Here is a 57,671-nt window from a genome sequence, read left to right on the forward strand (position 1 = left end):
CTTCCGCTTGAACAAAGTAGCGGAAACCGACTCCTTGAACCCGGCCGTCTGCAACGATTCGATATTGAAGCATGTAAAAACCACCTTTTCTTTTTATGATAATCAATCATTTTATATACTGTAAAGGGGATGTGTTCGTATGACATCAGCGCATTATTCCATTCTTTCTCTTAACCTGGGAAAGCCGCAGACGCTTGAATACGATGGAAAGAAAATAGAGACCGGCATCATGAAGCGGCCGGCTGCTTCCGCGGTTATGCTGTATCGGGAGAATTTTGATGGAGACGGACAGGCGGACCTCGTCAATCATGGCGGCCCTGATAAGGCTGTCTGTGTCTATTCCGCGGAGCACTATCCGTTTTGGACGGAGTTTCTCTCAAGATCACTCCCGGCCGCCGCGTTTGGTGAAAATCTCACGGTGCAAGGCCTGACTGAGGAGGACGTTTGCGTAGGGGATGTCTTTCAGCTTGATGATGCCGTTGTTCAGGTCAGCCAGCCGCGTCAGCCGTGTATAAAACTGGCCAAAAAGTTTGGTGTGAAGGATATGGTGCTGAAAGTTCAGCAAACCGGATATACAGGATTTTATTTTCGCGTGCTGGAAGAGGGCAGGGTCGCTCCGGATGCAAAGCTCGAACTGCTGTCCAGAGGCGAAAAAGGCATATCCGTCCAATTCGCAAACCATATCAAATACCATGACACAAAAAATCTCACTGCCATTGAACGGATTTTAAGTGAAGAAGCATTGTCTGAAAGCTGGAGATCTTCCTTTATCAAAAAACGGTACAGGCTGCTTTCGATTCAATAAAAAAGCCGCGCATCTAAACGTGCGCGGCTTCACCATGTCAGGATTGTTTTTTCTTTGTTTCAAGCAGGTTGGCAAGAAAATAGGTTTTATAGCTTTGAAGCTTTCTTCCTTCATATTTCGTGATGCCCTGCTTTTTTAATTCTGCTACATACCAGCCTTTACTGCCGTAATGCATGTCAGAAAACTCCTTTCCCTATCTGATTGACCAAACGATTGGCATTGTAACATCTATCAAAAGATGCTGAAAAGAGATGCGGGGGAAACTGAGTCTTTCGCACTAGTGATGCGAACGTTCTTCCTGTATGTATATGCGGAGTAAACGCTGAATATGATTTTAATGCCCGGTGAGTTTCAGCACGACAATGCCAAGTGTCATGATGCTGAACACAATACCGATATATGTAAGCATCCCGTTTTTTTTCTTCACGCCGAAAACGGTCATGATGATGCCTTCAATGAAAAAGACGATTCCAAAAATAATAAACCACATGCGGACAAAGGCTCCTTTCACAGACATTAATCCTAGTGTAGCATATCTGGATGGGCCGGGCTGTGACAATATAAAGAAGCCGGGCATACGCCCGGCTTAGGTGTTTTATTGTTTCTCAACCAATTTGACTAATAGCTGTGCCAAATGATTTTTCTCATCATCATCCGCAACGCTCCAAAGTTCCTGAAGCAGCATTTCTTCGCCGTTTTGCGGCTCTTCATGTTTCGCGAGGTAGTCTCCCAGGATCGCAGCGCTTTTGACAAGCTTGCCGTCATCTAATCCTAATTTCTTGCCCCGGTTAACTTGTTTTTTCAGGTAGTCTTTAAATTCTTCAAAGTCTTTTAAAATTTCTTCTTTTATCGTTCCGTGCATTGCATTCATTTCGTTTTCAATTTGAATTTTTTCTTGATCTCTGTTCATTACAGTGCCTCCTCCTGTGAATAGTGATGATTTACCTGTAAAAGGAGGAGGTTAAACATACGAAATGTGTTTTTACAGCTTTGTCAGGATTATCGGCTCGTCTTTGGTGATGACGATGGTGTGCTCAACTTGGGCGACCATGCTTTTATCCGGCGTCTTAAAGGTCCAGCCGTCTCCAGCTTCGACGATGGTTTCCGCTTTTGTTGAAATGAATGGTTCAAGTGCAATCACTGTGCCGTTTTTGAAGAGTGCGTTATCAAATGGATCATAATAGTTCATGATGTGGTTCGGCGCTTCGTGAAGGCTTCTGCCGATTCCGTGGCCGGTCAAGGTTTTAATGACGGTAAATCCTTGAGAACGTGCTTCATGATAAACGGCTCTCCCAATCTGATTTTGGCGCTTGCCGGCTTTTGCCTGCTGCAGGCCTTTTTGGAAAGCATCTTCCGCGCATTGGCATAGCTTATGAAGGCGTTCTTCTCCTTCACCGAGCACAAACGAGATGCCTGTATCGGAGTAGAACCCGCCGAATTCAGCAGAGATATCAATGTTCACAAGATCTCCGGCTTTTAAAATAGTGGATGTGCTTGGAATACCGTGCGCCACTTCATCATTTACACTGATGCATGTAACACCGGGAAAGTCGTATTCTTTTTCCGGAGCCGAAACAGCGCCATGCTCGTCAAGCACCGCTTTTCCGATAAGGTCAAGGTCTTTTGTACTCATGCCGGGCTCTGCTTTCCGTTTCATTTCTTCACGCGCCAGCGCTACGATTCTGCCGATTTTTTTCAGGCCTTCTAATTCTTGATCGTTTGTTACAATCATCTGTCATTCCCGCTTTCTTTTTTAAATAATCTAGTTTAAGCTTACCACAATTGGCTCTAGAATAGGAAACACGCGAACCTGAGAAAAAAGAAATAGGCCGGGAAAATTGGTATAGATCACTAGATATCTTGTATGGTATATTTTTAAAAAAGGGTAAGAGGGGGATGGGTATGCTTTCATTTTTACAAAAGCTTGGAAAGTCATTTATGCTCCCGATTGCGGTTTTGCCTGCAGTCGGGATTATCCTTGCACTTGGCAGGGAGGATTTATTCGATATCCCGTTTGTTTATCAAGCGGGAACTGCTGTTTTTGATCACCTGCCGCTTATTTTTGCGATTGGGATTGCCATCGGCATTTCAAAGGACAGCAATGGGGCCGCGGGTTTATCAGGGGCAATTTCGTATCTGATGCTCGACGCGGCAACAAAATCAATTAATGAAGCAAACAACATGGCGGTATTTGGGGGAATTATTGCCGGTTTAATAGCGGGTTACACCTATAACCGCTTCAAGGATACAAAACTGCCGGAATATCTCGGATTCTTCAGCGGCAGACGGCTTGTGCCGATTGTCACCGCTATTTTCACAATCATTTTAGCAGGGATATTCGGTGCGATATGGCCGCCAATTCAATCGGGAATTAACGCGTTTGGGGAGTGGATGCTTGGGCTTGGCGGGATCGGCGCGGGCATATTCGGCTTATTCAACAGGCTGTTAATTCCGCTCGGTCTTCACCACGTGCTGAATAATATTTTCTGGTTCCAATTCGGCGAATATAACGGAGTGACAGGCGATTTGGCGCGCTTTTTCGCTAAAGACCCGACAGCGGGCACATACATGACGGGCTTCTTCCCAATTATGATGTTCGGTCTTCCGGCCGCATGTCTGGCAATGATTGTGACTGCCAAGCCGTCAAAACGAAAAGCAACGGCCGGAATGATGATCGGGTTTGCGTTGACTGCGTTTATCACAGGGATTACGGAGCCAATTGAGTTTGCATTTATGTTTTTATCTCCGCTGTTATACGCTGTGCATGCAGTCTTAACCGGACTGTCGTTATTCATCGTTAATTTGCTCGGCATACGCTCTGGATTTTCTTTTTCAGCCGGTGCGATCGATTATCTTTTGAGCTACGGAATTGCAGAAAAGCCGCTGCTGCTGCTTCTGGTAGGTATATGCTATGCGGCTGTATACTTTGTCGTGTTTTACGTCTTAATTAAGACGTTGAATTTGAAAACGCCGGGACGGGAAGATGATGACTTGGATGAGGTGCTGGATGAGAACACAGCACAGTCTGTCAATGAAAACATCATGCTGAAGGGGCTTGGCGGAAAAGAAAACCTGCAGACAATCGATCACTGTGCGACAAGGCTGAGACTGACAGTGAAAGATACTTCTTTAGTGGATGAAGCGTTATTAAAGAAAGCAGGCGCAAAAGGAGTCGTCAAATCGGGCGGGCAATCAGTACAAGTCATTATTGGCCCGAATGTCGAGTTTGCGGCAGAGGAATTACGTGCTGCGGTGAAATAGAAAAAGCAGAGAGGCTGGCCTCTCTGCTTTTTTCTTATTTATCTTCGTCTTCTGTTGACGTCTCTGAATCTTCGCCGTGTTTTGTGTAATCATAATCGGAAGGGTTCACCTTTGTAAAACCTTTCGGGTTGTAGAAACGCAGCAGGTCTCCGTTTATGATTTTATCGGACATTTCGAGTTCCTTCTTGACGAGTGAGTCTTCTGACTTGTCGATCTCAGATTCATCAAGCTGTTTACCGGTTTTTGTGTCATAGTACTTGCCGGATATTTTCGTGTACTTCGGTGATATAAAGTCTCCGTTACGGAACGGAATCACTTCACGGTGTTCTTTAGATAAAATATCAGAACCGGACATCAAGTAGTCTTTCGTATCCACTCCGAGCAAATGCAGAAGGGTTGGAGCCACATCGACGTCTCCGGCATATTTATGAACTTTTTCGCCCTTCACGCCGGCAGCGTGGATAAAGAGCGGCACCCGCTGAAGCTGGGCGTTGTCATAATCGGTAATTTCGTCTTTGCCAAGCACTTTGGCCATCGCGTTATTGTGGTTTTCAGAGATGCCGTAGTGGTCTCCGTACATCACGATAACCGATTTATCATATAACCCGTCTTTTTTCAGGTCATTGAAAAATTGTTCAATGGACTGATCAAGGTAATGGGCTGACTGGAAGTAGTTGTTGACGACAGAGTCACCAAAGTCTCCAGCCGGGAAGTCCGTATCCCCCTCATCCATTCCGAATGGGAAGTGGTTCGACAGGGTAATGAACTTCGTATAGAACGGCTGCGGCAAGCTTTCTAACAGCGGCATTGATTCTTTGAAGAACGGTTTGTCTTTCATGCCGTAGTTTTTCGTGTTTTCTTCGTTCATGTCATAGTAGGCAGAGTCGAAGAACTTATCGATGCCTTCCGCTTTGTACATTTCGTTTCGGTTCCAGAACGTCTGCGTATTCCCGTGGAACGTAGCAGATGTGTAATCTTTAGACTTCAAAATCGCCGGAACGGATTGAAGCGTGTTTTGCGCTTTGTTAACGAAAACGGAACCTTGAGCCAGCGGATACAGAGAGTTTTCCATCATAAATTCCGCATCCGATGTTTTACCTTGTCCTGTTTGGTGGAAAAAGTTATCAAAGTAGAACGTTTCGTTATCGTGTGCCAGTTTATTTAAGAACGGTGTAACTTCTTTGCCGTCAATCTTATAGTCGATGATAAAGGACTGCAAAGATTCAAGTGAAACGTAAATGACGTTTTTTCCGTCCGCTTTGCCGAAATACACATTGTTCGGCACATCGTAATTGGCTTTCATGTAGTTCTCAACTTCCGTTACGTCGCTTGAATCGGCGAGTGCGCGCTGGCTGTTGGATTTGACATTCTGCACAGCATCATAAATCGTGAAATTGTATGTTCCTAAATATTTGACAAGGTAGTTTCGGTCAAATGATCTAGTCAGCAATTCAGGACGGTCTGATTCCGCAACTGCCAGGTTGATTAAGAAAACGAGAATCGAAGACGCAAGAACGATTCGGAATGATTTTTTGTTAGACGACGTCTCGGCAGGCTTGTTCACTTTAATCGCTAAGATAATCAGAATGATCGTATCAATAAAGTAAAAGGCGTCAGTCGGTCTCATCAGCGAAAATGCGCTGTCACCGAGTTGGCCGCCGTTTGTTTTAGCCTGCATAATGACCGGAATCGTAATAAAATCATTGAAGAATCGATAATACACAATGTTTGCGTACAGTAAAAAAGACATTAAAAAATGAATCACTATGATGGCTGTCTGCTGTAATTTTTTCTTGAACAAAAGTCCAAATCCAAGAAAGAATAAGCTTGAGCTGAGCGGATTCACAAAAAGCAATATTTTCTGGATCGTGTTGTCTATTCCTAAGTTAAAGTTCAGGACATAACCGACATACGTCTTTACCCATAACAGGACGACCGCAATTAAGAAGAAGGCCAGTCCTCTTTCTTTTATAAATGTTTTCATTGTTACACTCCTTTTTTCCGATCACAGTTCGAGCGAAACGATAGAAAAAACGAACGTATCCAATATAACACGAATCAGCTGATTAGAAAAGTGAAAATCGTCCGATGAAAAATGTGGCGAAAAACGCCGTCGAATCAACGTTTTCCTAGGAAATCGCCAGATGTAAAAACAGGTCTCTTTCTGTCAATGAAGGAATAATATGGTTTGTGACAGCTGTATGATAAAATATGTTCATTACATGAATAGAGGTGGGACGATGGATTTTTCTCATATTGTGTCTGAAGATAAGATTAAACGCGCCATCAAAGACGGAGAATTTGACAACCTGCCGGGAATGGGAAAACCGCTGCCAAAGGATGATGCGGCCCACTTGCCGGAATCTCTGCGGATGGGATATCGTATGTTAAAAAATGCAGGGATGGCTGAGGATGAGGGTGCACTTAAAAAAGAGCTTATGACCCTCAACCATTTAATCTCCAAGTGCTATGACGAAAAGGAACGTGAGCAATTAGTAAGAAAAAAATCAGAGAAGCAGCTGATGCTCGATAAGCTTGCCGATAAAAAAGGCATGTTTTCCAAACCAGCGTCATCGTTTTATAAGAATCAAGTATATGATCGCCTTGGGCGAAACAGACCTTCTTCCACTTAATTTTCCTTGCCAGACCGCTGTTTTTTAGCCATCCAGCTTCCTTTCTTCCTCAATTTGACTCAGTTCTGTCTGTTCTAAAAGGTTTATGTTTTTCCATCTGTGGGGAAATGACCCGTAAACGGGTAAAGGGTGATGGGATGGAACGACTATTGGAATGGGTAGAGCGTATATCTGATTGGCTGTGGGGACCGCCGCTAATCATCTTACTGACGGGGACGGGATTGTACTTCACCATTTTGCTGAAGTTTTTTCAATTTCGCTATCCTCTATACATTTTGAAGCAGACGATCGGCAGCGTAGGAAAAAAGCCGAAGGGAGAAGGGACAGTTACGCCGCTTCAGGCATTGACGTCAGCCCTCAGTTCGACGATTGGGGCGGCGAACATTGTCGGGGTGCCTGCGGCTATCATGTTTGGCGGTCCCGGGGCTGTTTTTTGGATGTGGCTGGTTGCCTTATTTGCTATGGCGATTAAGTTTTCAGAAAGTGTGCTTGCTGTTCATTACAGGGAAAAAAATGAGCAGGGTGAATTTGTCGGGGGACCGATGTATTACATAACAAAAGGACTGCGCATGAAATGGCTCGGCGTGTTTTTTTCTGTTGCACTGATCGTAGAGCTGATTCCAAGCATAATGGTTCAGGGGAATTCAGTTTCAGTCTCTCTTGCCGAAACGTTTTCTTTCAATAAAATATACGCCGGAATCGGCATCGCGTTTTTGATTGGTTTAGTTGTAATTGGCGGGGTGAAGCGGATCGGAAAAGTAACTGAGTTTGTCGTGCCTCTCATGGCAGGGGCATACGCGGGAGCCGGTCTCCTGATTGTTCTAATGAATCTTTCATCTGTGCCGGTGTTTTTCTCTCTTATTTTTTCGAATGCGTTTACTTCTTCTTCGGCAGCAGGAGGATTCGCAGGCGCTGCCTTGGCTGAAACCATCCGCTGGGGGTTTGCCCGCGGCCTGTATTCTAATGAAGCCGGGATGGGAACAGCCCCGATTGCACATGCGGCGGCAATGACTGACCACCCCGTAAGACAAGGCTTCTGGTCTGTGATCGGAATTGTCATTGACACCTTGATTATCTGCACCACCACGGCATTTGTCGTCCTTGCATCCGGTGTCTGGACAGGGAAGGACGCCTCAAATGACCCAGCAGCATTGACTACGGCTGCATTTCAGCATTATTTCGGAGCTGGCGGAGGGTACTTCGTTTCGATTTCTCTCGTCTTTTTTGTTGTCTCGACCATTATGGTTGTCATATTTTACGGCGTAAAACAAGCTGAATTTCTATTCGGACGGCTGTCGGGACATGTCATTAAATTCGTCTATTTAGCGGCTATTATCATAGGTGCCGCAGGCGGAGCAAAAGCCATCTGGGGCTTTCTGGACTTAGCGTTAGCTTTTATTCTCGTTCCGAATGTGATTGCGCTGTTATTATTGAGCAAGAAGGTAAAAGCGCTGTATACCGAATTTTTCACATCTGAACAGTATTACCTGAAAGATAGAAGAAAAACGAAACAGGGCCCTGTTTACCAAACAAAAGAAGCTAAAAATTCGTAGTGTTTTTGAATTCAACATCGTCTAACTCTTGAGGATCAAATAGATGAACAAAGGCAGCATAATCGCATCACCCCATTAATGAGCGTTAGTGACTCTGAGGCTTTCTGTAAAGCCTCTCTTGAACCTCTGATGGCGGGACTCGGCGATCGGTTTCAATGCTTCTCCTTTAGCCGCCTTTTATTTTTACAATCAGGCATTTTGACGTCGACAAAATAATAGTTTCAAACTCGTCTCTGCCAATACACTGGAAATAGACAACGTATTGGCAGAGATTCCTCGTCTTTCTCTATTTCATCCTTCAGATGCCGCAAAAAGGAAGGAGGGCGTGATCCTGAATAGATTTACGATTCCTTCGATATATACAACAAATCCGCACAGACCATTTCGGAAGTCAAACCCCAGCCTTCTGTTAATAGTGTTTTCCTTGAGATAGGAGAAATCGGCCCTTCCCTGTTGGCCTCGAGCTCACGGAGGAACTTGCAGGGCATTCTCGTGTTTATTCATAGGGCTCACCTTTCAAAACAGTTACTAGCTTTTTAGAGTAACCTTTCTGTTAAGCCATTCTATGACTTTACGAATAGTATGAAAGCGCTACAAAAAGTTGTTGACTACATGTATATACAGGACTACAATATAAACATAAGTTGTATATACAAGTTATCAAACGGAGGGGTTGGCATGGGGGAACTGAACAGATCAGCACGGCAAATTGTTGAAGCAGTCGGCGGTGCTGAAAATATTGCAGCGGCAACTCATTGTGTAACACGTTTACGCTTCGCGTTAATAGATGAAAGCAAGGTTGACCAAGAGGTGCTGGATCAAATCGATGTTGTAAAGGGATCGTTTTCGACAAACGGGCAGTTTCAGGTTGTGATCGGCCAGGGAACAGTCAACAAAGTATATGCGGAACTGGTCAAGGAAACGGGGATTGGCGAGTCAACAAAGGATGATGTGAAGAAGGCCTCAGAAAAAAATATGAATCCTTTGCAGCGTGCTGTGAAAACGCTTGCAGATATTTTTATTCCGATTTTGCCGGCGATTGTCACGGCGGGTCTCTTAATGGGGATCAACAATATTTTAACGGCGCAGGGGATTTTCTTCAGTACAAAATCGATTGTGCAGGTGTACCCGCAGTGGGCGGATCTCGCCAATATGATCAATTTAATCGCAGGCACGGCCTTTACGTTCCTGCCAGCGCTGATCGGCTGGTCGGCGGTGAAGCGGTTTGGCGGCAATCCGCTCCTCGGCATTGTGCTCGGCGTTATGCTCGTGCATCCTGATTTACTGAATGCGTGGGGGTATGGCGCTGCGGAACAAAGCGGAGAGATCCCTGTATGGAATCTTTTCGGCCTTGAGGTGCAGAAGGTCGGCTACCAGGGGCAGGTGCTCCCGATTTTGCTCGCTTCATATTTGCTCGCCAAGATTGAATTGTTTTTGACGAAACGGACACCCGAGGGGATACAGCTTTTAGTCGTTGCGCCGATTACGCTGCTCGTGACCGGTTTTGCATCCTTTATCATTATCGGACCGGTCACATTTGCGATCGGGAATGTGTTAACTTCGGGGCTTATCTCGGTGTTCGGCTCATTTGCCGTGCTGGGCGGGCTGCTGTACGGCGGCTTATACTCAGCGCTGGTGATTACCGGAATGCATCATACGTTTTTGGCAGTTGATCTGCAGCTGATCGGTTCCAAGCTAGGAGGCACTTTTTTATGGCCGATGCTGGCGCTGTCAAATATCGCTCAAGGGTCAGCGGCGCTGGCGATGATGTTTATCGTAAAGGATGAGAAACAAAAAGGCCTTTCCTTAACATCAGGCATTTCCGCTTATCTGGGCATTACAGAGCCTGCCATATTCGGGGTGAACCTTCGCTACAGATTTCCGTTTATCATTGCGATGATCAGCTCAGGGCTGGCCGGGATGTATATCTCATCTCAAGGCGTTTTGGCTAGCTCCGTCGGTGTTGGCGGCGTGCCCGGCATTTTCTCGATTATGAGCCAGTACTGGGGCGCATTCGCAATCGGGATGGCGATTGTCTTGATTGTTCCGTTTGCCGGAACATACGCTTATGCGCGACTGAAACGTAAATAACAAAGGGGAGCGGGACGTGTTTTTGACGGTCCCTTTTTCCCATTTTCATTAAAAAAGACGGTGGTGGAGACAGATGAAAACAGAACAAACACCATGGTGGAAAAAAGCCGTGGTTTATCAAATTTATCCGAAAAGCTTTAAAGATACGACGGGAAACGGCATTGGCGATTTGAATGGAATTATTGAAAAGCTTGATTACTTAAAAACGCTTCAGGTTGATGTTCTTTGGCTAACGCCGATTTACGACTCGCCGCAGCATGATAATGGGTATGATATTCGGGATTACTACACGATTTATCAAGAGTATGGCACAATGGAAGATTTTGAACGCTTATTAGCTGAAGCGCACAAAAGAGGCTTAAAAGTCGTCATGGATCTTGTGGTCAATCATACGTCAACTGAGCATAAATGGTTTAGAGAGGCGATTTCTTCAAAAGGCAGCCCATACCGTGATTTTTATATATGGAAAAACCCGAACGAAGACGGCACAGCCCCGACAAACTGGGAATCGAAATTCGGCGGCTCGGCATGGAAGCTTGACGAAGCCTCAGGCCAATATTATCTGCACTTGTTTGATGTCACACAGGCTGATTTGAATTGGGAAAATGAAGAGGTCAGAAAGCATGTCTATGAGATGATGCATTTTTGGTTTGAAAAAGGAATTGATGGCTTCAGGCTTGATGTCATTAATTTGATTTCAAAAGACCAGCGCTTTCCGAATGCGGAAGACGGCGATGATGGCCGTACCTTTTACACTGACGGGCCGCGGGTGCATGAATTTCTGCATGAAATGAACGAAAAGGTGTTTTCACATTATGACAGCATGACGGTCGGTGAGATGTCTTCTACATCGATTGACCATTGCATCCGCTATACAAATCCCGGTAATGAAGAGCTTGATATGACGTTTAACTTCCATCATCTCAAGGTCGATTATCCAAACGGAGAAAAATGGGCCTTGGCTCCGTTCGATTTTCTGAAGCTGAAGGAGATCTTATCCGTGTGGCAGACGGAGATGCAGGCGGGAGGGGGCTGGAACGCTTTGTTCTGGTGCAATCACGATCAGCCGCGCATTGTATCGAGATATGGAAATGACGGTCCATATCGGGTGAAATCAGCAAAAATGCTTGCGACGGCCATTCATATGATGCAGGGCACGCCTTATATTTATCAGGGGGAAGAGCTCGGCATGACCAATCCGAAGTTTACCGGCATCAGCTCCTATCGGGATGTCGAGTCGCTGAACATGTATCACGCCTTCAAGAAAAAAGGCATGGCGGAGAAAGAGATTTTAGCCATTTTACAGGAAAAATCCCGTGACAATTCCAGAACACCCGTCCAGTGGGATGATACGCCGAATGCCGGATTTACAACAGGCACGCCATGGATACCGGCCGCCGGCAATTACCGGGAGATCAATGCCGAGGCGGCGCTGAAGGACAAACACTCGGTCTTTTATCACTACCAGAAGCTGATCCAGATCCGAAAAACCTATGACATTGTCACAGAGGGAACGTATGAATTGATCGCAAAGGATGATCCGAACGTTTTTGCGTATATGAGACATGGCGAAAATGAGAAGCTGCTCATCATCAATAATTTTTACGGTACGGAGGCAGCCTTTACACTGCCGGACACGCTGAAGCCCGGCGAGTGGAAGGCAGAGGTGCTTCTGACAAACGATGAAGAGAGAGAAGAACTGAAGAATATGACGCTCCGACCGTATGAGTCCATTGTTTATCATTTAACAAAACCGTGCTAAACTAAGCTGGGTGGTCATAAATGAAGGTGAATAAATTTATCACAATCTATAAAGACATCGCACAGCAAATTGAAGACGGCCGATGGAAGGCGGAGGAGATTCTTCCGTCTGAACATGAATTGACCGCACAGTACGGCACATCAAGAGAAACGGTTCGAAAGGCGCTTCACATGCTGGCTCAAAATGGATATATCCAGAAAATCAGGGGGAAAGGCTCCGTGATTCTCAACCGTGAAAAAATGCAGTTTCCGGTCTCTGGGCTTGTCAGCTTCAAGGAACTGGCGCAAACTTTAGGGAAAGAAACGAAAACAGCCGTTCACAAATTCGGGCTGGTGCCCCCGTCAGATCTGATCCAAAAACAGCTTCGGGCACAGCCGGATGATGACATATGGGAAGTGATCAGGTCAAGAAAGATTGACGGGGAGCATGTCATTTTGGACAAGGACTACTTTTTCAGAAAGCATGTGCCTCACCTGACGAAAGAAATTTGCGAAAACTCCATTTATGAATATATTGAAGGAGAGCTTGGTCTTTCGATCAGTTACGCGCAGAAAGAAATTGTGGCCGAGCCGTGTACGGATGAGGACAGGGAATTGCTTGATTTACGAGGCTATGACCATATGGTGGTTGTGAGAAACTATGTCTTTTTAGAGGATACAAGTCTTTTTCAATATACGGAAAGCAGACACCGTCTGGACAAATTCAGGTTTGTCGATTTTGCGCGACGGGGAAAATAAAGAGCGCCTGCCTGCGGCAGAGCGCTTTTTTCTCTTGGTATCAAAATTGATACTATCATACAAAAATGTGCGTACTTTTACTTTTTATGAGAATGGCTACAATAGAAGTGAGAGTAACCAAAAGGAGAGGTGCTTAACATGGCAGATGTAAAGAAACAAATTCTGGACGCATACAATTTCAGACATGCGACAAAGGAATTTGACCCGAATAAAAAAGTATCAGACAGCGATTTTGAATTTATTTTAGAAACAGGAAGACTATCTCCAAGTTCACTCGGCCTTGAGCCTTGGAAATTCGTTGTTGTCCAAAATCCCGAATTCCGCGAAAAGCTTCGCGAATATACATGGGGAGCGCAAAAGCAGCTTCCGACAGCAAGCCATTTCGTCCTGATTCTGGCGCGTACAGCGAAGGATATCAAATATAATGCGGACTACATCAAACGTCATTTAAAAGAAGTAAAACAAATGCCGCAAGACGTGTATGAAGGCTATCTCAGCAAAACAGAGGAGTTCCAGAAGCACGATTTGCATTTGCTTGAAAGTGACAGAACATTGTTTGACTGGGCATCCAAACAAACCTATATTGCACTTGGCAACATGATGACAGCCGCTGCGCAAATCGGCGTTGATTCCTGCCCTGTGGAAGGCTTCCAATATGATGAAATTCATCGCATCCTTGAAGAAGAAGGCCTTCTGGAGAACGGAAGCTTTGATATTTCTGTTATGGTGGCATTCGGCTACCGTGTGCGAGACCCTCGTCCGAAAACAAGATCTGCAGTTGAAGATGTTGTGAAGTGGGTATAAAAAAGAAAGCTGCTCGATAACGAGCAGCTTTTTTTATGCTTGATTCGCTCTGTTCTGTTTTCTTCGCTGATGCAAATATAATGCTGTTCCGAGTGCGCTGATCAGAAATCCGGCCAGCAGGATGGAATACATGGAGGTGGCTGTGTCAGGAAGCAAGCCGCCAGCCGGACCGTCTGTTCCTGATCCGCCCGAACCGTTTCCACCAGAGCCGTTTGTCGGTTCAGTGCCGGGAGGTGTATCATTTCCTCCGTTCCCGTCAGTCGGCTGTTTTCCGCCTGGTTTATCGGAGCCTCCGCCATTGCTGCCGTCATCACCGCCTGTCGGCTGATCGGACGGGAATGCCGGCGGTTTGTTGTTCTCACCGGAATTTAAGATCGTGTATTCGCTGAAGTGGTTTGTGTATCCTGTTACCATATCATTGTCAACTGATCCGTTTTCTGTCTTTGTGAAAGCTTTCTTTTTCCGGTCGACATGGTAAATGGCAGGGTTGTGAGCCTCTTCAATATCAAACATCCGAAGCGAAAGCTGAACGGGTTCTTTAAATGATTTCACTTCTTTTCCTTTTTGCTTCACTGTAAAGTCATATACATTTGATAAGGAGACGTTTAATTCTCCTTTAGATTTGATTCCGATCTCAGTATCCGCGGTTTTGATGTTCGCCATTGGAAACTTCATGCTGTACCAATAGTTGAACACCGTCAGGGAAGCATCTAAATCTCTATCTTTCAATAGCTTGACCTGATCTTTTTTCATTTTTAGATTGATAGGCTTCTCTTGAGATCCTTCAGACATTTCATAATAGACAAATGGCGTGTTGGCATTTTTAGCATAAATCGCAAATTTGTCTTCATCGAGTGTCCAGCTGCCATCCTTCTGTTTAGTCGGCAGGAATACTTCTTTAATGCGTCCTTCGATTTTAGGAGAGACCTTGTTTCCGAGTTTTTTCAGCTGTTCGGTGAAAATCTCATAATCTACGTAACCAAGGTCTTCACCATGGGATGCCTCCGTAAAGACAGAGTATCCGTCTCCACCGCTGCCGACAAAATGATTTGTTGCGACGCGGTAGGTATCATCTGAATTCAAATCAACTTTTTCTCCGTTAGGCGATTCGAATTTCACGTCTACAACACGGTGTCCAGGTTCGTTGTTTAATGTAAAGGTATATTCGATTCCAGCCACCTGAGGGAAAGCGCCGCCTCCGTTTTCCACATTGCTTAAGCCTTGTTCAAGAGCTTCTTTGATTTGTTTTCCGGTTAAATCAGCGACGTAAAGTGTGTTGCCGAACGGCATAACGTTCAGTACTTCGCCGAGAGTGATATCGCCTTTGTCAATGCCGGCTCTGATGCCGCCGCCATTTGTAATCGCAATGTCGGCTCCTGCTGATGCTTTCGCTTTTGCCAGCATGCCGTCCGCGATGAAGTTTCCGAGGTTCGTTTCCTTCGTTCGCACATGCTCACGCTGGCCGTCAAGCGCCACATCCGTGTAGCCGACTTCTTCATTTTTAACGTCCTCTAATTCATTTTTGAACTGATCAAGCTCTTTTTTTGCTTCTGCGTTTTCTTCTGTATGTTCATCAATTGGCAGCACGCTCAGATTTGATTTGTCTGTTTGTACAACGCCGTTTTCATCAAACACGACATCGACACGCCCTAAGAATTGGCCATATTCTTTTGCCTGCGCCACGATTGTCGGTTCGTCGTTTTTCACGACTTCCATTTTGTCCACGAGGGTGTGGGTGTGCCCGCCGATGATCAAGTCAATGCCTTTCACTTTTTTGGCTAGCTCAAGATCGCGGTTATGCCCAATGTGGGTGAGAGCGATAATTTTGTTTACTTTTTCATCTTCCTGAATCGTTTTCACGGTGTTCTGCGCAGTTTGAAATGCGTCGTTAAATACAATGCTTTTGCCCGGGCTTGATGTTGTGGCTGTGTCTTCTGTTGTCAGTCCGAAAACGGCGACTTTTTCACCGGCAACGTCTAACAGAATGTACGGATGGATGCCCGGCTCTTTCTTTTCTCCCGCAGTAAAGGTCTGCGGCTTTTTGACATATGATTTCAGCTTAGGTTCATTTGATACATCCACGTTCGCGCTGACGATCGGAAAATCGGGCGCTTCAAAGTGATACCGATTTGCCGGATCGACAGTTGTGCTGTTCCCGCTGAGAAAATCAGAAAGCACGGATGGACCTTTATCAAATTCGTGGTTTCCGAAGGTCATGGCGTCATAACCCATCATGTTCATCAGTTTCAGGTCGGCTAAACCGTTCCATTTCGTGAAATACAGGTCGCCGGAAAACACATCTCCCGCGTCAAGCAGGATGTTGTGGTCTGTTTCGTTTCTTACTTCGTTGATTTTCGTCATTCGTCTGGCTGCGTCATCAAGGTGTGCGTGCGTATCATTCGTATGCATGACGGTAAGATCCCATAATCCGCCTTCAGGAGGATCGGTATCTGAATTGTCGTCAAATTGAAGCTTGTACATGCCATAGCCTTCATTTGAAGAATGTTTTACATAAGCGACATCATCGGCTTTGTCCGCAAAAGGCTTGGCTAAAAGTGAAGATTCAAACGTCAAATTCGTGCCGGAAACCGGTGCAATCGACCAGTTGTTATCGGCTTTTGGATTTAATGTTTCCTGTTCAATAATGTAATCCATCAGCACCTGTCTGTTTTCAACTGCGGAGCCGTGGACAATCTTATCACTGGTCAGATGAGGGAAACCGCCTCCGCCGGATGCGCGGTAATTATTTGTCACTACGAGAAATTCCTGGCTCGGGCTGATCGGTTTGCCTTCATAGGAAAGATTGATGATCCGGCTTGAATTTCCGTTGATCACTTTTCCGTTTTCGTTGTATTTGGCCGGTTTTGTGACATCGACCTGATAGGTGACGCCGTCAATCACGTCAAAGTTGTAGGAGCGGAAATTCTCATTCAGTAAGGCTTGATCGCCGCCTTTTGACGGATCGATTTGATTAAATTGTCCCGCTGACATGTCGAGCCAGTCCTTCACTTCGCTGCCGGTCAGTTTCACGATTTGGAGGGTATTATCGTACAGATACAAGTCACCGACGTTTTTAATCGCAAGATCCCCGGCCGGAATGTTGGTATAGTAATTGGCTCCGTTTCTGCCGCCGGCTTTAAACGGCGCGCCGGCTGACAAAATCGGGAGATCCTTATACTCGGTATCCTTCATTTCGTTTTCCGCGTACCATTTTTGCGCATCTGTCACAATTTGAATAGAAGGGTCGTCCTTGACCTGTGCAAAGAAGCTGTTAATGTCAGCTTCTGTTTTGCCGACAGGCTTTCTGACATATTCCAGCGTGTTTTGATGTGTTTGCTGAATGGTGTTTGTGACGGCTCCGTTTCTGGAAGCGACACTGCCGGCAATTGATTCGATGCTGCCCTTGGAATCTGCGACCTTCCACGAGCCGTCTGTTTTTTCAAGCTTGAGGTCAATAACGCCTAAATATTTGCCCCAGCTGCTTGGCATGACGACCGGAATGCCGTTAATGGTTCCTTTTTCAACATCGAACTGAGCGGCACCCGCATATTCTGTGGAAGGGAAGAGTCCGTGCTGATGGCCCGAGACAATTGCATCAATGCCCTTTGTTTTCGTGGCCAGGTCAAAAACAACGTTTTCTGCACCTGACGATTGCGCCTGCTTTTCAATACCGGTATGGGCAAGGGCAATAATGACATCCGCGCCTTCTGCCTTCATTTTCGGAATCGTTTCATTGGCAGATTCGACGATATCCTGCACCTGAACCTGTCCTTCGAGGTTCTTTTTGTCCCAGGTCATGATCTGCGGCGGGACAAAGCCTATGTAGCCTATTTTGATCTTCTGTTCGTTTCCGTTTTCATCTGTGACTGTTTTTTCGTTAATAACATACGGCGTATAACGGTGTTCGCCGCCAGTTGTTTTGACATTGGCATTTACAATCGGGAAATCGGCTCCTTTGATCGTGCCGTCGAGAAAGTCGAGCCCGTAATTAAATTCATGATTCCCCAATGTGCCGGCGTCGTATTTCAGCGCATTCATGACGCTGATGATCGGGTGGGTTTTCGCGCCGGAGATAATGTCTTCTTTTTCATATTTCACCGCGTATTCGCCCAGCGGATTCCCTTGAATCAAGTCGCCGTTATCGACGAGCAGGGTGTTTGGGTTTTGCTCACGGTGCTTTTGGATCAGCTGAGCCGTTCTGGCAAGCCCGAATTCTGTCGTTTCTTTGTCGCTGTAGTAATCGTAATCCATCATGTTGGCATGAATATCAGTTGTAGCCAAAATACTGAGATTCACTTGAGGAGCCGTGTTTTCTTCTGCGTAAACGGGCGGTGTTGGGAGGATTAGGCTAAGTATCATAATGAGGGGCAGCAGAATACGGAGAATGTTACTGACGTCTTTTCGTCTTTTCTGTATTCTCACCAGTTCTCCACCTTTCAACGAAATTTGTGTTACTGGTTCTATTGTAAGAATATTTTGTAAGCATTTGTAGATGTTTCTTTATGATTATTGTAAAAGGGGGAAAAATAAGTATTATGTATCATCTTTGGGTGATGTGAATTGGGTCATTGTGCTTATCGTGTGTCAGATCTGAAAAATGTTTATTATATTGTGGCTGGGGTAGAGTGTTTTATGTAGACATATTAAGGGGGAGGTTATCAATCATGGGTAAAAAAATCGCCGTTGTGCTGACAGATTATTTCGAAGACAGCGAGTATACTGAACCAGCCAAAGCATTTAAAGAAGCGGGGCATGAGCTGACCGTTATCGAAAATGAAAAAGGGAAAACCGTAAAAGGCAAGCAGGGGAATGCGCAAGTCACAATTGATGCGTCCATTGATGACGTAAACCCTTCCGACTTTGACGCGCTGTTAATTCCGGGAGGTTTTTCACCCGACCAGCTTCGTGCCGATGAACGGTTCGTCCAGTTTACAAAAGCGTTTATGACGGACAAAAAGCCGGTATTTGCGATCTGCCACGGCCCGCAGCTGCTGATTACTGCTAAAGCGCTGGAAGGCAGAAAAGCGACAGGCTATACGTCTATTCGTGTAGATATGGAATACGCGGGGGCTAATGTCGTTGACCAGGAGGTAGTGGTTTGCCAAGATCAATTGGTCACCAGCCGAACGCCGGATGACATTCCTGCATTTAACCGCGAGTCTTTGGCACTGCTTGAAAAATAACAAAAACGGACGCCCTGCGGGGACGTCCGTTTTTTCATGATCGCTTGGAGCCTGCGGTTAGTTTATTGTATCTGTAATACAAAAAGGCAGCGGAGGCTGTCCCGATGACAGCAATGCCGAAGTCGAACATAAAGATATGGGCTATGCCCCCCGCTTTTGCAATGAGTCCTGTAGCAATCGGCAGCAGAATCGACGCAAGACTTGAAGCTGTCGCAACAATTCCGGTGACGGTGCCTTTGCGTTTCCAGAAAAGCTCTGTCATTAATGTAACGGTAATTTGAAACACACCAGCGGTTGAAAATCCTAAGAAAAAGGCCGTGATGTCCAGCACCACTGGTTCGTGAACTGTCAGCATAACCGCAAGCGTACATAATGTAATAACGGGGTACAGCAGCGTAACCATCACCGGTTTTACCCATCTGTTCAGCAAAAGAGCTAATAATAAAACCGATATCAAAGATCCTATACTATAGTAGCTCAGCAATTGTACGGATGCTGATTCAGCTAACCCTGCAGCCTTTTGGGCATAGCTTGGGAGCCAAATTTGAGAGACTGTAAATAAAGCTGTTGAAGTAAAGCCAATAATAATCAGGGCGGCGCCTTCTTTCTTCATGTCGGGTTCTGATAAGAAAGCTGGAGATCCCTGTTGTACCGAGCTGATTGGTTGTTTCTGTTTTTTTGGCAGCGAAACTGCTGATAAATAGAGGATGTTCAGCGCATAGACGGCTGCCGGCAAATAAAACGCAAATCCGTAGAATAGGCTATGGTCTGCCAAAACTGTAATCAGGAGCGGCAAAAGAGCGGCCCCGAGAGACATAAAAGCTTTTACCAAGACATTCGCCGAGCTGGGGGCAGTTGGAAAGAGCTCCGTTAAAGCCGGATATGTTCCTGCGTCCATGGCTGAATTTGCGACTCCGGCTAATAAAGCAAACACAAACGCAAGTTCATAACTCGGTGATAAGGGAATACCGACTAAAAAGACAGCCATCATTCCGGCGGAAGCCACAATGAGCGGTTTTCTGCCTACTTTATCTGATAAAACGCCAGATATTCCGTATGTCAGCAGCTTGCCGAATCCGATAGCCGCAATCACATAACTGATGCCTGTCGGGTCGGTATTCCACTGCTTTGTTAAGGAGGACATGTTGGATGCGAGAATAATATTGACCATTCCGAGCAAGAAGTAGTTTATGTACATTCCGGTTGCTGTTTTGACGTATTTCGTTTTCATTCTAGTACTCCTTCAAAATCTTATTCGACCATTTGCTGTGTTCGCCAAGACCGGGGCCCCTTGCTGCAGCATGATGACGAGTCTGTCAATCGTCCGGCAGCATGCTTCTTCAGCTTGCTGTCATCATGCTGATGTCATCGGGTAGATGTTTGCGGGCATGCCTGCTGCCGCGTCTTTCCGGCTCCCAACGAACGAAAGCAAAAAGAATCATCTTCATCCATAATAAAAAAAGACTTGCCGAATGCCGGCAAGCCCCATTATTTTCGAAGTGATGCAAGTTCTTGAGCGATCGCCTGCATTTCGCTCGGGCTGAATGCTTCTTTTTTCATCACCATTTTATGAAGGTAGGTGAGATCCTCTATTTTTTCGTCGCTGAAGTCTTCCGCTTTGATAACCCCGACATTCAGCATGTTCAGTTTTTGTGAAATCTCTTCAATCATTTGAGTTAATGTTTCAGTATTTTGGCTGGACAAATGATTACATCCTTTCTTTCGCGTCATTTGGTATGTTTTATTCTAACAGAATTCCATCAGAAAAAAACCCTATTCTCATTTCGTCCATTTATTTCAAAAAAGTGGTGACATCAGTTGAAATGTGATTGAACATCCTACTAAGATAGCGGTAAAGGTTTCTTTTTAGAGAAATATGGGCAAAGAATAGGGAGGTTGCACAACATGATCAGCGTATTATTTGTTTGCTTGGGAAACATTTGCCGGTCTCCAATGGCGGAAGCGATATTTCGGGACTTGGCAGCAACAAAAGGATTAGAGGGGAAAATCAGAACAGACTCAGCCGGCATCGGCGGCTGGCACATCGGCAATCCTCCGCATGAAGGAACGCAGGAGATATTGCGCAGAGAAGGAATCAGCTTTGAAGGCATGCTGGCGCGCCAGGTGCGCGAACAGGATTTAACCGATTTTGATTACATCATTGCGATGGATGCAGAAAATATCGGAAGCCTAAGAAGCATGGCGGGGTTTAAAAAAGCCGCACAGATCAAGAGGCTGCTTGACTACGTTGATGATTCAGATCTTGCGGACGTTCCCGACCCTTACTACACTGGGAACTTTGACGAGGTCTATCAATTGATCAGATCAGGCTGTGAGCATCTGCTTGCATCCATTCAAGAAGAAAAACTATTGTAAGGGAAAGGAGAGTTCATCATGAACAATGAACGCTGGTTGCTGAAAGGGGTCATTCTCGGAGCCGCGGCAGGCGCTGCGCTATCCTTATTCCATAAGCCGACGAGACAGGCCTGCGGCATGAGATGGATGACGTGCAAGCATAAAATGTCTCTGTACAAAAACAATCCTGAACTATTGAAAAACAATGTCATTACAAAAATTGATCAAGCAAAACAGCTGGCCCAGACGCTGTCAGATGAAGTCGGCTTCGTTAATCAGCAAGTCAAAGAGCTGAAAAAAACAACGCCGAAAGTGATGGAGCTGGTACAGGAAACGAAGGACCACTTTTCAAAAGATAAATGATCAAACATTCGAGGTGAGACGACATGAACTTTCTGAAAGAGCTGTTCGGCAGATACACCCTTCATGAGGGGCAAAGCAAATCTGCGGAGCTGGCGTATTTTTTTCTATTATCGCTGTTTCCGTTTTTGATTTTTATGCTGACGCTCACCGCGTATCTTCCGATTTCTACAGATGACGTTCTGGGGGTTGTAAAACAATACGCTCCCGGGAGTGCGATGTCCCTCATTGAATCCATTACCCACCAAACATTAAATGACCGAAACGGCGGATTGCTGTCATTCGGGATCATCGCGGCGTTATGGTCTGCGTCTAATGGAATGAATTCCATCGTCAGATCGTTAAACCACGCGTATGAAGTGGAGGAAAACCGCTCTTTTATCATTGTTCGTCTGACCTCAATTTTTCTGACGATTGCCATGGTGTTTACCATTTTAGTTGCCCTCCTTCTGCCGGTATTCGGCCGGCAGATCGGACTGCTTGCTGCGGATTTTGTCGGCGCGTCGGACCTGTTTTTATCCATCTGGACTGCGATTCGCTGGGGAGTCAGCCCGCTTGTGCTGCTGATTGTTTTTTCTGCTTTGTACATCATCGCCCCTAACAAAAAGCTGTCGCTTCGCTTTGTGATGCCGGGTGCACTGTTTGCGGCCATCGGCTGGATTGTCGTCAGCACCTTGTTTTCGTTTTATGTCAGTACATTTGCGAACTATAGTGCCACATATGGAAGCATTGGGGGGATCATCGTCCTGATGATCTGGTTTTACTTAAGCGGGATTTTAATCATTTTAGGAGGAGAAATCAATGCGCTTTTACATAAACGTAAAAAGCTTCCTGATGAAAATCCCTACAATTAGCGCACCCTATAAAGGAACTTCAGTTCAAAAATGATCCGGGGGGCTATACGTGATGACAAAGCATACGAAAAAAGGCGGAAGCCATAACAAACAGAACTCAAAGAGCAAATCGAGTCAAAAAACCAGCGGAAGTGCCAACGGACAAAACGGCTATCATTAGAACAAAAGCCTCCTGACATCATGTCAGGAGGCTTTTTCTTATGAAGAGGAAGAATAGGTCTCAGCCGCGGGCCAGCTTTTCGGTTTGCCTAAAGCAATAGCGAGCCAGACAGCGGCCAGAATGAGGGTAATCAAATAAAACAAGTTAGCGCTATCGAAGGTTTGCATATACCAGCCGCCCGCAATCGGCCCGAAAATGCTGCCGAGACTGAATGAAATGCCGCAAAGCAAATTCCCCGCCGGCAGCAGGTGGGACGGAAGAAGGTCTGTCATAAAGCTGATGCCGAGTGTAAAGGTTGACCCGACTGCCATCCCCGCAATAAAGAAGCAGCAGCCGATCACATAAGGAAACGGGAACACGCCTGCGATGAGAAAGCAAAAGGCCCCCGTCAGCAAAATCACAAGCAGCACATTCCGCCTTCCGTATTTATCGCTGAGAATGCCGAGCGGGAATTGAAAAATAATGCTCCCGATCGCAAATGCAGGAAGAATCAAAGCGACGGCGTCCACAGATAAACCCAGACGCAGCGCATATACAGGAAAGCTGCCGTTTAATGCTGTCTCCAGAAATCCGTACCCGAACGTAGGCATAAACGCAACCCATGCAAACAGCATAGCCTGGTAAAAGCGTCTGAAACTATTGTCTGATTGGGTTTCGTGAGGGCTGGTTTCCGGGTATGCATTTTGTAGCAAGAAAACAAACAGCCACGCAAGCAAACTGATGCAGCCTGACACGATAAAAGGCAGTGCCGGACTCAGCTTTACAAGCGGAACCATAAACGGACCCGCAGCAAAACCAAGGCCAAAGGAGAGTCCGTAAATGGAAAGATTTCTCCCGCGATTTTGCTTTGACGACATGGAGGTCACCCACGTTTGCGTAGAAAAATGAAGCATATGGTCGCCGATCCCGATGAAAAGACGAAGCAGAAACCACACCCAAACCGACTGAAGCCAAATGAACCCGAACAAGCTTAAAATGACGATGCTTCCGCCCATGACAATCAGCGGTTTGAAGCCCAATTTTCTGAGCGGGGCCTCCATAAACGGAGAAGCCAATAGCACCCCGATGTACAGTCCGGTCGCATGCAGGCCGTTAATCGCCGCTGATTCACCATTTGTTTCAAAAATAATCGAGATGACGGGCAGCAGCATGCCTTGTGAAAAACCGGATATGGAAACAAGCAAAACCAGAATAAAAAAATGCTTTCGTGACATCGTGTCTGTTCTCCTTTGTGAGATCTATGTTGATCGTACACCGATTTCCAAAAGCCGGCAACCTGAAAAAAGCCTAAATCGCCCGTAAACATTTGACCTCGTGTAATCATGATGATTTTTGTGAAGAATAAAAATAAAACAAGTCATACAAAAGGAGTCAATTCACTATGAATCGTATCTTTTTTATATTAGTGGCGGCGGGTGTCCCGCTGTCTGTTATCGGCAGTTTGATGCATTGGCCTTCTGCCGTTCTCTTTGCAGTCTATTGTGTAACGATTATTGCTTTGGCAAGCTATATGGGAAGAGCGACAGAATCGCTGTCCATTATTGCAGGGCCGCGGATCGGCGGTCTGTTGAACGCCACCTTCGGGAATGCGGTTGAGCTGATTATCTCGCTATTTGCATTAAAGGAAGGCCTCACCGGAATCGTGCTTGCTTCTTTAACCGGTTCAGTGCTAGGAAATCTCCTGCTGGTTGCGGGTTTATCGTTTTTTGTCGGCGGTTTAAAATACAAGCGGCAGGAGTTTAATATCCATGATGCGCGCCATAATTCCGGGCTTTTGATTTTCGCCATTATTGTGGCTTTCGTAATTCCCGAGGTGTTTTCGGTTGGTATGGGGGATACAAGCAAGCTTAATTTGAGTATCGGCATCAGCATCATTTTGATTCTGTTATATGTGGCGGCTCTGTACTTTAAACTTGTTACGCACCGCGGTGTATATCAGCCAAAAAATGCTGTCAATCCAGAGGAAGAGGAGCAGCCGGAATGGTCAGGGAAGGTTGCCACGCTCGTCTTGTTTGCGGCAACAATTGTCGTGGCGTACATATCCGAAAACCTGGTGCACACATTCCACTCGGTTGCTGAACAGTTTGGCTGGAGTGAGCTGTTTATCGGGGTCATCATCGTTGCGATTGTCGGTAATGCGGCGGAACACGCTTCAGCGATTATCATGGCTTATAAAAACAAAATGGACATTGCGGTGGAGATTGCTGTCGGCTCCACTTTGCAGATTGCCATGTTTGTCGCGCCAGTGCTCGTGATCTGTTCCATCTTTTTCCCGGTAAGCATGCCGCTTGTCTTTACACTGCCGGAGCTTGTCGCGATGGTATCTTCCGTTCTCTTGATGATTGCCATTTCGAATGATGGTGATTCCAACTGGTTTGAAGGTGCTACGCTGCTAGCGGCTTATGTCATTATGGCGATCGGCTTTTTCCTTCTTTAACCTGAAAAAATGATGGATAACAACAAAGCGGGAAGAAAAGACTAAGGGAAAATGCCATAGAAAGAGTGATATGATGAAAAAGCTATTTCATTCCACACTTATTGTGTTATTATTCTTTAGTTTTTTCGGCGTTCAGCCCATCCACGCGAAAAAGCAGTTTAAGGTGCCTAATTCTGTAGCAAGCATCTCGAAGGAAAACACATATCCGAATGCTTCACAGGATCAGCCGATGCTTCAGCCGAGTAAGCTGGCTAAGGAACTGCTGAATTCATCAGAGGTACAGATCCAAAATCCGCACCTCATCAAAATGCTGAACGAGTCTACGGTCTCTGGCACACCGCTTGCGGTCGGCTACCGGGCCACAATATTTCTCGGGAAATGGGCGCTCGGATATGAATCGAATGAAACGGTCGCCAACTGGGAATATAAAAAAATCAATACAAACCGTTCGGATAACCGCGGCGGAAAACAAACGGCTGAAATGCATTACGCTCAAGAGCAGCAATATAAAGTAACGGGCGGCCTGACAGCAAAAGTTCCAAACTCGGAAGATGTCAAAAGCATGATGATGCTGAAGGCGATGGAAAAAACAAATCTTCCGCTTGCATTTGAAACGGTCATCGGAGCGGGAACAAAACGAGATCAAATTTATAAAGTCGCTCCGAAAAAGCTTGGTTATTTAAACGCATATGCTCCGGCTGTGAATGAAAAAGGGAAAGTGACTTACGGAGAAGTCTATTTAGTGCTCAAAGGCAATAAACGAAAACTTGTTGTGAAAAATGTCACGTCACAGGGAATCGGCGCGTGGATTCCGGTTCAAGACCATGTCACGTTTAGCTTCCAGCTTTCCTCACAGCCAAGATAAATAAAAAACTGATTCCATTATGGAATCAGTTTTTTTATTGGGTTCTTTCGATTCTTACCGCTTCCTCAAGCATTTGAACATTGTTTTGGTACAGCTGGCGAACGAGAACCCGTCTGGCGGCAAGGCTGGCGCTAAAATAATCTTCATCCCGCACCATACCCTTCACGGTAAATTCAACCCCGCGGTTAATTTTATTCAAAGCGGTAATGCCGTGTATTTGAAAAGGCTCTGTCGGGTTTCCGAATTCATCCCGCTTCAGTGAATCGCGAAGCTCTTCATTCAGCATGTCGCAAGCTTCCTCCAGCACACTGTATACACGGTCTGGATCTTCTTTAAAGCTGATGAGAAAGGATTCGGTAATCCGCATAAAATCGATATTATAATTTTCTATCTGTCTGACTTCACCATTGCTGATGGTGAGCAATTTTCCGCTCCACTCGCGGATTTGCAGCGAGCGCAGGCCAATTTCTTCGACGGTGCCGTTAAATAAATTGTTTACCGTCACATAATCGCCTTTGTGCAGCTGGCGTTCATAAATTAAAAACACACCCGCCAGCACATCCTTAATCAGCGATTGGGCGCCAAAACCGATGACGATACCGGCTACACCCGCCCCGGCTAAAATTTTGCCGAAATCATGCACAAATAAAGAAATAACATAAAAGATAAAACCAATTGTCGCCGTATATTGGGTGATAGAACGGACAAGGCTTTCGATGGTCTTCTCTTTTCTTTCTTCAATAAAGTCCGTCCGTTTGAAAAATAACTGCACCAATCGGTTAATGATAAAAACACCGATCCACAAAATAACGGCGACGAGGAGAATATCAACGATTTTATTCTGAAAAATCTCCGTAAGTGTTTCTTCCATCCGCATCTAACTCCTGGCTTGACGTTTTGAAAAATCTGTATCCTGGTAGTAGCTGTTTTTGACGAGTACGTTTGGTCCGAGGCACCGGACATTCGGGCAGTGGCAGTTCAGCTCTTTGGCCAGCTTTGTTTCTCTCCACTTTTGGTAGGCGGAAGGCAGGCTGTCCGTTTGTATATTGCCGAGCGGCGGTGTATCCCCGAAGTCTGTCACGATAATATTCCCGTCAAAAATATTGACATTCAGGCGCGACCGGCCGTCAGGGTCATTTCTCACTGTCACGTTTTTCGCCGTGCGAAGCCGGCGCAGCAGCTCTTGATCCTCTTCATTGGGACTGCATGCGTAAAACGGCAGTGTTCCGAACAGCATCCATGTATTTTCATCACGAATATCCAGCAAGCGGTGAATGGCCTGTCTCATGTCCTTCAGGCTGAGAGATTCAAGGGCGCTCGCAAAATCACTCGGATACATCGGATGGACTTCATGGCGCTGACATTTCATATCTTCTGTGATTTGGCGGTGAATATGCTCAATATGCGGAAGTGTGCGTTTGTTCAGCATCGTTTCCGCTGATACCATCACTCCGGCATCCACTAGCTTGCGGCTGTTTTCAATCATTTTATCAAAATAGCGCGCGCGCTGCTCGAAGGTCGGTTTTCTGTCCATCATAGCGAAACCGATTTCCGCAAACTCTTCAACCGTTCCCCAGTTATGAGAAATATGTAACACATCAAGATACGGAATAATCCATTCGTATCGCTCGATATCGAGAGTCAGGTTTGAATTGATTTGGGTCCGCACCCCGCGTTCGTGGGCGTATTTCAATAACGGCACGACATATTCCTTTACGGATTTTAATGAAAGCATCGGCTCTCCGCCTGTAATACTGATGGATCTAAGGAGGGGAATTTCCTCCAGCCGTTTTAACAGAAGATCTATTGGGAGAGCATTCGGGTCTTTGGGCTGCAATGTATAGCCGACAGCGCAATGCTCGCATCTCATATTGCACAGTGTCGTCGTTGTGAATTCAACGTTCGTCAGCTGCATATCTCCATACTGGTCGACATCCATATAGGCTTCCCAAGGGTCGAACTCAGGTGTAATCGGACGCAGCTTCGTGTTTTGTGTCATGACTATCTAACTCCTTTATAAATGAGGCATACTAACGCTGCCAACAGTTAATTTTAGACCTGATTTGCCAAGATCGCAAGTAGCGGGGCGATTGAAAAACGGCAAAAAATGAGCTACCATGATAAAAAATGAATGGAGGCGCAGAATGGGGAACGCAGTAAACAATAAAGATCAGCAGCTTGATTATTTAAAGAACAGACTAGACATGTTTATGAACGTCATTGATTCATTAGACCCTGAAGCAACAGACGTAGAAGATATAGACAGGCTCATCGGCATGCTGGATGACCTGGAAGCCAAATATGAACGATTTAAAAAAGACTGGGAATAAAACCGCGCTTGCCGCGGTTTTTTATATTGGCATAAAGCGTCAGTATAAAATGGAGCGCCTTTCTGTAAAATAAGAAAAAATGCAGAAGGAGCGCTGGCCATGAAGTGGATGTGTGCAATATGCTGCGCCGCCGTCCTGCTTGCGGCAGGAGCAAAACAGGCAGATGCGGTACCGAATGAGCCGATTAATTGGGGCTTTAAGCGAAGCGTTAACCATCAGCCGCCTGATGCGGGAAAACAGCTGAACAGCCTGATCAAAAAATACGACGCGTTTTATTTAGGCAATACTAAAGAAAAAACAATTTATTTAACTTTTGATAACGGCTATGAAAATGGATATACGCCAAAGGTGCTTGATGTCTTAAAAAAACATCACGTGACAGGAACGTTTTTTGTCACCGGGCATTTCGTGAAAGATCAGCCCGAGCTGATCAAACGGATGTCGGATGAAGGGCATATCATCGGCAACCACTCCTTTCACCATCCAGATCTGACGACAAAAACCGCTGACCAAATTCAGGACGAGCTCGATTCAGTCAACGAAGAGGTTTATAAGATCACGGGAGAGCAGGACAATCTGTACTTACGGCCGCCGCGCGGCGTGTTCAGTGAATACGTGCTGAAAGAAACGAAACGCATGGGCTATCAAACCGTTTTCTGGTCCGTCGCTTTTGTCGACTGGAAAATCAATCATCAAAAAGGGAAAAAATACGCTTACGATCACATGATCAAACAGGCGCATCCGGGAGCGATTTACCTGCTTCACACTGTCTCCAAGGACAATGCCGAGGCGCTGGACGATGCGATTACCGATCTGAAAAAACAAGGCTATACCTTTAAAAGCATTGATGACTTGATGTTTGAGAAAGAAATGAAGCTGCCGTCTTTGTAAACAAGAAAGCCTCTCCGCAATGGAGAGGCTTCTTTCTATTTTTCTATGCATGTTATTAAAGCGGCCCAATCTAGGTCTCCAAGCCCTTTTTCAATACCATTTTCAAAATGGCTTTTCGCCAGCTCGGCAAGAGGGAGCTTGGCGGAGACCTGCTCCGCGGCGGCGAGCGCCAGATTGGTGTCCTTCAACCCTAATGACATTTTAAAGCCCGCCGGCTCAAATGTTTGCTCGGCCATGATCGTTCCGTAATTTTGATATACAGGGGAGCTGAAAAGCGCGTTGGCGATGGCTAAAAATTGCTTTTGCTCTAAACCGTATTTCTCCATCATCAGGAATGATTCAGATAACGCCTCCAGCATGGATACGAGCAGGAAATTGATGCTAATTTTCGCTGCGTTTGCTGTTTTGCTTTCTTCGCCGACGTCAAACACTTGCTGACTCAAGCTTTCGAGCAGAGGTTTTGCTGTTTTTTTTGCTTCCGCGGGTCCTGCCGCAATTATCCGAAGCGCGGCGTTTGCTGCGGCATCTGGTCTTCCCAGCACAGGAGCGGCGAGGAAGGATTGTCCTTTTTCCGCATGGGCGGCCGCGAGCTTTTCTGAGAACTCAACACTAATCGTGCTCATCGAAATGTGAATCCCATTCTCTGATAATCCTTCAATCAATCCATCTTTGCCGAATGTCACAGCGCTGACAGAATTGTCATCAGAAAGCATTGTCACGACGATATCAGCGGTCTCAGCCGCCTGGCGAGGCGTTTCTGCCACTTGGGCGCCTTGGGATCCAAATTCCTCCGTCTTTTCTTTCGTCCGATTATATACTGTCAAACGATAGCCTGCTTGTAGCACGTTTTGGGCAATGGGCTGTCCCATATTGCCAAGTCCGATCACAGCGATTTTCAATCTGATCACTCCCTGAACATTTTTTTCATTATATACAAAACGAACAGGATATGCTGGAAATCGGCTTGCCAAAATAAAAAGAACAGCTTCACGCTGTCCTCATTTAAAGATGTTGAACCATCCTTTATGTACAAACCATATCAGCATGCCGATCACAAGGGCGGCCATCAGGCCAAGCACGGCGTAATATCCGTATTCCCAGTGAAGCTCCGGCATGTTGTCGAAGTTCATGCCGTAAACACCGGCGATAAACGTGAGCGGGATAAATATCGTAGACACGATGGTCAATGTCATCATAATCGCATTCATCCGGTTGGAATTCAGTGTCACGTAGCTGTCACGCAAATCGGACGTCATGTCACGGTTAGATTCCACAATTTCTGAAAGCTTTAATAAATGATCGTAAATATCGCTGAAGTATGCCTTTGTTTCACGCTGGTCTTTGAGATGGTCAAGACTTAAAATCCGATACAGCAAATCACGCATCGGAATAATGGTCCGCCTGAGATGCAATAGGTCTGTTCTGAGCTCAAACACCTCGCTCATCAGCGTCCCGTATGTTTTGTGGCTGCGGCTGTCTTCAATCTCATTCAGCCGGTCTTCTATTTTGTACACCAGAGGAAAATATTCATCAACAAGCTGATCCATGATCATATAAGCAATATGTCCCGGCCCTTTTCTAAACAGATCCGGTGAAGCATATAAACGCTCCCGGACTTTGGCGATACCGGGTGTTTCGTGTAAATGAAAGGTGACGACAAATTTTTCGCCCTGAAAGATATCGACTTCTTCGGTCTCAAGCGTTTCCTGATTCAGCGCATGAAGCACGTAAAAGCGATAGCCGTCGTAATGGTCAAGCTTCGGGCGCTGCATATGCTGAAAACAATCTTCAATCGCAAGCGGATGAAAATGAAAAAAATCTCTCAATAACGCGGTTTCTGTTTCCTCCGGGCCGTAAAAATCAACCCAGTACCACGCAATATCCGGCTGTTCAACCCGTTCAATCGGTATATTTTTTAAAAGCTGATGCTGTGTTGTGATAGCGGTAATGTTGATCATAAACAACCCTCCACCTGCCATTATATCATGCGGCCTTTTTCAGAAAAGTATACAGTGTTTTCTGCCGGTTTCCAGCGGCGTGGTATACTGAACAAAAACGGAAAAAGGGCTGATCCTATGTGGGAAGAAAAAGTATCGGTCACACCGCCGTACCATTTTGACCGTGTGCTCGACAGGCTGGCGTTAGACCCTTTGAATGCAGTTGATCTGAAAGCGCGGGACATAAGAGTGCCGATCAGAAATAAGACCGGTGACGTATGTATTGTGAAGGTGCAGGCCTTAGGCGATGCGGACGAGCCCGAGTTTCTCGTCAGCGGGGAAACAGAGCAGGAAGACATGATGAAGGAAATCAAACGGATTTTTCAATGGGAACATAATTTGCGGCATGTCCTTGAGCATTTCTCTAAAACGAATCTTTCCGCGATATTTGAAGAGCATGCAGGCACGCCGCTTGTATTGGACTACAGCGTGTACAACTGTATCATGAAATGCATTGTGCACCAGCAGCTGAATTTATCTTTTGCGTACACCTTGACAGAACGGTTTGTCCATACGTTCGGCGAGCAGAAGGACGGCGTGTGGTGCTATCCGAAGCCGGAAACGATTGCGGCGCTGGATTATCAAGATCTGCGCGATTTGCAATTCAGCATGCGAAAAGCGGAATACGCTATTGATACGTCGCGAATGATCGCCGAAGGCACGCTCGACTTGTCAGAGCTGCCCCAAATGACAGATGAAGACATCATGAAGAAACTGATCAAAATTAGAGGCATCGGCCCGTGGACGGTACAAAACGTGCTGATGTTTGGGCTCGGACGGCCCAATTTATTCCCGCTTGCTGATATCGGACTGCAAAACGCGATCAAACGCCACTTTAATTTGGACGACAAACCGGCAAAGGATGTTATGCTCGCGATGAGCAGGGAGTGGGAGCCTTATTTGAGCTATGCGTCTTTGTATTTGTGGAGGAGTATAGAATAATTCGTCTGACAATGAAGGAAATCGTGTAAACGTGTTATACTAGAAAGATGTGAAAAAACCATTTCACTTTCTGCCATCCGCAGAAAGCTTCATATAGAAACGGAGAGAACAACGTGAACCAACAAAACAAAAAGGCGCCCGTCGAACTGAAAGTCGGACAGACCTTTCCGCTGACGATTAAACGTCTCGGGATTAACGGGGAAGGCGTCGGCTATTTCAAGAAAAAAGTCGTATTCGTGCCCGGCGCGCTTCCAGGTGAAGAGGTTGTCGTCCAAGCGACGAAAGTGCAGCCGAAGTTTTCGGAGGGACGGATCAAGAAGATTCGCAAGGCTTCGGAGCATCGGGTAGCACCGCCTTGCCCTGTCTACGAGCAGTGCGGCGGCTGCCAGCTTCAGCATCTTGCATACAGCCAGCAGCTTCGGGAAAAGCGCGACATCGTCATCCAGTCTCTGGAGCGCCATACGAAGTTCAAAGTCGAAAACATGGATATTAGAGAAACGGTCGGCATGGACAACCCATGGAACTACCGTAACAAAAGCCAATTCCAGATCGGACGCTCACAAAGCGGCAGCATCATTGCCGGCTTATACGGCCTTGATTCTCATGATATCGTGCCAATCAAAGACTGCATCGTCCAGCATCCGGCAACCAACAAAACAACAGGCATCGTCCGCCGCATTTTAGAGGACTTCAATGTGTCTGTTTATAATGAAAGAAAACGAAAAGGCGACGTCCGCACGATAGTGACGAGAGTCGGCTTTGAAACAGGCGAAGTGCAGGTCGTGCTTGTCACAGCAAAAGATACGCTTCCGCACAAGGAAGAAATCGTCAAAGCGATCCAAAAGCGCCTGCCTGAGGTGAAATCCATTATTCAAAATGTAAACGGAGCGAAAACCTCTGTTATTTTCGGTGAAAAATCAAAACCCCTCGCCGGACATACCGTAATTCAAGAAGTGCTCGGCGACGTATCTTTTGAATTGAGCGCCCGCGCCTTCTTCCAGCTCAATCCAGAGCAAACCGTCAAGCTGTATGATGAAGTGAAAAAAGCGGCGCAGCTGACCGGGAAAGAAAAAGTCGTTGACGCGTATTGCGGCGTCGGCACCATCGGCATGTGGGTGGCGGACGGAGCGAAGGAAGTCCGCGGCATGGACGTCATCAAAGAATCGATTGACGATGCCAAGAAAAATGCCAAAAAACACGGTATGACAAACGCCACGTACGTAACAGGAACAGCCGAGCACTGGCTCCCGAAATGGACGAAAGAAGGCTTCCGCCCGGACGTCGTCATCGTGGACCCGCCAAGAACCGGCTGTGACACTACGTTCCTGGACACGATCAAAAAAGTCAAACCGAAACGCTTTGTCTACGTTTCCTGCAATCCATCCACGCTTGCGAAGGATTTGCAGGCGCTGTCGAAGGACTATCGCGTGGAATATATTCAGCCTGTCGATATGTTTCCGCAGACGGCTCATGTGGAAGCGGTGGCGAAGCTTGTATTAAAATCATCTAACTAAAATAAACAATTTCTAATCAGATCTGGATTTCGGTAAAATAAACAATTCCGATTTCCGGGTCTTTTTCATGCGCAGTCCAAGCTATTGAAAGAAAATTTGCAGGAACATACACTGAAACTTGGATTATGTACCTGACCCTATGACTCAAACTGCTTTTCTAGTCGGTTTGTTTTGTCGCTTGTTATATGTTATTAGTAAAGATTTAAATGTTCAAAATTTACTTTCGTTTGATAAGAAGTGCTTATGCATGCTATAAGTGTAAAAGAAGTATGGTCAGCTTTTTAATTTTGGGATAAAGGTTTGCGTTGGTATCCCATAATGAAAGGATTTGAATGGAATGACGATAGATAATTTCTGGCGTGAATTACCACGGCCTTTTTTTGTACTGGCCCCAATGGAAGATGTGACGGATGTTGTTTTCCGTCATGTAGTAAGTGAAGCAGGCAGGCCGGATGTATTTTTTACAGAGTTTACAAACTCGGAGAGCTATTGTCACCCGGATGGGAAGGATAGTGTCCGCGGCCGTTTGACCTTCACGGAGGATGAACAGCCAATGGTGGCTCATATATGGGGAGACAAGCCTGAGAATTTTCGCCAAATGAGTATTGGTATGGCGGAGCTAGGATTTAAGGGTCTAGATATCAATATGGGCTGTCCTGTGCCTAATGTGGCAGGCAATGGGAAGGGAAGCGGCCTTATTTGCCGTCCTGAAGTTGCGGCAGAATTAATACAAGCTGCAAAAGCAGGGGGATTGCCTGTAAGTGTGAAGACAAGGCTTGGTTACACGAATGTGGATGAATGGCGCGATTGGCTGACACACGTATTGAAGCAGGACATTGCTAATCTCTCTATTCATCTTCGTACAAGAGCGGAAATGAGTAAAGTGGATGCGCATTGGGAACTCATCCCGGAGATTAAGAAACTTCGTGACGAGGTGGCGCCAGATACGCTATTGACGATCAATGGGGATATCCCTGACCGTCAAACTGGCTTGAAACTCGCTCAAGAATACGGTGTCGATGGAATTATGATTGGGCGTGGTATTTTTACAAATCCATTTGCCTTTGAAAAGGAGCCGAAAGAGCATAGCAGCAAGGAATTGCTTGATCTCTTAAGGCTGCACCTGGATCTTCATGATAAATATTCAGCATTAGAAGCGCGTCCGTACAAGCCTCTTCCTCGCTTTTTCAAGATTTATCTCCGCGGATTCCGAGGGGCGAGTGAATTAAGAAATCAATGCATGAACACAAAGTCAACGGATGAAGTGCGGGCATTGCTCGATGACTTTGAGAGAAAGTATCTTTCAGGGACAGAGTAACAGCAGTGCTTGAAAATTTAATCCAATTCTAATCCTGGATCTCGGTAAAATAAACAATTCCGATTTCCGGGTTTTTTTGTACGCAGCTTTTACTCACCTGTCTTTTCTCTAATTTATTGTAAGAAAATAATGGTATATTTAGTGGAGATATCTTATAAAGGGGGAGAGAAAAATGAAACGACTATGCATCATCCCCTGCGGCAAGAAAAAAATCTGGGATGTCCAGCCTGATGCCGGGCCGGTAAGAGCAGAGGACGCTTATCTCAGCCCGTTTCATCAGGCGTGCGAGCGGTATGCGAAAGCATTTTTCGATGAGTGGGTGATTTTGTCGGCGAAGCACGGCTTTCTTCGCCCTAATGATATCGTATCAGGAAATTACGATGTGACTTTTGGCACCGGTCATCCGAAAATCATGACAGCGGAGGAGCTGCGCCGCCAATTTTGCGAAAAGGGCTTTTCTGATATCGAAGAGCTAGTCATGCTTGGCGGGAAAAAATATCGAAGCGTCCTAAACGCCGTCATCGGCGAGCACCAGCATATCAGCTGGCCACTGTCATCGTACAAAGGCATTGGCTACATGCTTCAAGCACTGAACCGGGCGGTTGAAGACAAGCATGAACTGTAGCACGTACATATCAAGAAAAGAGTGTGAACATAAAAAAACTTGTGTTTGGCTTGCTTGCCATTGCGGTATTCGGAAGCGGACTATACATCTACCATGTATGGTTCGGTGATCCATTTACGAAAAATGCCGCAGAGCAGAAGCTTGTCTCTTATGTGAAACAAACCTATCCTAAAAAGAAATGAAGATCACGAATGGGGTATATAACGCTAAAACCTCTGAATATGTATTCCAAGCAAACGCCCAATCTCATCGCTACCCAATGTGTACGAAGGGATTTCTCCATCCTAAAGTAACGTGCGATGGGATTGAAGAAGCGTATACCGAATCAGTAGCAAAGCATGTAAATGAAGTAGCATCGAAGGCAATCGAAGCAGATCTGAAAAAAGCGGTTCCGCAATATTCAATTGATTTTCTTTCAAAAGCAGTGATTCAGTCAAACGATGCAGAGGAACTGGGAAGTTAAAAAATTTCCAAGGAAATGAATACGTCGAACATTGTCAAAGGCCGGGTGATATCCGGTCTTTTTTGCATCTGTAAATTGATACAAATGAATCAGTATGAGACAAAACGAGACACCCGTCTCAAACTGTCTCCGATGTGAAGACGAGAAGACTGATTTTACGGGCTCCAAAGATTGGCACACTTCTTGCATTTATTATCGTGAACCCTAAATAGAAGGAGGCACACACAATGGAACTGTTAAAACGAGAAGGCTTGTCATTAACTGAGGAAAAAGCGCTGTGGATGTACCAAAAGATGCTGGAAATCAGGGGCTTTGAGGACAAAGTGCATGAACTGTTCGCAGAGGGAGTGCTTCCCGGATTCGTCCATTTGTATGCTGGTGAAGAAGCGGTAGCTGTAGGCGTGTGCGCTCACTTAGATGATGGCGACAGCATTACAAGCACACACAGAGGGCATGGCCATTGTATCGCCAAGGGCTGTGATCTGAACGGCATGATGGCTGAAATTTTCGGGAAAGCGACCGGGCTTTGTAAAGGCAAAGGCGGATCGATGCACATTGCTGATCTCGATAAAGGCATGTTGGGGGCAAATGGAATCGTCGGGGGCGGGTTTACGCTCGCATGCGGGTCAGCGCTCACGGCTAAATATAAACAGACTAAAAATGTAAGCGTTTGCTTTTTCGGAGACGGAGCAAATAACCAAGGAACCTTTCATGAAGGCCTCAACTTAGCGGCTGTATGGAACCTTCCAGTTGTGTTTATTGCTGAAAACAATGGCTACGGCGAAGCCACGCCATTTGAGTACGCGTCAGCCTGTGATTCAATCGCTGATCGGGCAGCTGCCTATAACATGCCGGGAGTAACCGTGGACGGAAAAGATATTTTAGCAGTTTACCAGGCAGCGGAGGAAGCAATTGAACGAGCAAGAAATGGCGGAGGCCCGTCTTTGATTGAATGCATGACCTACCGAAACTACGGCCATTTCGAAGGAGATGCCCAAACCTATAAAACAAAGGATGAAAGAGCTGAGCACCTTGAAGAAAAGGACGCCATTCAAGGCTTTAAAAACTATCTGTTAAAAGAGACGGATGAAAAAAAACTGGCAGACATTGAACAAAGCGTGAATGAATCGATTGAAAAAGCAGTCTCCTTCAGCCAAGACAGCCCATATCCGAAAGAATCAGAGCTGCTGACAGATGTATATGTCTCATATGAAAAAGGAGGAATGTAAGATGGCAAGAGTCATAAGCATGTCAGACGCGATCAATGAGGCGATGAAACTTGCGATGAGAAGGGACGAAAATGTGCTGTTGATCGGTGAGGATGTAGCCGGAGGAGCGGCAGTCGATCATTTGCAGGACGATGAAGCATGGGGCGGCGTATTAGGCGTCACCAAAGGGCTCGTTCAGGAATTTGGACGGAGCAGGGTGCTGGATACGCCTATTTCTGAAGCGGGCTATATGGGCGCCGCTATGGCTGCGGCATCCACAGGGCTGAGACCGATTGCGGAGCTGATGTTTAACGACTTCATCGGTACGTGCTTTGACCAGGTCATCAACCAAGGGGCAAAATTCCGCTATATGTTCGGCGGAAAAGCGCAAGTGCCAATTACCGTCCGCACCACATACGGAGCGGGTTTCCGGGCTGCGGCACAGCACTCCCAGGCGCTGTACGGCCTTTTCACAAGCATTCCGGGGCTGAAGACGGTTGTTCCATCGAATCCGTATGACGCCAAAGGCCTGCTGCTTGCGGCAATCGAAGACAACGATCCGGTGTTCTTTTTTGAAGACAAAACGTCCTACAACATGAAAGGCGAAGTGCCGGAAGAGTATTATACAATCCCGCTTGGAAAAGCGGACATCAAACGCGAGGGCAGCGACATCACGCTGTTTGCGATCGGCAAGCAGGTCAATACCGCACTCGAAGCGGCAGCACAATTATCAGAAAAAGGCATCGAAGCCGAGGTACTCGATCCCCGCAGTCTGTCTCCTCTGGATGAGGACGCGATTTTCACATCATTAGAAAAAACAAACCGGCTGATCATCGTGGACGAAGCCAACCCGCGATGCAGCATAGCGACAGATATTGCCGCGATTGTGGCCGACAAAGGCTTTGATCTGCTCGATGCGCCGATTAAGCGGATTACAGCGCCGCACACACCTGTGCCGTTTTCGCCAGTGCTTGAAGATCAATATTTGCCGACACCAGATAAAATCGTCAGCGTCACGCTTGAATTGCTTGGCGAGCCGGCAGTGAATTAAAGGGGGGACACATATGGCGGTCAAAGTAGTGATGCCAAAGTTGGGAATGGCCATGAAACAAGGAGAAGTATCGATTTGGAACAAAAAAGTGGGAGATCCGGTTGAAAAAGGAGAAAGCATCGCCAGCATTCAGTCGGAAAAAATTGAAATGGAAATTGAGGCGCCAGAAAAGGGCACGCTCATTGATATCAAGGTGAAAGAAGGGGAAGAGGTTCCGCCCGGTACGGCCATCTGCTACATCGGGGATGCCGATGAATCGGTGCAGGAAGAAACGGAAGAGCCAGCCGCTGAAGCAAGCAGGCAAGCAGTTCCCCAGCCTCCTAAACATGAAAACAAACCCGCAAACACTAAAAAAGATAGACTGAAAATCTCTCCAGTCGCCAGAAAAATAGCGGAAAAAGCAGGGTTAGACCTGAAAAATCTGAAGGGCACGGGACCGGGCGGACGAATCGTGAAGGATGATGTCACAAAGGCGCTTTCTGAACAAAAAAGAGAACAGGCTGAGCCAGTATCCGACCAAAAGGCGCAGGAAACGCCGGTTACAGGCATGAGAAAAGTGATCGCGTCCAGAATGCAGGAAAGCTTGGCAAACAGCGCCCAGCTGACGATTACAATGAAGGCTGATATCACTAAGCTGGCAGCGCTTCAAAAACAGCTTGCACCGACAGCAGAGGAACGGCACGGCACGAAATTAACGATGACTCATTTTGTCTCAAGAGCTGCGGTGCTCGCTCTCCAATCACATCCTATGCTGAACAGCTTCTACAAAAATGAGCGCATTATCACACATCCTCATGTTCATCTTGGAATGGCTGTTGCTCTTGAAAAAGGGTTGGTTGTGCCTGTGATCCGCCATGCTGAAAAGAAATCGCTGATTGAACTGGCTCAATCCATCTCGGAAAATGCCAAAAAAGCACGCGAGGGACGGGCGGGAAGCGAAGAACTGCAAGGCTCAACCTTCTCTATTACAAACCTTGGCGCTTTTGGAGTGGAGCATTTCACGCCGATATTAAATCCGCCGGAAACAGGCATACTCGGCATCGGAGCAAGCTATGACACGCCGGTGTATCTAGGGGAGGAAATTGTCAGAAGCACGGTCCTGCCGCTCAGCCTGACATTTGATCACAGAGTCTGTGACGGCGCTCCGGCTGCTGCCTTTCTGAAGGCGATTAAAACATATTTGGAAGAACCGGCAGCATTAATTTTATAGGAAAAGCAGGTGAAAACGACATGACACTAGCCATTATCGGAGGGGGACCGGCAGGCTATGCCGCTGCAGTCTCAGCGGCACAGCAGGGCAGAAACGTGCTGCTCATTGACAAAGGCTCGCTTGGAGGAACCTGTCTGAATGAAGGCTGCATTCCGACGAAGTCTTTGTTAGAAAGCGCAAACGTACTTGATAAAATCAAACATGCCGGGCGCTTCGGAATTGAACTTCCGCCTGGTGCAATCTCGGTTGATTGGAACAAGATGCAGAGCAGGAAACAGCAGGTTGTCAGCCAGCTTGTCCAAGGCGTACAGTACTTAATGAAGAAAAATCAAATACAGGTCGTAAAGGGAGAGGCTTCCTTTCTTTCTGACAAGAAGCTCTTGATCAAAGGGGAGAACGGAAAAGAAATCAGAGAGGCGGAACAAATATTGATCGCAACCGGATCAGAGCCGATCGAGCTGCCCTTTGCCCCGTTTGACGGCGAATGGGTGATTGATAGCAAAGACGCACTCGCCCTTTCAGACATTCCCGCTTCGCTTGTGATTGTCGGCGGCGGTGTGATCGGCTGCGAGTATGCCGGATTGTTCGCCAGACTTGGAACGAAGGTGACGATCATTGAAACAGCCGGCCAGCTGATTCCGGCAGAGGATGAGGATATCGCCCGTCACTTTCAGGAAAAGCTTGAGGAAGACGGAGTTGAAGTTCATACCTCCTCCCGGTTAGAGCGTGTTGATCCAGCAGCCAAAACGGCGATATGGAAAAGCGGACAGCGTGAGTTTAAGACGAAGGCCGATTATGTGCTGGTGGCGATTGGAAGAAAACCTCGTCTGGATGGATTACAGCTTGAGCAGGCGGGAATTGATTTTTCCCATAAAGGTATTCCCGTAAATGAGCAGATGCAGACCAATGTGCCTCATATCTACGCATGCGGGGACGCGATCGGTGGCATTCAGCTGGCTCATGCCGCTTTCCATGAAGGGATCATCGCAGCTTCACACGCTTCAGGACGGAACGTCAAAATGAACGAAAAAAATGTGCCCCGATGTATTTATACATCCCCGGAAATTGCTTGTATCGGATTGACAGAAAAACAGGCGAGACACGTTTACGGAGATGTACAGATTGGTGAATTTCCTTTTTCCGCAAACGGGAAGGCGCTCATCAAACACCAAGCAGAAGGAAAGGTCAAAATCGTGGTTGAGCCGGAGTTCAATGAAATTGTCGGAGTATCAATGATCGGACCAGATGTGACCGAGCTCATCGGCCAGGCGGCTGCCATCATGAACGGTGAAATGACGGCGGATATGGCAGAGCATTTTATCGCGGCTCATCCGACACTCTCGGAAACGCTGCACGAAGCATTGTTAAGCACAATTGGGCTTGCGGTGCATGCATAACAAGAAAAGCTGGCGAATGCGCCAGCTTTTTTATTGTTGAAAGCGCTTTACTTTTCCCCTACAATAGATGAAAACGGCGTGTAAGGGAGGAACGATCAAGGAATGAATTCGATCCCGAACGATTTGCAAACCTGGAAACGTTTTGTGAAGGACGGCGTGCTGGACGAAGCCCGAATAAGAAAAAGGATAGCCGAGTCCTGGCATCGCTGCAGAAAGGCTGAGGTTAACCCCTATTTGGAAAAAGGCCCGAAGGTTTTGCAGCAAACGGAGCTGGATCAGCAGTCAAACAAACATTCATTCTTTCTGTCGACCGCAATGCCTTACCTGGAAAAATTGCTGCCTGCAATAAAAGAAATGGAAATGATGGCGCTATTAATTGATGCGGACGGCGTGGTGCTGGCGCTTGACGGGCATCGCCGCGCGCTCCATGAAGCCAAACGCATTAACTTTATCGAAGGCGCGTGCTGGACGGAAACGGCGGTTGGCACAAATGCAATCGGAACGGCGCTTCACATTAGCGAGCCGGTTGTCATTGAAGGTTCAGAGCATTATTCTGTCGCCTCCCATCACTGGAATTGCTCAGCAGCACCGATTCATTATGAGGACGGCAGTCTTGCGGGGGTGATTGATATCTCTTGCCCCGCAGCGCACACACCCCTAAATATGCTAGGCATTGCCACGGCGATTGCCTATGCCGCGGAACGAGAATTGGCAGCCAAAAGCAGGGAGAAAGAGCTTGAACTGCTCAGCCGCTTTGCCGATAGGGCATCGTCCCGTGTGCCGATCGTGCTTTGCAATGCCAAACAGCACATCATCGGCGCAAGCCTACCGATACAAACGTCAATACCGGATTGGCAAGGCCGGCATCTTTATGAGTTGAAGGAAAGGGGTTTTACGATCGAAAAAGCGGTCACCATGGGGGACAGCGGCAATTGTTTTTATTTATCGGAACAAAAGAAAAAAACGGCCTTTCGATTTAATGGAGTCCTCGGACAAAGCAGGCAATCGCAAGCCATGCTCATAAGCCTCGAACGAGCGGCCGCGGCAGATGCGACAGTTTGTCTGTCGGGCGAAACCGGCACGGGGAAGGAAGTCGCGGCCCGCGCGCTACATGAAAACAGCGACCGTAAGCACGGGCCGTTTGTAGCCGTGAATTGCGGAGCGATCCCGTCGGATTTAATCGAAAGCGAGCTGTTCGGCTATACAGAAGGCGCTTTTACGGGAGCGAAACGAAATGGCTACAAAGGCGCCTTCCAAAAAGCGAATCATGGCACCTTATTTCTAGATGAAATCGGAGAAATTTCCCACTCGATGCAGGTAGCGCTTTTACGGGTGCTTCAGGAACGCAAGATTACGCCGATTGGCGGGACAAAGGAAATTCCAGTTGATATCAGAGTGATTGCTGCCACACATTGTGATTTGCGTGAACTCGCAGAAAGCGGAAAAATCAGAGAGGACCTGTTTTACCGCCTTCATGTCTACCCGATTCAGCTTCCTCCTCTGCGGAACCGTCTTGAAGATATTGAGGATCTCTTTGCGTACTACACACAGAAAAATGGATGGCCGGGAGAGCTTCCGCCAGGCTTTTTGGACGTGCTGAAGCAATGGAAGTGGCCGGGGAATATCCGCGAGCTGTTTAATGTTTTTGAACGCCTTTCCATCAGATTTCCGGACGGAAGGCTGAGTGACGAGCCGCTTTCCTTATTGCTCGAAGCGTCAGGCTTGCCGATCGGCCCCGTAAAAGAAAAGCGGGCTGAAACAAAGGCGCTGAATCTCCGAGAGCAAATTCAAAAAGATATCCTCATCAATGCGCTTGAAACAGCAAAAGGAAACGTCTCCAAAGCAGCAAAAATCAGCGGCATTCCGCGCAGCACCTTCTACAAACGATTGAAAAAATTTAATATGACCGCTGGATCATAAAGCATACTTCTTTCAAGAAGTGGAAACGTTATGTGTGAAGGAGGGTGTTGAGATGAATATACAGAGAGCAAAAGAAATCGTGGAATCACCGGATATGAAAAAAGTAACATACAACGGAGTGCCGATTTACATTCAGCATGTGAATGAAGAAACCGGAACAGCAAGAATTTATCCGCTGGATGAACCGCAGCAGGAGCATGAAGTGCTTTTGAACAACTTAAAAGAGGATTAAACAAAAATGGCCCGCTTTTCATAAGCAGGCCATTTTGTTATGCTCGCGGCGCAAATAGAATCACACAAACGCCAATCAGACAAATCAGTGCGCCGATCCAGTCATACAGATCTGGAGTTTTCCGATCGACAAGCCACCCCCAAAAGACAGCTAGTACGATGAACACCCCTCCATAAGCGGCGTATACACGGCCGAAGGAAGGGAAGGATTGAAACGTCGGGAGAATGCCGTACACAATCAAGATCAGCGCCCCGGCTACCCCGTACCCGACGGGCTTCGCTTCTCTCAGCCACAGCCAAATCAAATAGCCCCCGCCAATTTCAGCAAGTCCCGCCGCTAGAAATAAAAGAATGGTCATCAGCATCACGCACACCCTTCAAACTGCAGTTGTATTTCATTATAAAGGAGCGAGACGCGTTAAAGCTTCGGATTCTCTTCAAATTCCTTCAAATACACACTGCGCTGAATCTCCGTAAATTGGCTGACCCAATTGTTTTTCGCCTCTTCCGTCATATGGGGCAGCATATAGCGTTCAACCGCTTCGAAAAATAATGGATTAGCTATGATGTTCCAAGTCGGAATGCGAACGATCTTGCCGTCAGTCTTCTCAATGATAATATCCTCAAAGAAAATCCCTTTCAAACTGTATTGATGGCGCCCCATATAAATGCGCTTGATTTCAGCAAATGGCACGCTGCGTTTTTTTGTGAAAATCTTCCCATCAGGTCCTTGTTTGATACGAAAAATAACATTTCCTCGGCTTGTGAACGCTGGTAAAACCATAGAAAATGTGATCAAGCCATAGACAATTGCCATCAATCCGCCACCTAAATAAAGCAGAGCGTATTTGGATTCGAACGTAATGGCTTCTGACACCAGCCACACACCTGCAATCACGGCGCCTCCAGTTGCGAGAAACAGCCAGATTCTGAAAAACATTTTGCTTTTCACTTTAATGACTTCATTGTTCTTCAATTGTTTTTCTCCTTTATCGCTCTTTAACAAAAAGCATATCTTTTATTATATCTACACTTGCTGTTATGACAGAAAATTCATTTTGCGTGATACCCGTGACAAGCCAAGTATGGCGGGTACCGGGCAGGATAAAAGCCATGTCATCCACTTCCGGCGCGTTATCTTTATCGTAAGACAGGCGCATCAGTGTATCCAGCTTTCCTTTACGCAATGCCAAATCATTTATAAACCGGGTAATGTCCTCCTGATAGTCGTGCTTTCCAAGGAATTCCTTCAGATAGGAGGGAGTCTCGGAAGCACCTTCCAGAAGTAATTCAAATTCATTTGATGTCAAAGCCAGGATAGATTCGCTTTTATCCTCGGTATCTATTATATTTAAAAACTCAGCTGCTTTTGTAAGCAATCCGTCACTTGATTCCATTTTTTTTATGCTATGTACTTGCTCATCAAAAAGAAGCTCATGGGAGTAGGTGCCAAATTTAGAAACGTGGCAGGAAACATTCCGTTCGCTGCCTTGTTCGTCAAACTTGGAAAGCTTTACTGTATAGTCCGCATCATTTAATACGTGGATAAACGGGCAGTACTCATCTTTTAACCTGTATTGATGATTCCGGTATTCAACAGCATCCTTCGCCAAAAGCGAACGGCAGGCTGCTTCAAATAAGAAACCGAGCTGCTCATCTTCAATTTCAGGGAAATAGGCTTGCTTCAGTGACATGCCCTGTTCAAAAAAGCCTTCGCTGTAAAAACAAAATATGAGCTCTTCTAAGCTGATCGTAAACTGATTCATAATTTATTCTCCTATCCGAATGAAAGTTTGCCTTTAAGGAAATGGGTTGCGCCGTGTATAAGCGAGTCCGCCGTTTTCTTTGCTTTGGCCATTCCTTTATGAATTGTTTTATTGGCCGCATCTATGCCGTCATTCACTGATTCTACGACCTTGCCGGCAGCTTCCAAGCCTTGCTTGGCTGTATCAACGACAGCATGAATCGGTTCTTTTAGCTTTATGGCTGCTTTTTCAGCGAAACCTGATGTGAATTTGGCAATTTTCTCCCCAACAAAACCGCCTACAGCGGAACCAATCGTACCGCCGATGACTGTGCCAACAGGGCCTAACACACTTCCGACGGCACCGCCGACGACTGCGCCTGCCGTTGCCCCGCCAGCGATAAAAATCGTGTTATTCACTGCATTGCCAACAGCTTTTGCATTTTCCCTTTTGAGCACTTCGGGTTTGTCTTCGTATTTCGAGTAGTTTTCTGCGATCTTTAAGCCTGCTCCAAACGTTTCTGTCGCTCCGGTTATCAGTGTCGCTGTAATGGCATTTCCTTTTGCGAATTTCAAGCCTGTTTTTCCGACATCCTTCAGCGTTGAGCGTACGCCGGCTTCATTAACAAATCCTCTTGTATAGCTCCTTACGCTGTTTGAAAAATTCACTGTGTCCTGCGGAAAGTACTTTGTAAACTTTTTATGTACCAGATCAGAAAATGGTCGGTTTGTCTTTTTAAACAGATATTTTGGGTTCAAAAGCACTCTGGCTGCTTTTTGATAACGGGAGCTGTCTACTGCTCTTGAAATGTCTAATAGAATGTTTGAATGGCGTGCAGTATGTAAGCCGCTTGGCTGTTTCACAAACTTTGTAAGCCCTAATCCGTAGTATTTTCCCTGGGTCAGCATAAGGGCGGTTAAGCTTGTCATCGTTCCATATTTGTCATAAGCGTTATAAAGCTTTCGTAAAATATTGTCTTGCTCAACAAATTTGTCGCTCGTTTTTCTGATGAATATCTCATTGTCACTCAGCTTGCTGACGAGCGCTTTTCCTGAGCTCCAAGCATCCCCGACCCCCGAAAAACAGCTGCTGTAGCGGGGATCGCATTGTAAAATCAGCTGTCCCAGCTCCCCATGCAAATCCTTATATTTGTTTTCCATATCAGTTAATTCTGTGACCACATCATTTGCCAGCTGTTCAAGCTTATCCGGATCAACTGCAATGTTTCCTGACACGCTATTCACCTCTCGAGTTTATGTCTTTCCTCTCTTGCTTTTCTTTCTAATTCTTCCATTCTGGCAATCTCAGCTTTTCGTTCTTCTATTTTTACGGCAGCTGCCTTAAGTTCCTGGCTTGTTTCAAGCAGCTCCTGTTCGAACTGGTCGTAGGCAGCTCTTGTTTCCTCAAAATCCTGGTCAAATGTGTCTCTTGCTTTTCCCTGCCACGCATCGCCCAATGCAGATAACCGGGAGTCAAGGAGCATTTTTGAGCTTCTGACCTCTTCTGCGGCTGCACTGTACTGATTTGCAAGCTCGATGACTTTATATGAGTCCAACTTTTGTCCCCCTGCCTTTCCTAAATTAACGCACAAATGGATGTTTTATATAAATGATTATAAATAATTCGGCATGTATCCGAATCGTACAAAAGAACCTTTTCATAAGAACTGGAAGGGCGTATATTCACTCAAATTTCACAGATGATGAGACTTTGAGAGTGCAAAAAAGGTAAAAAAATCAAATTTCTTACATGATAGCAATTGAGAAATTTCCCGCTCTATGGGAAAAAAAACTAAAACTGATCAAATGACCTAAGTGCGCCAAAAGCATTACGAGACAAGCTGTCACATGATATAAATAAAATGTAAACGTTATCAAGGAGGTCGTCATATGAAGAAAAAATCATTCTCAATCGTAATAGCGGGCGGAGGGAGCACATTTACTCCCGGGATTGTTCTGATGCTCTTGGACCATTTGGAGGAGTTTCCGATCAGAAAGCTGAAGCTGTATGACAATGATAAGGAAAGACAGGAGCGGATTGCGGGAGCCTGTGACGTTTTTATCAGAGAAAAAGCACCTGAAATTGAATTTACAGCGACGACTGATCCGGAAGAAGCTTTTACAGACGTTGATTTTGTCATGGCACACATCAGGGTAGGGAAATACGCGATGCGCGCGCTTGATGAGCAAATTCCGCTGAAGTACGGAGTTGTGGGCCAGGAGACGTGCGGGCCGGGCGGTATCGCATACGGTATGCGTTCAATTGGCGGCGTGCTTGAAATATTAGATTACATGGAAACATACTCGCCAGATGCGTGGATGCTGAATTACTCCAACCCGGCGGCGATTGTGGCGGAAGCAACGAGACGCCTCAGACCGAACTCAAAAATCCTCAACATCTGTGATATGCCGGTTGGTATCGAAGACCGTATGGCGCAAATTCTCGGCCTGTCCTCAAGAAAAGAAATGAAGGTCCGGTATTACGGGTTAAATCATTTCGGCTGGTGGACATCCATTCAGGATCAAGAGGGCAATGATTTAATGCCGAAGCTGAAGGAACATGTGTCTCAGTACGGGTATATTCCGAACGCAGAGTCCGAAGCGGTGGAGGCGAGCTGGAATGACACGTTCGCAAAAGCGCGTGACGTGCAGGCCGCCGATCCAGACACATTGCCGAATACGTATTTACAATATTATCTGTTCCCGGATGACATGGTGAAAAAATCAAATCCGAACCATACGCGGGCAAACGAAGTCATGGAAGGACGCGAAGCCTTTATTTTCAGCCAATGCGATATGATTGCACGCGAGCAGTCCTCTAAAAACAGCGACATCAAAATAGACGATCACGCGTCATATATCGTCGATCTGGCTCGTGCCATTGCCTACAATACAGGTGAAAGAATGCTTTTAATCGTTGAAAATAACGGCGCAATCGCAAACTTTGACCCGACAGCGATGGTAGAGGTGCCGTGTATCGTCGGCTCAAACGGGCCTGAACCGATCACAGTCGGAAACATTCCGCAGTTCCAAAAAGGACTGATGGAGCAGCAGGTATCAGTTGAGAAATTGACAGTTGAGGCGTGGACGGAAAAATCCTTCCAAAAACTATGGCAGGCGCTCATTCTCTCAAAAACAGTGCCGAACGCCCGTGTGGCAAGGCTCATTCTCGAAGATTTAATGGAAGCCAATAAAGATTTCTGGCCTGAGCTTGATCAAAGCCCTAGCCGCATCTCCTAACTGAAAAATCCCCCATTTTCGAAATCTATATTGTATATAATAGAAAGAAAATGGGGGGATCTGATATGCAGCTCGAAGAACTGATTAATCAGCATTACAGTAAATTAAATGACAATGATTTTCATATTCTGAAATATATATTGAATCACAAGAACACGTGCTATCGTCTTGGAATCGATGCCCTTGCGAAAGCGTGCAGTGTATCGCGTTCCTCGATTTTGCGTCTTGCCCAAAAGCTTGGTTTCAGCGGCTACAGTGAATTTCGCGTTTTTTTGAAGTGGGAAGATCAGTCGGAAGAAGGCGAGAGTATGAGTTTTCAAAAGCTGCTGGATGACATTGAAGCAAACCTGAAATTTTTAAGGACAAAGGACATGACGGACATGTGCCAGCTGATTGATGAAGCGGACCGCATGTTCGTGTACGGGTCCGGAACGGCGCAAAAGATATGCGCCCATGATTTGCAAAGAATGTTTATCCCTCTCAATAAGTATCTGATTTTAATTGAGGGCAGAAATGAATTTGACCAGATGCAGGATGATTTTAAGGTGAATGACCTGTTTATCATCATTTCGCTGTCCGGAGAAACGCCTGAGCTGATCCCGCAGGCAAGAATGCTTTCCGCAAAGGGTGTTCCCTTTATTTCCATCACGAATCTGAAAAACAATGTCCTCGCCCAACTGACACCGCATAATCTTTATGCGACAAGCAAGGCCGTGACATTGAGCGATAAAAAAGAAATTGTCGCTTTTGCGCCGTTTTTTCTCGTTGGCGAAGCATTATTCCGCGCATATGTTGATTACAAAGAAGCTGAAAAAAATGACATTGAGTAGCAGGGGGTTTTGATATGATGCAAAAAGTCCAGCGCTTTGGAAGCGCGATGTTTGTGCCTGTTCTATTATTCGCGTTCGCCGGCATTATTGTCGGTGTCAGCACACTTTTCAAAAACGAAACCCTGATGGGCCCGCTCGCCGATCCTGACGGGTTTTGGTACCAGTGCTGGTATATCATTGAGCAGGGCGGCTGGACCGTATTTAATCAAATGCCGCTCTTATTTGCCATCGGCATCCCAGTCGCTTTGGCGAAAAAAGCTCAGGCGCGTGCTTGTTTGGAAGCGCTTACGGTTTACTTGACGTTCAACTACTTTGTCAGCTCGATCCTGACGGTATGGGGAGGAGCATTCGGCGTCGACATGAACCAAGAGGTCGGCGGAACGAGCGGACTAACGATGATTGCCGGCATTAAAACGCTTGATACCAACATTATTGGGGCAATCTTTATTTCTTCCATTGTTGTATTTTTGCATAACCGCTATTTTGATAAAAAACTGCCTGATTTTCTCGGCATCTTTCAAGGCTCCACGTATATCGTCATGATTTCCTTCTTCATTATGATTCCGGTCGCTCTGGCCGTTTCTTTTATCTGGCCGATGGTCCAAACGGGAATCGGCTCGCTTCAAAGCTTCCTTGTTGCCTCGGGGGCAGCAGGTGTATGGGTTTACACGTTCCTGGAACGGATTTTGATCCCGACCGGTCTTCATCATTTTATTTACACGCCGTTCATCTACGGCCCGGCTGTGGCGGAAGGCGGTATCGTCACGTATTGGGCGCAGCACCTCGGTGAATATTCACAAAGCGCCAAACCGCTGAAGGAGCTGTTCCCGCAAGGCGGATTCGCGCTTCACGGCAATTCGAAAATCTTCGGCATTCCGGGGATTGCGCTCGCGTTTTATGTCACAGCCAAAAAGGAAAAGAAAAAACTCGTCGCCGGCCTGCTGATTCCTGTCACACTTACGGCGATCGTCGCCGGCATTACAGAGCCGATTGAGTTTACTTTCTTATTCATCTCTCCTTTCCTATTTGCGGTTCACGCCGTACTCGCCGCGACAATGTCGACGGTCATGTATATGGCCGGTGTTGTCGGAAACATGGGGGGCGGGTTAATCGAGGCGGTTACCCTGAACTGGATTCCGCTCTTTGGCAGCCACGGTATGACGTATGTGTATCAAGTTCTGATTGGACTCTCATTTACTGCTATTTATTTTTTCGTCTTCCGATTTCTGATCCTTAAATTCAATATTGCCACACCGGGACGTGAAATTGACGATCAGCAGGAAACAAAGCTGTATTCAAAACAGGAATACAGAGAAAGAAAAAACAAAAAGGACGAAACAGCCTCCGCTGCGGAAACGGCAGATGAAACCGCTGCATTGTACATCGAAGCGTTAGGCGGAAAAGACAACATCACCGAGGTCACAAACTGCGCCACCCGCCTCAGAGTCAGCGTCAAGGATGAAAAAAAGGTCGAACCCGACAGCGTCTTCCGCGCGCTTGGCGCACACGGCGTCGTCAGAAACGGGAAAGCGTTTCAGGTGATTATTGGATTGAGTGTGCCGCAAATGCGGGAGCGTGTGGAAAAATTACTAAGTTGAATAGTCAAGGTTTATCAGTGCGCTGTTTTAAGACAGCGCATTTTTGTTTGTCATACGTTTGCCATCTATAAGTGTAAGGGATGTTTATCAAAAATTAGGGGGTAGAAAAATGGAGAACTATACAACATTTTTAGGTCTTTACAAACCTGAAAAAACTGAAAGTGTTGAAATTGATTCAAAGCTTGCTGAGAATTTTGAAACAATCGATCGTAAAATTGGGACTGCACTCTATGATGGAACAACAACATTTGAAAACTTAAATGAACGACTCAAAATGTATGAAAACAGATTTGAGTATCATGAAGAACGAAACGTAATGGATTATGGAGCCAAAGGAGACGGAGTTACGGATGATACGCAAGCATTTCAGGATGCGATGGCCGAGGGCGGTTATCTGATAAAAGTTCCTGCAGGCGTATTTAGGGTATCTGGATTGCTTGTTCCTTCGAATACAATGCTGATTGGAGCAGGTAAGAAAAGAACCATCATCAAGTTATTAGACGACACACCAGTGGGTCACTCTGTACTTACCAATAGTGATCATACAAATGGTAATGAAAATATCTATATTGGACATGTAACACTGGACTGGAATAAAGATACGCGCCCTGCTGGGTGGAAGATCCCTAAAGGCCCCACTTCAAGCTGCTTGCTTTTTGCAAATGTGGATTACTCATTTGTGGAGCATGTTTTTGCAAAAAATGCCGGCCTTCACGGATTCGATGCTACAAGCCCAAATTATAACAGACATGGAGAAAATGATGATCCTGCCTTTTATCAGCTTGGTGGCTGCAACTTTGTAACCTTTTCATATTGTGAAGCAACAGGCTCGGGTGATGACAATTTCACATGCCACTTTGGAAAGCATACGACTTTCAGTCATTGTCTATCCTATCATCCAATGGGGTTAAATGATGGATCTTCAAATACAAACTGTTTTGAAATTGATGATGGCTCACAGGATGTAATGGTTGATAGCTGCATCGCAATTGGAGGAGTTCGAGGATTTGAAATTAAAGCACATGACTATGCTCCGGCTGCGAAAAGAGTTCAGCTCGTGAACTGCCGTGCCTATGAGAATGCGATTAGTTTTTGCATTCGGCATATAGGACACCACACAGCAAGTGATCCTCAATCAGCATCAGCTCATGATGTTCAGCTGGCTAACTGTATCGCATATAACCCTAAGCCAAATGATCTTTATAAAGGGGCAGGACCAAATGCTCTGCAAATTTCAGGCTACGATGGTGTCAACGTGGTGAATTTTCATGCTATATGCGATGATTCATCAATTAACTATAAGGGAAATTCAGTTGTAAGTGTGTATTATAAAGGGCGCCTAATCAATTTGAAGAATATAACGATTCGAGGATTTAAGACTGCTGATAATGATATTTATATTGTAGGTGGCGACAATTCTGTCGGCAAAGTAATGATTGATGGTGTGACTTTGATTGATTCAGCCGAAAAGGGTGTTGTTTTCGGGAGCGGTATGTACGAGTCTGTCGTTAGTAATGTATGGGGGCAAAGATCGCCTAAAAATAACAGTGGTACTGTTGGTATTTATTCTACTGATCCGGATCTCAATGTTTCTAATTGTGATTTTTCAGGCTACGAAACCGACTTTAAAATTGGCGGAGTCGTGACGCCGTACTTTTTGTTTAAACATAAAGGAAGCGGAGTTATTGGTTCTCGTGAATCTCATGCTACTGGAAATAATAATTTTGTAGCCGGATCAGTTCGGGGAAGAGCAACTGGCGCTGCCCAATCTTCAGTGATTGCCTCATATAATACGATCAATCCGAATTCAGACTCAGTTGCTCTGGGATGGGCAAGCGGGAGCACACCATCCTCAGCAAACAGAAAGATTGAACTTCATGCAAAAGATGGAACGATTAAGGCTTCAGGAAGCATAAAAAGTTCCCAAACGTTCACCGATTACGCAGAGTATTTTGAGAGTTTAAGCGGTGACAAAATTCCGACAGGAACCTTGGTTACTCTGGAAGGAGATAAGATTAGACCTGCGAATAAAGGTGACATTATGCTTGGAGTTATTTCTGAAACAGCAGGTGTGATTCTTGGTGAGTCAAGCTTTCATTGGTCCGGAAGATACTTGAAGAATGATTTTGGCGGATATATTTATGAGAAACAGAAAGGTGCTAATGGCCAGCTCGTCATGGCACCTAGGGAAAATCCCGATTATAAGCCGAATAAGAACTATGCTTCTAGGGAAGACAGGGATGAATGGAATGTTGTGGGGCTTGTAGGGCAGGTTTATGTAAGATGTGACAGCACAGTAAAAGCTGGAGACTTTATTCAAGCACATAACGGAATTGCAACAAAAACTGAATCTCCTAAACAAAACTGGCAGGTCATGAGAGTAATAAAAGAGTTCGACAAGAGCAAGGAATATGGAGTGGCTTTAGTTTTTATTAGGTAATATAAAATGTGCAGATCCTAAATAGAGGTGCTTTGCGCTCTATTTAGGGTTTTACATAAGATTTTAGAAATGTATCACCTCATTTTTTATCAGAGAAGCATTCCTCGCAAAAAAGGTCTTCGTTTTAACATTTCTATTTTTATTTTTCCTTTAGTTCAATTTATCTTTATAGTGTCTTTTCATTGACCTTAGTCAATCCCGCATCTTAACTTCTGTAGAGTAAAATTAATGATACTTTTAATGAATGCAGTTCAGCCAGGGAATGCTCTTAAATGAAAGGTAAGGTGAGTATTGTCATCAATCGGTTTTATTGCATTCGGCTCGATGGGCACTGAGAAGCCTCTTTTCGGAGCGTATAAAGCCCGAGTGCTCTGCTCTTAAAAACATTCGTACTTAAGCCACAATAAGGGTTTTCCTTTCAATTCACTTTCAACTTATTTGCTGCATTGTCTTTTCAGACGAACTCCTTTTAAAACACAGTCTCTAAATCGATATTAGATTCAGAGTTTTTTCTTTACTTTCATAACACATCCTAAAAGTAAAATTCTTTCATCAAGCTCCGCAAACAATTAAAATAAAAAGTACATATTGCTAAAGGGATTTGGAGGCTTTTACATGTCAAAGGCTTTATCATATTTAAAACCATACTCACTTCTGGTGGGAATTGCGCTAATTCTCATGCTGACGGAACTCGCGGTTGAACTGGTACAGCCTCTATTGATTGCAAAAATCATCGACGATGGGATTTTGAAGCAAGACATGCGGCACGTTTGGGTATGGGGTGCGGTCATGATCGGACTGACCATTTTATCATTTGCGGCGGGTATGCTGAATTCCTTTTACGCTGCCCATGTCAGCCAAAGCTTTTCCTATGATACGAGAAAAGGGCTTTTTCAAAAAATCCAGTCCTTCTCTTATTCAACATTTGGACAGTTTTCGTCCTCATCCTATATGACAAGGCTCACAAACGATGTAACACAGGTGCAAAACCTGATTTTTATGAGCCTGAGGTTTATGCTGCGTGCGCCGTTAATGATTGTGGGCGGCATTGTGCTGTCACTCGCTGTTAACGTGAAGCTCGGCTTTTTTCTTCTTGTGACGATTCCGATCCTGATTTTGTTTTTGCTTTGGGTACTGAAAAAAGGCGGAGCGCTGTTTAGGTCTGTGCAGAAACGGCTGGATCAAGTGAATACGATCATGCAGGAAAATTTAACTGCGATCAAGCTGATTAAAGCGCTGCTGCGCGGAAGCCATGAGGTCAAGAGATTTATCAAAGCAAACACGATGCTGATGCAAAAAACGGTCTCGGCATTTCAGCTTGTAGAATTTACGATGCCTGTGCTGATGCTGCTGATGAACCTCTGCATTCTGTTTATTTTATGGGCGGGAGCTCACAGCATTACAAGCGGAGGCACTCAGGTCGGCGATGTCGTCGCGGTTATTAACTATGCGACACGAATTACGGGTGCGCTTTCTATGTTCCCATTTTTGATTATGATTTTCACCCGGGCAAAAGCCTCAGGCGACAGAATCGGCGAAGTGCTTGAAACAGAAGGTGACGAGCAGGAGGGAGGATTACTCTCAGATCGCTTGTCAGGCCGAATTGACTTTCAGGATGTGTCCTTCCGATATCCGGATATGGACAGAGAAGCGCTGCGGCATGTCACATTTTCCGCAAAGCCGAAAGAAACGATCGCGATTCTCGGGGCGACAGGATCAGGAAAATCAACGCTTTTTCAGCTCATCCCGCGGCTTTATCAGCCGGATTCGGGCAGCATTTACATAGATGAAAAGCCAATTGATGACTTTCCGGCCGAGGGTCTTCGCAAGCAAATCGGATTTGTGCCCCAGGAAGTGCTCTTGTTTTCAGGCACAATCAAAGAAAATATTGCTTGGGGCAAAGAACATGCTTCACTTGATGAAATAATGGAAGCGGCAAAACATGCGCAAATCCATGAAACGATCATGAAGCTTCCAAAGGGATATGATACCGTTCTGGGACAAAGAGGCGTCAATTTGTCCGGCGGCCAAAAGCAGCGGATTTCTATTGCACGGGCGCTCATCAGAAAACCATCCATCCTTCTTTTGGATGACAGCACAAGCGCGCTTGACCTGCAAACGGAAGCGAATCTGCTTGAGGCCATCAGCACATATGAGTGCACAACCTTAATCATTACACAAAAAATAACAACGGCCATGAAAGCTGATGAAATCTTGCTGCTGGAGGATGGCGAGCTGATAGAAAAAGGCACACACAGCGAGCTGCTTTCTGAATCACATTTATACAAGCGCATTTACGAGTCGCAATTCGGAAGGGAGGGGAGCGAGTCATGCTGAAAGACATCCGCAAGCCTTTCCAATATCCCAAAATCCCAATCGATAAAAAGGAACGCGCCAAAAAAAGAGCGAAAGCAAAGGATACAAAAGGCACCCTGAGACGAATCTGGTTGTACCTGGCAGAACGAAAAGGGCTGCTCATACTCGTTATGCTGATGGTCGTAATCAGCGCGATATTCGGCCTCCTCGGCCCCTTTGTGATCGGAAAGGCCATCGATCATTTCATCGTCGGCCAGACGGTCAGCGGGCTTATTCCCGTTCTGCTCATTCTGCTTGGCATATATCTCATTCAATCTTTGTCACTCTGGTTTCAAAACTATTGGATGATCACGATTTCGCAAGGCACAGTCTTTAGAATGCGAAGCGAGCTGTTCACCCATCTGCATGAGCTGCCGATCCCGTTTTTTGATAAACAGCGGCATGGAGAGCTGATGAGCCGGGTGACCAATGACATCGAAAATGTCAGCTCCACTTTAAATACGTCAGTGATTCAAATTCTGTCGAGCGTCATTACCTTCGTCGGAACGATTGCCGTCATGCTGTATATGAGTCCGCTGCTGACGGTGATTACGCTGACGATCATTCCAGTAATGGCGGTAAGTTTGAAATGGATCACTAACCGTACGGGGAAACTCTTTAAAGAACAGCAAAAAAACCTTGGCGAGCTGAACGGATATATTGAAGAAAGCATTTCAGGCGCAAAGGTCATCAAAGCGTATTCACGGGAAGACCAGATCACAGCTGAATTTCTGGAAAAAAACGCCGCACTCAAGACTTCAGGCTTCTGGGCACAGACGATTTCCGGCTTTATCCCGAAAGTGATGAACTCTTTAAACAATTTAAGCTTTACAATCATTGCCGCAATCGGCGGACTGTTTGCGCTGAAAGGCTGGATATCCATCGGCACCATCGTTGTCTTTGCCGAGTACTCAAGACAGTTCACACGCCCTTTAAATGATCTGGCCAATCAGTTTAATACGATGCTGTCCGCTATTGCCGGCGCTGAACGGGTGTTTGACGTGCTGGATGAAAAAGAGGAGCGGGAGGATGAAAAGAATGCTCTGCATCAGCCGATACAAACAGGCAGCATTGAATTCCGAAATGTTTCCTTCGGCTACGAGGAAAACACTCAGACGCTGAAACACCTTCAATTTACAGTGCCGGCCGGGCAGTCAATCGCCTTTGTCGGCCCGACGGGAGCGGGGAAAACCACTATAACCAATCTCCTTGCCCGTTTTTACGAGCCCAATGAGGGGAGCATTTTAATCGACGGGATTGATATTAAAAAGCTGACAAGAGCCAGCCTGAGAAAAAACATGGGGTTTGTGCTTCAGGATTCGTTCTTGTTCCAAGGCACGATCAGAGAAAATATCCGCTACGGCAGGCTTGATGCCTCCGATCAGGAAGTCGAGGCCGCAGCAAAAACAGCGAATGCGCACAGCTTTATTACGCGGATGCCAAAAGGATATGATACAGTGCTGACACAAAACGGCTCGGGCATCAGTCAAGGGCAGAAGCAATTGATCTCCATAGCAAGAGCCGTGCTGGCCGATCCGGTTCTGCTCATTTTGGATGAAGCGACAAGCAACATTGATACCGTAACAGAAGTGAAAATCCAAGAAGCGCTTGCCCGCTTAATGGAGGGGAGAACGAGCGTCATCATTGCCCACAGGCTGAATACCATTCAACGAGCGGATCAGATTGTTGTGTTAAAAGACGGCGAAATGATTGAAAAAGGCAGCCATGATGAGCTGATACGCCAAAAAGGATTTTACAGTGACTTATACGAAAGCCAATTTAAGCAATAATGAAAAAGACCTTTGTCCTGCACAAAGGTCTTTTTTGTTACAGATTTATAGTACTTTCATTTCAATTTCGTAAAATGTAACAAAATTACTTGACGTAAACAAGTTATGTATATATACTAGCTTACATTAAGTAAGTGATAATATTTATCAAGGAGGATAAAAATGAATAAATCATTTGAAATTGGCACATTACTTTTAAGAGTCATCACAGGTATTATCTTTTTTGTTCATGGTTTATCAAAGTTTCAGGCAATGGAGGGCACGATCCAATTTTTCGGCAGCATAGGGCTTCCAAGCTTTATGGCGTATGTCATCGCAGCGATTGAACTCGTTGGCGGAGTGCTCGTCTTCTTCGGATTGGCTACACGTATTGTAGGTGTTCTGTTTGCTCTCACATTGATCGGAGCCATTATTACAGTGAAGCTGAAAGCGCCATTCATGGGGAACTCAGAATTTGATTACCTTCTGCTTCTGACATCCATTCACCTGGCGCTTTCTGGAAGCCGTTTCTTGGCGCTGGACTCATTTGTGTTTAAAGCAAAAAAGAACGAAAATGTATCAGCATAAGAAAAGAGGCATACAGCATGACCAGCATTCATGAGGGTACAACCATTGGCTATGTCAAACTCACAATCCGCAGTCTGGAGCGTTCCCTTCAGTTCTATTGCAATGTGATCGGCTTTCAAGTCTTGAAAAAGACGGACCGCCGAGCTGAAT

At 46.0% G+C, this 57,671-nt stretch carries 53 protein-coding genes and 1 pseudogene (2 of these 54 running past the window's edge); 35 read left to right on the forward strand and 19 right to left on the reverse strand.

The annotated features are described in order from the left end of the window. Positions 1–73, reverse strand: partial view of an acylphosphatase gene (locus LJF29_RS12765; protein ID WP_010333374.1) — the 5' end (the start) only. The gene continues 203 nt to the left of window position 1, outside the view; only the first 73 of its 276 coding nucleotides appear in the window; it begins with the start codon at positions 71–73; its stop codon lies off the left edge, out of view. 66 nt (positions 74–139) lie between these two features. Here LJF29_RS12765 and LJF29_RS12770 point away from each other — a divergent pair, with 66 nt between their 5' ends. Beyond that, positions 140–805: an MOSC domain-containing protein gene (locus LJF29_RS12770; protein ID WP_229148917.1), complete on the forward strand. Its 666-nt coding sequence runs from the start codon at positions 140–142 to the stop codon at positions 803–805. A 37-nt stretch (positions 806–842) separates the two neighbouring features. On the opposite strand, the gene LJF29_RS12775 is transcribed toward LJF29_RS12770, so the two are convergent. From LJF29_RS12775 to map, 4 genes are all read right to left on the reverse strand, one after another. Continuing rightward, positions 843–980, reverse strand: coding sequence for a YflJ family protein (locus LJF29_RS12775; protein WP_010333376.1), 138 nt, complete (start codon positions 978–980; stop codon positions 843–845). A gap of 159 nt (positions 981–1,139) precedes the next feature. Next, complete coding sequence (locus LJF29_RS12780; protein ID WP_010333377.1) at positions 1,140–1,295, reverse strand: hypothetical protein; 156 nt, start codon at positions 1,293–1,295, stop codon at positions 1,140–1,142. Positions 1,296–1,400: 105 nt separating this feature from the next. Beyond that, positions 1,401–1,715 carry a DUF3243 domain-containing protein gene (locus LJF29_RS12785; RefSeq protein ID WP_010333378.1) on the reverse strand — a complete coding sequence of 105 codons (315 nt, stop codon included), beginning with the start codon at positions 1,713–1,715 and terminating at the stop codon, positions 1,401–1,403. A 72-nt stretch (positions 1,716–1,787) separates the two neighbouring features. Beyond that, positions 1,788–2,537, reverse strand: a complete 750-nt coding sequence (gene map / locus LJF29_RS12790) for a type I methionyl aminopeptidase (RefSeq protein WP_010333379.1) — start codon at positions 2,535–2,537, stop codon at positions 1,788–1,790. A gap of 170 nt (positions 2,538–2,707) precedes the next feature. On the opposite strand from map, the gene nagE reads away from it, so the two are divergent. Next, positions 2,708–4,066: an N-acetylglucosamine-specific PTS transporter subunit IIBC gene (gene nagE, locus LJF29_RS12795; protein ID WP_229148918.1), complete on the forward strand. Its 1,359-nt coding sequence runs from the start codon at positions 2,708–2,710 to the stop codon at positions 4,064–4,066. Between the two features lie 34 nt (positions 4,067–4,100). On the opposite strand, the gene ltaS is transcribed toward nagE, so the two are convergent. Next, positions 4,101–6,050 carry a lipoteichoic acid synthase gene (gene ltaS / locus LJF29_RS12800; protein ID WP_229148919.1) on the reverse strand — a complete coding sequence of 650 codons (1,950 nt, stop codon included), beginning with the start codon at positions 6,048–6,050 and terminating at the stop codon, positions 4,101–4,103. A gap of 256 nt (positions 6,051–6,306) precedes the next feature. Here ltaS and LJF29_RS12805 point away from each other — a divergent pair, with 256 nt between their 5' ends. From LJF29_RS12805 to LJF29_RS12830, 6 genes are all read left to right on the forward strand, one after another. Then, complete coding sequence (locus LJF29_RS12805; RefSeq protein ID WP_029441300.1) at positions 6,307–6,699, forward strand: DUF1992 domain-containing protein; 393 nt, start codon at positions 6,307–6,309, stop codon at positions 6,697–6,699. Positions 6,700–6,836: 137 nt separating this feature from the next. Continuing rightward, on the forward strand, positions 6,837–8,252 hold the full coding sequence (locus LJF29_RS12810) for an alanine/glycine:cation symporter family protein (RefSeq protein WP_168747199.1): 1,416 nt from the start codon (positions 6,837–6,839) through the stop codon (positions 8,250–8,252). A 678-nt stretch (positions 8,253–8,930) separates the two neighbouring features. Next, a complete protein-coding gene (treP, locus tag LJF29_RS12815) occupies positions 8,931–10,343 on the forward strand; it encodes a PTS system trehalose-specific EIIBC component (RefSeq protein ID WP_229148920.1) in 1,413 nt (470 codons plus the stop codon). Between the two features lie 73 nt (positions 10,344–10,416). Next, positions 10,417–12,105 (forward strand): alpha,alpha-phosphotrehalase, encoded by a 1,689-nt coding sequence (gene treC, locus LJF29_RS12820; RefSeq protein ID WP_229148921.1) that lies wholly within the window; start codon positions 10,417–10,419, stop codon positions 12,103–12,105. A 20-nt stretch (positions 12,106–12,125) separates the two neighbouring features. After that, complete coding sequence (gene treR, locus LJF29_RS12825; RefSeq protein ID WP_024120578.1) at positions 12,126–12,842, forward strand: trehalose operon repressor; 717 nt, start codon at positions 12,126–12,128, stop codon at positions 12,840–12,842. A gap of 138 nt (positions 12,843–12,980) precedes the next feature. Further along, on the forward strand, positions 12,981–13,646 hold the full coding sequence (locus LJF29_RS12830; protein WP_044163631.1) for an NAD(P)H-dependent oxidoreductase: 666 nt from the start codon (positions 12,981–12,983) through the stop codon (positions 13,644–13,646). 33 nt (positions 13,647–13,679) lie between these two features. Here the strand turns inward: LJF29_RS12830 and LJF29_RS12835 are convergent, their stop codons facing one another. Next, positions 13,680–18,068: a multifunctional 2',3'-cyclic-nucleotide 2'-phosphodiesterase/3'-nucleotidase/5'-nucleotidase gene (locus LJF29_RS12835; protein ID WP_229148922.1), complete on the reverse strand. Its 4,389-nt coding sequence runs from the start codon at positions 18,066–18,068 to the stop codon at positions 13,680–13,682. 242 nt (positions 18,069–18,310) lie between these two features. Between LJF29_RS12835 and LJF29_RS12840 the strand changes: the two genes are divergently transcribed. Beyond that, complete coding sequence (locus LJF29_RS12840; protein ID WP_229148923.1) at positions 18,311–18,829, forward strand: type 1 glutamine amidotransferase domain-containing protein; 519 nt, start codon at positions 18,311–18,313, stop codon at positions 18,827–18,829. A 34-nt stretch (positions 18,830–18,863) separates the two neighbouring features. Here LJF29_RS12840 and LJF29_RS12845 read toward each other — a convergent pair whose 3' ends face one another. Both LJF29_RS12845 and LJF29_RS12850 read right to left on the reverse strand, forming a co-directional pair. Continuing rightward, entirely contained in the window at positions 18,864–20,060 is a 1,197-nt protein-coding gene (locus tag LJF29_RS12845; protein WP_229148924.1) for an MFS transporter, read from the reverse strand. Between the two features lie 257 nt (positions 20,061–20,317). Further along, positions 20,318–20,533, reverse strand: coding sequence for a DUF1128 domain-containing protein (locus LJF29_RS12850; protein ID WP_010333391.1), 216 nt, complete (start codon positions 20,531–20,533; stop codon positions 20,318–20,320). A 201-nt stretch (positions 20,534–20,734) separates the two neighbouring features. On the opposite strand from LJF29_RS12850, the gene LJF29_RS12855 reads away from it, so the two are divergent. Genes LJF29_RS12855 through LJF29_RS12865 form a run of 3 tightly spaced genes read left to right on the forward strand, consistent with a single transcriptional unit; the run spans position 20,735 to position 22,398 of the window. Further along, positions 20,735–21,205, forward strand: a complete 471-nt coding sequence (locus LJF29_RS12855) for a low molecular weight protein-tyrosine-phosphatase (protein WP_010333392.1) — start codon at positions 20,735–20,737, stop codon at positions 21,203–21,205. Between the two features lie 18 nt (positions 21,206–21,223). Continuing rightward, positions 21,224–21,547 carry a hypothetical protein gene (locus LJF29_RS12860; RefSeq protein ID WP_010333393.1) on the forward strand — a complete coding sequence of 108 codons (324 nt, stop codon included), beginning with the start codon at positions 21,224–21,226 and terminating at the stop codon, positions 21,545–21,547. Positions 21,548–21,570: 23 nt separating this feature from the next. Further along, positions 21,571–22,398, forward strand: coding sequence for a YihY family inner membrane protein (locus LJF29_RS12865; protein ID WP_010333394.1), 828 nt, complete (start codon positions 21,571–21,573; stop codon positions 22,396–22,398). 198 nt (positions 22,399–22,596) lie between these two features. On the opposite strand, the gene LJF29_RS12870 is transcribed toward LJF29_RS12865, so the two are convergent. Next, on the reverse strand, positions 22,597–23,772 hold the full coding sequence (locus LJF29_RS12870) for an MFS transporter (RefSeq protein WP_229148925.1): 1,176 nt from the start codon (positions 23,770–23,772) through the stop codon (positions 22,597–22,599). A 167-nt stretch (positions 23,773–23,939) separates the two neighbouring features. On the opposite strand from LJF29_RS12870, the gene cax reads away from it, so the two are divergent. Together cax and LJF29_RS12880 are read left to right on the forward strand one after the other, a co-directional pair. Further along, complete coding sequence (gene cax, locus LJF29_RS12875; RefSeq protein WP_229148926.1) at positions 23,940–24,995, forward strand: calcium/proton exchanger; 1,056 nt, start codon at positions 23,940–23,942, stop codon at positions 24,993–24,995. A gap of 70 nt (positions 24,996–25,065) precedes the next feature. Beyond that, positions 25,066–25,860, forward strand: coding sequence for a YfkD famly protein (locus tag LJF29_RS12880; protein WP_081720826.1), 795 nt, complete (start codon positions 25,066–25,068; stop codon positions 25,858–25,860). Between the two features lie 34 nt (positions 25,861–25,894). On the opposite strand, the gene mscC is transcribed toward LJF29_RS12880, so the two are convergent. After that, positions 25,895–26,737, reverse strand: coding sequence for a mechanosensitive ion channel protein MscC (mscC, locus tag LJF29_RS12885; protein ID WP_083504394.1), 843 nt, complete (start codon positions 26,735–26,737; stop codon positions 25,895–25,897). Further along, complete coding sequence (gene yfkAB / locus LJF29_RS12890; protein ID WP_168747210.1) at positions 26,738–27,859, reverse strand: radical SAM/CxCxxxxC motif protein YfkAB; 1,122 nt, start codon at positions 27,857–27,859, stop codon at positions 26,738–26,740. A 145-nt stretch (positions 27,860–28,004) separates the two neighbouring features. Here yfkAB and LJF29_RS12895 point away from each other — a divergent pair, with 145 nt between their 5' ends. Next, the gene (locus tag LJF29_RS12895; protein ID WP_010333401.1) at positions 28,005–28,190 is read left to right on the forward strand and encodes an SE1561 family protein; all 186 of its coding nucleotides are present in this window, start codon (positions 28,005–28,007) and stop codon (positions 28,188–28,190) included. A gap of 99 nt (positions 28,191–28,289) precedes the next feature. Next, entirely contained in the window at positions 28,290–29,081 is a 792-nt protein-coding gene (gene pdaA / locus LJF29_RS12900) for a delta-lactam-biosynthetic de-N-acetylase (RefSeq protein WP_010333402.1), read from the forward strand. Positions 29,082–29,116: 35 nt separating this feature from the next. Here pdaA and LJF29_RS12905 read toward each other — a convergent pair whose 3' ends face one another. Next, entirely contained in the window at positions 29,117–29,980 is an 864-nt protein-coding gene (locus LJF29_RS12905) for an NAD(P)-dependent oxidoreductase (protein ID WP_229148927.1), read from the reverse strand. A gap of 99 nt (positions 29,981–30,079) precedes the next feature. After that, positions 30,080–31,039, reverse strand: coding sequence for a magnesium/cobalt transporter CorA (gene corA / locus LJF29_RS12910; protein ID WP_229148934.1), 960 nt, complete (start codon positions 31,037–31,039; stop codon positions 30,080–30,082). A 117-nt stretch (positions 31,040–31,156) separates the two neighbouring features. On the opposite strand from corA, the gene LJF29_RS12915 reads away from it, so the two are divergent. The 11 genes and pseudogenes from LJF29_RS12915 to LJF29_RS12965 all read left to right on the forward strand — a co-directional run bounded on the left by LJF29_RS12915 (position 31,157) and on the right by LJF29_RS12965 (position 42,958). Beyond that, entirely contained in the window at positions 31,157–32,020 is an 864-nt protein-coding gene (locus LJF29_RS12915; RefSeq protein ID WP_229148936.1) for a DNA-3-methyladenine glycosylase family protein, read from the forward strand. 113 nt (positions 32,021–32,133) lie between these two features. Continuing rightward, entirely contained in the window at positions 32,134–33,534 is a 1,401-nt protein-coding gene (gene rlmD / locus LJF29_RS12920) for a 23S rRNA (uracil(1939)-C(5))-methyltransferase RlmD (protein WP_168747214.1), read from the forward strand. A 337-nt stretch (positions 33,535–33,871) separates the two neighbouring features. Continuing rightward, positions 33,872–34,852, forward strand: a complete 981-nt coding sequence (locus tag LJF29_RS12925; protein ID WP_229148938.1) for a tRNA dihydrouridine synthase — start codon at positions 33,872–33,874, stop codon at positions 34,850–34,852. A 172-nt stretch (positions 34,853–35,024) separates the two neighbouring features. Continuing rightward, positions 35,025–35,477: a DUF6884 domain-containing protein gene (locus LJF29_RS12930; RefSeq protein WP_229148939.1), complete on the forward strand. Its 453-nt coding sequence runs from the start codon at positions 35,025–35,027 to the stop codon at positions 35,475–35,477. Between the two features lie 29 nt (positions 35,478–35,506). Continuing rightward, positions 35,507–35,877 (forward strand): annotated as a pseudogene (locus LJF29_RS12935) (hypothetical protein); the annotation flags it as partial. Between the two features lie 290 nt (positions 35,878–36,167). Further along, positions 36,168–37,169: an acetoin:2,6-dichlorophenolindophenol oxidoreductase subunit alpha gene (gene acoA / locus LJF29_RS12940; RefSeq protein WP_088116745.1), complete on the forward strand. Its 1,002-nt coding sequence runs from the start codon at positions 36,168–36,170 to the stop codon at positions 37,167–37,169. Between the two features lies 1 nt (position 37,170). Next, complete coding sequence (acoB, locus tag LJF29_RS12945) at positions 37,171–38,199, forward strand: acetoin:2,6-dichlorophenolindophenol oxidoreductase subunit beta (protein ID WP_010333415.1); 1,029 nt, start codon at positions 37,171–37,173, stop codon at positions 38,197–38,199. Between the two features lie 13 nt (positions 38,200–38,212). Next, positions 38,213–39,409, forward strand: coding sequence for a dihydrolipoamide acetyltransferase family protein (locus tag LJF29_RS12950; RefSeq protein ID WP_229148941.1), 1,197 nt, complete (start codon positions 38,213–38,215; stop codon positions 39,407–39,409). A gap of 20 nt (positions 39,410–39,429) precedes the next feature. Then, a complete protein-coding gene (gene lpdA, locus LJF29_RS12955; RefSeq protein WP_229148943.1) occupies positions 39,430–40,806 on the forward strand; it encodes a dihydrolipoyl dehydrogenase in 1,377 nt (458 codons plus the stop codon). A 102-nt stretch (positions 40,807–40,908) separates the two neighbouring features. Next, positions 40,909–42,726 carry a sigma-54-dependent Fis family transcriptional regulator gene (locus tag LJF29_RS12960; RefSeq protein ID WP_229148945.1) on the forward strand — a complete coding sequence of 606 codons (1,818 nt, stop codon included), beginning with the start codon at positions 40,909–40,911 and terminating at the stop codon, positions 42,724–42,726. A gap of 52 nt (positions 42,727–42,778) precedes the next feature. Continuing rightward, a complete protein-coding gene (locus LJF29_RS12965; RefSeq protein WP_010333419.1) occupies positions 42,779–42,958 on the forward strand; it encodes a small acid-soluble spore protein H in 180 nt (59 codons plus the stop codon). A gap of 37 nt (positions 42,959–42,995) precedes the next feature. Here LJF29_RS12965 and LJF29_RS12970 read toward each other — a convergent pair whose 3' ends face one another. The 5 genes from LJF29_RS12970 to LJF29_RS12990 are packed head-to-tail and all read right to left on the reverse strand — an operon-like array spanning position 42,996 to position 46,257. Further along, a complete protein-coding gene (locus LJF29_RS12970; protein WP_081720824.1) occupies positions 42,996–43,325 on the reverse strand; it encodes a YnfA family protein in 330 nt (109 codons plus the stop codon). A 50-nt stretch (positions 43,326–43,375) separates the two neighbouring features. Continuing rightward, complete coding sequence (locus tag LJF29_RS12975) at positions 43,376–43,933, reverse strand: YfjD family protein (protein ID WP_229148946.1); 558 nt, start codon at positions 43,931–43,933, stop codon at positions 43,376–43,378. Positions 43,934–43,946: 13 nt separating this feature from the next. After that, on the reverse strand, positions 43,947–44,723 hold the full coding sequence (locus LJF29_RS12980; RefSeq protein ID WP_229148948.1) for a hypothetical protein: 777 nt from the start codon (positions 44,721–44,723) through the stop codon (positions 43,947–43,949). Positions 44,724–44,734: 11 nt separating this feature from the next. Continuing rightward, positions 44,735–45,937, reverse strand: a complete 1,203-nt coding sequence (locus LJF29_RS12985) for a hypothetical protein (protein ID WP_229148950.1) — start codon at positions 45,935–45,937, stop codon at positions 44,735–44,737. A gap of 5 nt (positions 45,938–45,942) precedes the next feature. After that, on the reverse strand, positions 45,943–46,257 hold the full coding sequence (locus LJF29_RS12990) for a WXG100 family type VII secretion target (RefSeq protein WP_229148952.1): 315 nt from the start codon (positions 46,255–46,257) through the stop codon (positions 45,943–45,945). 334 nt (positions 46,258–46,591) lie between these two features. On the opposite strand from LJF29_RS12990, the gene glvA reads away from it, so the two are divergent. From glvA to LJF29_RS13030, 8 genes are all read left to right on the forward strand, one after another. Further along, complete coding sequence (gene glvA / locus LJF29_RS12995) at positions 46,592–47,941, forward strand: maltose-6'-phosphate glucosidase (protein WP_168747224.1); 1,350 nt, start codon at positions 46,592–46,594, stop codon at positions 47,939–47,941. 65 nt (positions 47,942–48,006) lie between these two features. After that, positions 48,007–48,771 carry a MurR/RpiR family transcriptional regulator gene (locus LJF29_RS13000; protein ID WP_010333426.1) on the forward strand — a complete coding sequence of 255 codons (765 nt, stop codon included), beginning with the start codon at positions 48,007–48,009 and terminating at the stop codon, positions 48,769–48,771. A gap of 14 nt (positions 48,772–48,785) precedes the next feature. Then, positions 48,786–50,369 carry a PTS maltose transporter subunit IIBC gene (gene malP, locus LJF29_RS13005; RefSeq protein ID WP_229148953.1) on the forward strand — a complete coding sequence of 528 codons (1,584 nt, stop codon included), beginning with the start codon at positions 48,786–48,788 and terminating at the stop codon, positions 50,367–50,369. Positions 50,370–50,478: 109 nt separating this feature from the next. Further along, positions 50,479–52,809 carry a peptidase G2 autoproteolytic cleavage domain-containing protein gene (locus LJF29_RS13010; protein WP_229148955.1) on the forward strand — a complete coding sequence of 777 codons (2,331 nt, stop codon included), beginning with the start codon at positions 50,479–50,481 and terminating at the stop codon, positions 52,807–52,809. Between the two features lie 615 nt (positions 52,810–53,424). Next, positions 53,425–55,146 carry an ABC transporter ATP-binding protein gene (locus LJF29_RS13015; protein WP_229148957.1) on the forward strand — a complete coding sequence of 574 codons (1,722 nt, stop codon included), beginning with the start codon at positions 53,425–53,427 and terminating at the stop codon, positions 55,144–55,146. Then, positions 55,140–56,954 carry an ABC transporter ATP-binding protein gene (locus LJF29_RS13020; RefSeq protein WP_229148958.1) on the forward strand — a complete coding sequence of 605 codons (1,815 nt, stop codon included), beginning with the start codon at positions 55,140–55,142 and terminating at the stop codon, positions 56,952–56,954. The genes LJF29_RS13015 and LJF29_RS13020 overlap by 7 nt, the downstream gene beginning before the upstream one ends. A gap of 162 nt (positions 56,955–57,116) precedes the next feature. After that, the gene (gene catD / locus LJF29_RS13025; RefSeq protein WP_229148960.1) at positions 57,117–57,521 is read left to right on the forward strand and encodes a DoxX family oxidoreductase CatD; all 405 of its coding nucleotides are present in this window, start codon (positions 57,117–57,119) and stop codon (positions 57,519–57,521) included. Between the two features lie 17 nt (positions 57,522–57,538). Continuing rightward, positions 57,539–57,671, forward strand: the 5' end (the start) of a protein-coding gene (locus LJF29_RS13030; protein WP_229148962.1) for a VOC family protein. Its footprint extends 725 nt past the window's final position; only the first 133 of its 858 coding nucleotides appear in the window; its start codon is at positions 57,539–57,541; its stop codon lies beyond the right edge, outside the window.

This window comes from Bacillus sp. LBG-1-113 (assembly GCF_020708615.1).
GTDB classification, from domain to species: domain Bacteria; phylum Bacillota; class Bacilli; order Bacillales; family Bacillaceae; genus Bacillus; species Bacillus mojavensis.

Coding starts and splice junctions, on each gene's coding strand:
- LJF29_RS12770 (WP_229148917.1), top strand. CDS start 140: ATGACATCAGCGCATTATTCCATTCTTTCTCTTAACCTGGGAAAGCCG.
- LJF29_RS12775 (WP_010333376.1), bottom strand. CDS start 980: ATGCATTACGGCAGTAAAGGCTGGTATGTAGCAGAATTAAAAAAGCAG.
- LJF29_RS12780 (WP_010333377.1), bottom strand. CDS start 1,295: ATGTGGTTTATTATTTTTGGAATCGTCTTTTTCATTGAAGGCATCATC.
- LJF29_RS12785 (WP_010333378.1), bottom strand. CDS start 1,715: ATGAACAGAGATCAAGAAAAAATTCAAATTGAAAACGAAATGAATGCA.
- map (WP_010333379.1), bottom strand. CDS start 2,537: ATGATTGTAACAAACGATCAAGAATTAGAAGGCCTGAAAAAAATCGGC.
- nagE (WP_229148918.1), top strand. CDS start 2,708: ATGCTTTCATTTTTACAAAAGCTTGGAAAGTCATTTATGCTCCCGATT.
- ltaS (WP_229148919.1), bottom strand. CDS start 6,050: ATGAAAACATTTATAAAAGAAAGAGGACTGGCCTTCTTCTTAATTGCG.
- LJF29_RS12805 (WP_029441300.1), top strand. CDS start 6,307: ATGGATTTTTCTCATATTGTGTCTGAAGATAAGATTAAACGCGCCATC.
- LJF29_RS12810 (WP_168747199.1), top strand. CDS start 6,837: ATGGAACGACTATTGGAATGGGTAGAGCGTATATCTGATTGGCTGTGG.
- treP (WP_229148920.1), top strand. CDS start 8,931: ATGGGGGAACTGAACAGATCAGCACGGCAAATTGTTGAAGCAGTCGGC.
- treC (WP_229148921.1), top strand. CDS start 10,417: ATGAAAACAGAACAAACACCATGGTGGAAAAAAGCCGTGGTTTATCAA.
- treR (WP_024120578.1), top strand. CDS start 12,126: ATGAAGGTGAATAAATTTATCACAATCTATAAAGACATCGCACAGCAA.
- LJF29_RS12830 (WP_044163631.1), top strand. CDS start 12,981: ATGGCAGATGTAAAGAAACAAATTCTGGACGCATACAATTTCAGACAT.
- LJF29_RS12840 (WP_229148923.1), top strand. CDS start 18,311: ATGGGTAAAAAAATCGCCGTTGTGCTGACAGATTATTTCGAAGACAGC.
- LJF29_RS12845 (WP_229148924.1), bottom strand. CDS start 20,060: ATGAAAACGAAATACGTCAAAACAGCAACCGGAATGTACATAAACTAC.
- LJF29_RS12855 (WP_010333392.1), top strand. CDS start 20,735: ATGATCAGCGTATTATTTGTTTGCTTGGGAAACATTTGCCGGTCTCCA.
- LJF29_RS12860 (WP_010333393.1), top strand. CDS start 21,224: ATGAACAATGAACGCTGGTTGCTGAAAGGGGTCATTCTCGGAGCCGCG.
- LJF29_RS12865 (WP_010333394.1), top strand. CDS start 21,571: ATGAACTTTCTGAAAGAGCTGTTCGGCAGATACACCCTTCATGAGGGG.
- LJF29_RS12870 (WP_229148925.1), bottom strand. CDS start 23,772: ATGTCACGAAAGCATTTTTTTATTCTGGTTTTGCTTGTTTCCATATCC.
- cax (WP_229148926.1), top strand. CDS start 23,940: ATGAATCGTATCTTTTTTATATTAGTGGCGGCGGGTGTCCCGCTGTCT.
- LJF29_RS12880 (WP_081720826.1), top strand. CDS start 25,066: ATGATGAAAAAGCTATTTCATTCCACACTTATTGTGTTATTATTCTTT.
- mscC (WP_083504394.1), bottom strand. CDS start 26,737: ATGCGGATGGAAGAAACACTTACGGAGATTTTTCAGAATAAAATCGTT.
- yfkAB (WP_168747210.1), bottom strand. CDS start 27,859: ATGACACAAAACACGAAGCTGCGTCCGATTACACCTGAGTTCGACCCT.
- LJF29_RS12895 (WP_010333401.1), top strand. CDS start 28,005: ATGGGGAACGCAGTAAACAATAAAGATCAGCAGCTTGATTATTTAAAG.
- pdaA (WP_010333402.1), top strand. CDS start 28,290: ATGAAGTGGATGTGTGCAATATGCTGCGCCGCCGTCCTGCTTGCGGCA.
- corA (WP_229148934.1), bottom strand. CDS start 31,039: ATGATCAACATTACCGCTATCACAACACAGCATCAGCTTTTAAAAAAT.
- LJF29_RS12915 (WP_229148936.1), top strand. CDS start 31,157: ATGTGGGAAGAAAAAGTATCGGTCACACCGCCGTACCATTTTGACCGT.
- LJF29_RS12925 (WP_229148938.1), top strand. CDS start 33,872: ATGACGATAGATAATTTCTGGCGTGAATTACCACGGCCTTTTTTTGTA.
- LJF29_RS12930 (WP_229148939.1), top strand. CDS start 35,025: ATGAAACGACTATGCATCATCCCCTGCGGCAAGAAAAAAATCTGGGAT.
- acoA (WP_088116745.1), top strand. CDS start 36,168: ATGGAACTGTTAAAACGAGAAGGCTTGTCATTAACTGAGGAAAAAGCG.
- acoB (WP_010333415.1), top strand. CDS start 37,171: ATGGCAAGAGTCATAAGCATGTCAGACGCGATCAATGAGGCGATGAAA.
- LJF29_RS12950 (WP_229148941.1), top strand. CDS start 38,213: ATGGCGGTCAAAGTAGTGATGCCAAAGTTGGGAATGGCCATGAAACAA.
- lpdA (WP_229148943.1), top strand. CDS start 39,430: ATGACACTAGCCATTATCGGAGGGGGACCGGCAGGCTATGCCGCTGCA.
- LJF29_RS12960 (WP_229148945.1), top strand. CDS start 40,909: ATGAATTCGATCCCGAACGATTTGCAAACCTGGAAACGTTTTGTGAAG.
- LJF29_RS12965 (WP_010333419.1), top strand. CDS start 42,779: ATGAATATACAGAGAGCAAAAGAAATCGTGGAATCACCGGATATGAAA.
- LJF29_RS12980 (WP_229148948.1), bottom strand. CDS start 44,723: ATGAATCAGTTTACGATCAGCTTAGAAGAGCTCATATTTTGTTTTTAC.
- glvA (WP_168747224.1), top strand. CDS start 46,592: ATGAAGAAAAAATCATTCTCAATCGTAATAGCGGGCGGAGGGAGCACA.
- LJF29_RS13000 (WP_010333426.1), top strand. CDS start 48,007: ATGCAGCTCGAAGAACTGATTAATCAGCATTACAGTAAATTAAATGAC.
- malP (WP_229148953.1), top strand. CDS start 48,786: ATGATGCAAAAAGTCCAGCGCTTTGGAAGCGCGATGTTTGTGCCTGTT.
- LJF29_RS13010 (WP_229148955.1), top strand. CDS start 50,479: ATGGAGAACTATACAACATTTTTAGGTCTTTACAAACCTGAAAAAACT.
- LJF29_RS13015 (WP_229148957.1), top strand. CDS start 53,425: ATGTCAAAGGCTTTATCATATTTAAAACCATACTCACTTCTGGTGGGA.
- LJF29_RS13020 (WP_229148958.1), top strand. CDS start 55,140: ATGCTGAAAGACATCCGCAAGCCTTTCCAATATCCCAAAATCCCAATC.
- catD (WP_229148960.1), top strand. CDS start 57,117: ATGAATAAATCATTTGAAATTGGCACATTACTTTTAAGAGTCATCACA.